50 protein-coding genes and 8 pseudogenes (2 of these 58 cut by a window edge) are annotated in these 57,130 nt (G+C 67.8%); 25 read left to right on the forward strand and 33 right to left on the reverse strand.

Annotated elements, in window-relative coordinates:
• Window positions 1–322, reverse strand: the 5' portion of a protein-coding gene (locus OG386_RS45465; RefSeq protein WP_314245768.1) for an ATP-binding protein. The gene continues 206 nt to the left of window position 1, outside the view; 322 of the gene's 528 nt are visible here — the first part of the coding sequence; it begins with the start codon at window positions 320–322; the stop codon falls past the left edge of the window.
• A gap of 207 nt (window positions 323–529) precedes the next feature.
• On the opposite strand from OG386_RS45465, the gene OG386_RS45470 reads away from it, so the two are divergent.
• Window positions 530–1,930 (forward strand): Tat pathway signal protein, encoded by a 1,401-nt coding sequence (locus OG386_RS45470; protein WP_314245770.1) that lies wholly within the window; start codon window positions 530–532, stop codon window positions 1,928–1,930.
• A gap of 71 nt (window positions 1,931–2,001) precedes the next feature.
• Window positions 2,002–2,487 carry a TrmO family methyltransferase domain-containing protein gene (locus OG386_RS45475; protein ID WP_314245772.1) on the forward strand — a complete coding sequence of 162 codons (486 nt, stop codon included), beginning with the start codon at window positions 2,002–2,004 and terminating at the stop codon, window positions 2,485–2,487.
• 62 nt (window positions 2,488–2,549) lie between these two features.
• On the opposite strand, the gene OG386_RS45480 is transcribed toward OG386_RS45475, so the two are convergent.
• Window positions 2,550–3,050 carry a GNAT family N-acetyltransferase gene (locus OG386_RS45480; protein ID WP_314245774.1) on the reverse strand — a complete coding sequence of 167 codons (501 nt, stop codon included), beginning with the start codon at window positions 3,048–3,050 and terminating at the stop codon, window positions 2,550–2,552.
• A 984-nt stretch (window positions 3,051–4,034) separates the two neighbouring features.
• On the opposite strand from OG386_RS45480, the gene OG386_RS45485 reads away from it, so the two are divergent.
• From OG386_RS45485 to OG386_RS45500, 4 genes are all read left to right on the forward strand, one after another.
• A complete protein-coding gene (locus OG386_RS45485; RefSeq protein WP_314245775.1) occupies window positions 4,035–4,193 on the forward strand; it encodes a helix-turn-helix domain-containing protein in 159 nt (52 codons plus the stop codon).
• A gap of 48 nt (window positions 4,194–4,241) precedes the next feature.
• Complete coding sequence (locus OG386_RS45490; protein WP_314246237.1) at window positions 4,242–5,516, forward strand: tyrosine-type recombinase/integrase; 1,275 nt, start codon at window positions 4,242–4,244, stop codon at window positions 5,514–5,516.
• Between the two features lie 408 nt (window positions 5,517–5,924).
• The gene (locus tag OG386_RS45495) at window positions 5,925–7,313 is read left to right on the forward strand and encodes an MFS transporter (RefSeq protein ID WP_328793075.1); all 1,389 of its coding nucleotides are present in this window, start codon (window positions 5,925–5,927) and stop codon (window positions 7,311–7,313) included.
• Between the two features lie 139 nt (window positions 7,314–7,452).
• Entirely contained in the window at window positions 7,453–9,363 is a 1,911-nt protein-coding gene (locus tag OG386_RS45500) for a helix-turn-helix domain-containing protein (protein WP_328793076.1), read from the forward strand.
• A 411-nt stretch (window positions 9,364–9,774) separates the two neighbouring features.
• Here the strand turns inward: OG386_RS45500 and OG386_RS45505 are convergent, their stop codons facing one another.
• The 6 genes and pseudogenes from OG386_RS45505 to OG386_RS45530 form a co-directional block, all read right to left on the reverse strand.
• Window positions 9,775–12,135 carry an arylsulfatase gene (locus tag OG386_RS45505; protein ID WP_328793077.1) on the reverse strand — a complete coding sequence of 787 codons (2,361 nt, stop codon included), beginning with the start codon at window positions 12,133–12,135 and terminating at the stop codon, window positions 9,775–9,777.
• A 432-nt stretch (window positions 12,136–12,567) separates the two neighbouring features.
• Window positions 12,568–12,855 (reverse strand): annotated as a pseudogene (locus OG386_RS45510) (GmrSD restriction endonuclease domain-containing protein); the annotation flags it as partial.
• 329 nt (window positions 12,856–13,184) lie between these two features.
• Window positions 13,185–14,126 carry an ornithine cyclodeaminase family protein gene (locus OG386_RS45515; RefSeq protein WP_328793078.1) on the reverse strand — a complete coding sequence of 314 codons (942 nt, stop codon included), beginning with the start codon at window positions 14,124–14,126 and terminating at the stop codon, window positions 13,185–13,187.
• Window positions 14,123–15,256, reverse strand: a complete 1,134-nt coding sequence (locus OG386_RS45520) for a pyridoxal phosphate-dependent aminotransferase (protein WP_328793079.1) — start codon at window positions 15,254–15,256, stop codon at window positions 14,123–14,125. Before OG386_RS45520 ends, OG386_RS45515 begins: the two co-directional genes overlap by 4 nt.
• 6 nt (window positions 15,257–15,262) lie before the next feature.
• Window positions 15,263–15,907, reverse strand: a complete 645-nt coding sequence (locus tag OG386_RS45525) for a helix-turn-helix transcriptional regulator (protein WP_328793080.1) — start codon at window positions 15,905–15,907, stop codon at window positions 15,263–15,265.
• A 592-nt stretch (window positions 15,908–16,499) separates the two neighbouring features.
• Window positions 16,500–17,129, reverse strand: coding sequence for an excalibur calcium-binding domain-containing protein (locus tag OG386_RS45530; RefSeq protein WP_328793081.1), 630 nt, complete (start codon window positions 17,127–17,129; stop codon window positions 16,500–16,502).
• Between the two features lie 370 nt (window positions 17,130–17,499).
• On the opposite strand from OG386_RS45530, the pseudogene OG386_RS45535 reads away from it, so the two are divergent.
• Window positions 17,500–17,622 (forward strand): annotated as a pseudogene (locus OG386_RS45535) (HNH endonuclease); the annotation flags it as partial.
• 173 nt (window positions 17,623–17,795) lie between these two features.
• Here OG386_RS45535 and OG386_RS45540 read toward each other — a convergent pair.
• Window positions 17,796–19,994, reverse strand: coding sequence for an ATP-binding protein (locus OG386_RS45540; RefSeq protein ID WP_328793082.1), 2,199 nt, complete (start codon window positions 19,992–19,994; stop codon window positions 17,796–17,798).
• Window positions 19,995–21,006: 1,012 nt separating this feature from the next.
• Here OG386_RS45540 and OG386_RS45545 point away from each other — a divergent pair.
• Entirely contained in the window at window positions 21,007–22,338 is a 1,332-nt protein-coding gene (locus OG386_RS45545; RefSeq protein WP_328793083.1) for an RICIN domain-containing protein, read from the forward strand.
• Window positions 22,339–22,344: 6 nt separating this feature from the next.
• Here the strand turns inward: OG386_RS45545 and OG386_RS45550 are convergent, their stop codons facing one another.
• The 3 genes from OG386_RS45550 to OG386_RS47155 form a co-directional block, all read right to left on the reverse strand.
• The gene (locus OG386_RS45550) at window positions 22,345–23,094 is read right to left on the reverse strand and encodes a transposase family protein (RefSeq protein ID WP_328793084.1); all 750 of its coding nucleotides are present in this window, start codon (window positions 23,092–23,094) and stop codon (window positions 22,345–22,347) included.
• Window positions 23,095–23,197: 103 nt separating this feature from the next.
• A complete protein-coding gene (locus OG386_RS45555) occupies window positions 23,198–23,527 on the reverse strand; it encodes a hypothetical protein (protein ID WP_328793085.1) in 330 nt (109 codons plus the stop codon).
• 770 nt (window positions 23,528–24,297) lie between these two features.
• Window positions 24,298–24,486 (reverse strand): BlaI/MecI/CopY family transcriptional regulator, encoded by a 189-nt coding sequence (locus OG386_RS47155; RefSeq protein ID WP_405785757.1) that lies wholly within the window; start codon window positions 24,484–24,486, stop codon window positions 24,298–24,300.
• 1,015 nt (window positions 24,487–25,501) lie between these two features.
• Here OG386_RS47155 and OG386_RS45565 point away from each other — a divergent pair.
• Entirely contained in the window at window positions 25,502–26,965 is a 1,464-nt protein-coding gene (locus tag OG386_RS45565) for an APC family permease (RefSeq protein WP_328793086.1), read from the forward strand.
• A 12-nt stretch (window positions 26,966–26,977) separates the two neighbouring features.
• Window positions 26,978–27,931 (forward strand): hypothetical protein, encoded by a 954-nt coding sequence (locus OG386_RS45570; RefSeq protein WP_328793087.1) that lies wholly within the window; start codon window positions 26,978–26,980, stop codon window positions 27,929–27,931.
• A gap of 6 nt (window positions 27,932–27,937) precedes the next feature.
• Here the strand turns inward: OG386_RS45570 and OG386_RS45575 are convergent.
• The 5 genes and pseudogenes from OG386_RS45575 to OG386_RS45595 form a co-directional block, all read right to left on the reverse strand.
• A pseudogene (locus tag OG386_RS45575) lies at window positions 27,938–28,754 on the reverse strand (IS5 family transposase).
• A 142-nt stretch (window positions 28,755–28,896) separates the two neighbouring features.
• A complete protein-coding gene (locus OG386_RS45580) occupies window positions 28,897–29,466 on the reverse strand; it encodes a JmjC domain-containing protein (RefSeq protein ID WP_328793088.1) in 570 nt (189 codons plus the stop codon).
• A 510-nt stretch (window positions 29,467–29,976) separates the two neighbouring features.
• Window positions 29,977–30,420, reverse strand: coding sequence for a VOC family protein (locus tag OG386_RS45585; RefSeq protein WP_328793089.1), 444 nt, complete (start codon window positions 30,418–30,420; stop codon window positions 29,977–29,979).
• Window positions 30,421–30,489: 69 nt separating this feature from the next.
• Window positions 30,490–30,867, reverse strand: coding sequence for a hypothetical protein (locus OG386_RS45590; protein ID WP_328793090.1), 378 nt, complete (start codon window positions 30,865–30,867; stop codon window positions 30,490–30,492).
• Window positions 30,868–31,103: 236 nt separating this feature from the next.
• Entirely contained in the window at window positions 31,104–31,301 is a 198-nt protein-coding gene (locus OG386_RS45595; RefSeq protein WP_189747530.1) for a CsbD family protein, read from the reverse strand.
• Between the two features lie 377 nt (window positions 31,302–31,678).
• Between OG386_RS45595 and OG386_RS45605 the strand changes: the two genes are divergently transcribed.
• Window positions 31,679–31,954: an isoamylase early set domain-containing protein gene (locus OG386_RS45605; protein WP_328793091.1), complete on the forward strand. Its 276-nt coding sequence runs from the start codon at window positions 31,679–31,681 to the stop codon at window positions 31,952–31,954.
• Between the two features lie 176 nt (window positions 31,955–32,130).
• Here OG386_RS45605 and OG386_RS45610 read toward each other — a convergent pair whose 3' ends face one another.
• The 4 genes from OG386_RS45610 to OG386_RS45625 form a co-directional block, all read right to left on the reverse strand.
• Window positions 32,131–33,753 carry an IclR family transcriptional regulator domain-containing protein gene (locus OG386_RS45610; protein WP_328793092.1) on the reverse strand — a complete coding sequence of 541 codons (1,623 nt, stop codon included), beginning with the start codon at window positions 33,751–33,753 and terminating at the stop codon, window positions 32,131–32,133.
• Entirely contained in the window at window positions 33,746–34,267 is a 522-nt protein-coding gene (locus OG386_RS45615) for a hypothetical protein (RefSeq protein ID WP_328793093.1), read from the reverse strand. Before OG386_RS45615 ends, OG386_RS45610 begins: the two co-directional genes overlap by 8 nt.
• Window positions 34,268–35,294: 1,027 nt before the next feature.
• Window positions 35,295–35,840: a ferredoxin gene (locus OG386_RS45620; protein ID WP_328793094.1), complete on the reverse strand. Its 546-nt coding sequence runs from the start codon at window positions 35,838–35,840 to the stop codon at window positions 35,295–35,297.
• Window positions 35,841–35,984: 144 nt separating this feature from the next.
• Window positions 35,985–36,359, reverse strand: a complete 375-nt coding sequence (locus OG386_RS45625; RefSeq protein ID WP_405785755.1) for a transposase — start codon at window positions 36,357–36,359, stop codon at window positions 35,985–35,987.
• 163 nt (window positions 36,360–36,522) lie between these two features.
• On the opposite strand from OG386_RS45625, the pseudogene OG386_RS47160 reads away from it, so the two are divergent.
• From OG386_RS47160 to OG386_RS45640, 3 genes and pseudogenes are all read left to right on the forward strand, one after another.
• Window positions 36,523–36,625 (forward strand): annotated as a pseudogene (locus tag OG386_RS47160) (transposase); the annotation flags it as partial.
• A gap of 470 nt (window positions 36,626–37,095) precedes the next feature.
• Window positions 37,096–37,428, forward strand: a pseudogene (locus OG386_RS45635) (MerR family transcriptional regulator); the annotation flags it as partial.
• Between the two features lie 118 nt (window positions 37,429–37,546).
• Complete coding sequence (locus tag OG386_RS45640) at window positions 37,547–38,065, forward strand: pyridoxamine 5'-phosphate oxidase family protein (protein ID WP_384347312.1); 519 nt, start codon at window positions 37,547–37,549, stop codon at window positions 38,063–38,065.
• Between the two features lie 30 nt (window positions 38,066–38,095).
• On the opposite strand, the pseudogene OG386_RS45645 reads toward OG386_RS45640, so the two are convergent.
• Window positions 38,096–38,374: pseudogene (locus OG386_RS45645) on the reverse strand (ATP-binding protein); the annotation flags it as partial.
• Window positions 38,375–38,454: 80 nt separating this feature from the next.
• Between OG386_RS45645 and OG386_RS45650 the strand changes: the two are divergent.
• Complete coding sequence (locus OG386_RS45650; protein WP_328793097.1) at window positions 38,455–39,576, forward strand: IS630 family transposase; 1,122 nt, start codon at window positions 38,455–38,457, stop codon at window positions 39,574–39,576.
• A 67-nt stretch (window positions 39,577–39,643) separates the two neighbouring features.
• Here the strand turns inward: OG386_RS45650 and OG386_RS45655 are convergent, their stop codons facing one another.
• Entirely contained in the window at window positions 39,644–40,174 is a 531-nt protein-coding gene (locus OG386_RS45655) for a hypothetical protein (RefSeq protein WP_328793098.1), read from the reverse strand.
• A 180-nt stretch (window positions 40,175–40,354) separates the two neighbouring features.
• On the opposite strand from OG386_RS45655, the gene OG386_RS45660 reads away from it, so the two are divergent.
• From OG386_RS45660 to istB, 3 genes are all read left to right on the forward strand, one after another.
• Window positions 40,355–40,957, forward strand: a complete 603-nt coding sequence (locus tag OG386_RS45660) for a helix-turn-helix domain-containing protein (protein WP_328793099.1) — start codon at window positions 40,355–40,357, stop codon at window positions 40,955–40,957.
• 69 nt (window positions 40,958–41,026) lie between these two features.
• A complete protein-coding gene (istA, locus tag OG386_RS45665; protein WP_443053291.1) occupies window positions 41,027–42,439 on the forward strand; it encodes an IS21 family transposase in 1,413 nt (470 codons plus the stop codon).
• Complete coding sequence (istB, locus tag OG386_RS45670; protein ID WP_328793101.1) at window positions 42,436–43,209, forward strand: IS21-like element helper ATPase IstB; 774 nt, start codon at window positions 42,436–42,438, stop codon at window positions 43,207–43,209. Before istA ends, istB begins: the two co-directional genes overlap by 4 nt.
• 32 nt (window positions 43,210–43,241) lie before the next feature.
• Here istB and OG386_RS45675 read toward each other — a convergent pair whose 3' ends face one another.
• Window positions 43,242–43,925 carry a hypothetical protein gene (locus OG386_RS45675; RefSeq protein ID WP_328793102.1) on the reverse strand — a complete coding sequence of 228 codons (684 nt, stop codon included), beginning with the start codon at window positions 43,923–43,925 and terminating at the stop codon, window positions 43,242–43,244.
• Between the two features lie 217 nt (window positions 43,926–44,142).
• Window positions 44,143–44,951, reverse strand: a protein-coding gene (locus OG386_RS45680; RefSeq protein ID WP_328793103.1) for an IS5 family transposase whose coding sequence is annotated in 2 segments (ribosomal slippage) — window positions 44,143–44,631 and window positions 44,634–44,951 — 807 coding nt in all. Because the reading frame shifts where the segments join, the coding sequence is not laid out codon by codon here.
• Between the two features lie 106 nt (window positions 44,952–45,057).
• On the opposite strand from OG386_RS45680, the gene OG386_RS45685 reads away from it, so the two are divergent.
• Complete coding sequence (locus OG386_RS45685; RefSeq protein WP_328786299.1) at window positions 45,058–45,645, forward strand: SMI1/KNR4 family protein; 588 nt, start codon at window positions 45,058–45,060, stop codon at window positions 45,643–45,645.
• Between the two features lie 62 nt (window positions 45,646–45,707).
• Here the strand turns inward: OG386_RS45685 and OG386_RS45690 are convergent, their stop codons facing one another.
• Window positions 45,708–47,576: an ISL3 family transposase gene (locus OG386_RS45690; RefSeq protein ID WP_328793104.1), complete on the reverse strand. Its 1,869-nt coding sequence runs from the start codon at window positions 47,574–47,576 to the stop codon at window positions 45,708–45,710.
• On the opposite strand from OG386_RS45690, the gene OG386_RS45695 reads away from it, so the two are divergent.
• A complete protein-coding gene (locus OG386_RS45695; protein WP_328786297.1) occupies window positions 47,527–47,922 on the forward strand; it encodes a hypothetical protein in 396 nt (131 codons plus the stop codon). The genes OG386_RS45690 and OG386_RS45695 overlap by 50 nt on opposite strands.
• Before the next feature lie 220 nt (window positions 47,923–48,142).
• Here OG386_RS45695 and OG386_RS45700 read toward each other — a convergent pair whose 3' ends face one another.
• The 4 genes and pseudogenes from OG386_RS45700 to OG386_RS45715 all read right to left on the reverse strand — a co-directional run.
• Entirely contained in the window at window positions 48,143–48,505 is a 363-nt protein-coding gene (locus tag OG386_RS45700) for a hypothetical protein (protein WP_328793105.1), read from the reverse strand.
• 70 nt (window positions 48,506–48,575) lie between these two features.
• The gene (locus OG386_RS45705) at window positions 48,576–50,168 is read right to left on the reverse strand and encodes an ISL3 family transposase (RefSeq protein WP_328793106.1); all 1,593 of its coding nucleotides are present in this window, start codon (window positions 50,166–50,168) and stop codon (window positions 48,576–48,578) included.
• 62 nt (window positions 50,169–50,230) lie between these two features.
• Complete coding sequence (locus OG386_RS45710) at window positions 50,231–50,644, reverse strand: hypothetical protein (protein WP_328793107.1); 414 nt, start codon at window positions 50,642–50,644, stop codon at window positions 50,231–50,233.
• A gap of 232 nt (window positions 50,645–50,876) precedes the next feature.
• A pseudogene (locus OG386_RS45715) lies at window positions 50,877–51,557 on the reverse strand (transposase); the annotation flags it as partial.
• A 469-nt stretch (window positions 51,558–52,026) separates the two neighbouring features.
• Here OG386_RS45715 and OG386_RS45720 point away from each other — a divergent pair.
• The 4 genes and pseudogenes from OG386_RS45720 to OG386_RS45735 all read left to right on the forward strand — a co-directional run bounded on the left by OG386_RS45720 (window position 52,027) and on the right by OG386_RS45735 (window position 54,860).
• Window positions 52,027–52,770, forward strand: a complete 744-nt coding sequence (locus tag OG386_RS45720) for a 2OG-Fe(II) oxygenase (RefSeq protein ID WP_328786295.1) — start codon at window positions 52,027–52,029, stop codon at window positions 52,768–52,770.
• Between the two features lie 148 nt (window positions 52,771–52,918).
• Window positions 52,919–53,803 (forward strand): hypothetical protein, encoded by an 885-nt coding sequence (locus tag OG386_RS45725; RefSeq protein ID WP_328786294.1) that lies wholly within the window; start codon window positions 52,919–52,921, stop codon window positions 53,801–53,803.
• Window positions 53,804–53,929: 126 nt separating this feature from the next.
• Window positions 53,930–54,108 (forward strand): annotated as a pseudogene (locus OG386_RS45730) (transposase); the annotation flags it as partial.
• A 311-nt stretch (window positions 54,109–54,419) separates the two neighbouring features.
• On the forward strand, window positions 54,420–54,860 hold the full coding sequence (locus tag OG386_RS45735; RefSeq protein WP_328786293.1) for a helix-turn-helix domain-containing protein: 441 nt from the start codon (window positions 54,420–54,422) through the stop codon (window positions 54,858–54,860).
• An 85-nt stretch (window positions 54,861–54,945) separates the two neighbouring features.
• Here OG386_RS45735 and OG386_RS45740 read toward each other — a convergent pair whose 3' ends face one another.
• Window positions 54,946–55,548 (reverse strand): ClpP family protease, encoded by a 603-nt coding sequence (locus tag OG386_RS45740; RefSeq protein WP_189748386.1) that lies wholly within the window; start codon window positions 55,546–55,548, stop codon window positions 54,946–54,948.
• Between the two features lies 1 nt (window position 55,549).
• Window positions 55,550–56,188 (reverse strand): ATP-dependent Clp protease proteolytic subunit, encoded by a 639-nt coding sequence (locus tag OG386_RS45745; protein ID WP_229876972.1) that lies wholly within the window; start codon window positions 56,186–56,188, stop codon window positions 55,550–55,552.
• Between the two features lie 209 nt (window positions 56,189–56,397).
• On the opposite strand from OG386_RS45745, the gene OG386_RS45750 reads away from it, so the two are divergent.
• Window positions 56,398–56,646: an STAS domain-containing protein gene (locus OG386_RS45750; RefSeq protein ID WP_328786292.1), complete on the forward strand. Its 249-nt coding sequence runs from the start codon at window positions 56,398–56,400 to the stop codon at window positions 56,644–56,646.
• A 5-nt stretch (window positions 56,647–56,651) separates the two neighbouring features.
• Here the strand turns inward: OG386_RS45750 and OG386_RS45755 are convergent.
• The gene (locus tag OG386_RS45755; protein WP_328786291.1) for an IS5 family transposase occupies window positions 56,652–57,130 on the reverse strand (it continues 330 nt past the right edge of the window). Within the gene, window positions 56,652–57,130 belong to an annotated coding region that runs on past the window's edge; the region does not span the whole gene.

Raw genomic sequence — 57,130 nt, forward strand, 5'->3', positions numbered from 1 at the left:
TTGGAATCGGGGGCGCGGGATGGGGGTCCGCTACCTGGGTGATCAGAGCTTCTCCGGGGACCAGGGTGAGCGCGACCATGCATTCGCTCGTTGAAGGGTCCGGATTGGCGTGCGTGACGGCATTGGTGACCAGCTCACTGCAGACCAGCGTGGCAGCGTATTCCAAGTCCGGATGGCCCCACCAGGCCAACTGGTCCACGACGAAGTCCCGTGCGGTTTTTACGGATTCAGGGCGGCTGGGCAGATTCATACAGGCCGAGACGGCGGTGGGTGAGGCCAGTGCCTTGAGCATGTTGTCGCGCGTGATCTGGTGGGAGTTCATCGCTTCACCTCGTTCCTCTTCGCGGTCGTGGACGGTCTTGCAGAGCGCTCGGGTGGCCGCCGGGGATGGCCGAACTGCAGCCAACGAAGTGGCTCTTGCGGCTACCGTTACGCTCAGCGAACCGTGATTCACTCGGCGTGGGTATCCCGTGGAGGGTGCGGTACTGCGTAAGGCGCGTAAAGATCGTTTCGTGGACGGGAGCTTCCGGTGCCGCGTGAGCGCAACATCTTGCTGGAGGGCGTGCTGCGGCAGCTTGGCTGGTCGCAGGCCACGACCGCCCGGCATCTGCAGCGTGTGGCGGCCGAGGTCGGTGCCGACGACTTGAAAGCGGTGTCGGCTTCGCATGTCAACCAGTGGGTTCGCGGATCGCACCCTGAGCCGTCGGCGACCCGTATCTTGTGTGAAGCGTTGTCGCGAGGGCTGAGCAGCCGAGGGACCCATCGGGTCGTCACGGCAGCCGACATCGGGCTTAAAGACCCTGATGAGAAGGCAGGTTCCGCAACCCGGGACAGCGACTCGATCGCACAGCTCGTCGATCTCGGGGGGACCGACTTGGACCTGGAGCGCCGCCGCACCCTGAAGGGTGCAGCCTTCTCTCTCGCGGGGATGTTCCTGCCGTCCGACCGATGGTGGCAGGACACCGTCACTACAGCTCAGTCGCGGAAGCCGTCGGACGCATGGCACGTCGGCCCGGACGACGTAGCCGCCGTACGGGAAATGACGCAGCTGCTTTCCCAGCGTGAACAGCGCCGCGGCGGCCAGGACGGCCGTTCCGCCCTTGTGGCCTATCTCCGGACCGACGTCGCCGGATATCTCGGCGGCCGATTCCCGGATCACCACACGCGGCAGGAGATGTTCACTGCTGCCGGCGAACTGGCGTACCTGGCAGGCTGGACCGCTTTCGACTCCTCCGAGCACGCCCTCGCCCAGAAGTGGCTCGGTGTTGGCCTGCGGCTGTCTGCCGAAGCCGACGATGCTCCTCTGGCCGGACATATCCTCCGGGCCCAGGCGCACCAGACCCTAGACCTCGGTCATCCCACCCAAGCCCTCCGACTGGCCGAGGCCTCCGTCGCCCACCGCCGCTACACGGATGCGAGCCCGCGCGAACGCTCCCTCCTTGGGGTCGTTCATGCACGCAGCCTGGCGGTAGCCGGCCACAAGCAGCAGGCCATTGCCGCTCTGCTGCGTGCCGAAGACGACCTGCGCCACGCTGAAAGCGGAGACGGCGAGCCTGCCCGAGTCTTCTTCTTCTCCGAGGCAAGCCTCGCGCACGAAACGGCCCGCACCCTGCAGGGCCTCGGAGATCTCCGCGGTGCTGAACGTGAGTTCCAGCGCAGCGTCCGCACCCGCCGCGCCCAGCCTTTCGCCCGCACCCACGCGGTCACCCTCGGCCTCCTGGGCGCGGTGCAGATACAGCGCGGAGCTGTCGATGCGGCCTGCGCCACCTGGTCCCAGGCCCTGGACACCATGCAGGGAGTCCAGTCCGGTCGGGCTTTGGACACCGTGGTCCAGATGCGCCGCTCCCTGTCTCCTTACCGAGGCCGCGGAGGAACGGCGCTGGCCCAACTGGACGACCGCGCCCGTACGGTGATCGGCCGGGTACGCTGACCGCGCCATCACAGCACTGGCGCGGACCGGGGAACCCCCAGGCCTTGCTGGTAGTCGTAGGGGAGGATTTCGTGGACGACCCGATCACGTTGGAGGCCGTTGCCCATGTCGTCGGCGGCCACGAGAAGCCGGCCGATGACTACCAGGGCGGAGTCGAATCGATCATCCGCCTTCGCCCCGACCTCCCGCTGGATACCTTGCAAGGCCTTGAGGAGTTCTCCCACCTGATCGTCACCTGGCGCTTCCACCTGGGATCCGATGCCGACCTCCACCTCGGAGCCCGCAGCCCCCGGAACAACCCGGAGTGGCAGCCCACCGGCACCTTCGTGCACCGAAACCACCGGCGCCCCAACCGAATGGCTACCAGCTTTCCCCGGCTGCTCAAAGTCGAAGGACGGGATCTGCACGTCACCGACCTTGACGCCGTCAACGGCACCCCCATCTACGATCTCGCCCCCTACTTCGAGCAGATGGGACCCCGCGGCCCCATCACCGCCCCGGCCTGGCCGGCAGTGATGCTGGAGCACTACTGGGACCCCGCTGCCGAGCGACCCTGACCCTGGGAAGGAGCAGAGGACGGTGCCTGCTTGCGTCTCCATGCCCCTGGCGTAGCGGGGGCTCAGCGTCGTGGCCGCCAGCGAGTGAACACGCACTGGTCGGGGCCGGCGTTGACTCCGAAGGGCAGACCGATTCGGTCGAGGAGGAATCCCTGGCCGGCGGCGTGCACACCGTACCCGCAGCCGGTGTAGAGGCTGCCCAGGGCCCGTTCGGTCTCGAAAGACCCGTACAGCAGGAAGTAGTCGAGCTGTTCGTAGACCTGCCAGGCCCGTTTCATCAAAGTGCTGGCAATGCCCTGGCCACGGGCTTCATCGGCCACTGCCAACCCATGCACCTTGCCGATGGCCACGCTCAGCGTCAACGCCTCCACATCGCTGTACCCGTGGTCCAAGGCTCGTTCGATGACGGTTCCGGGAGCAGTGACCGCCAGGACGCCGACCGTTCGGTCCTGTTGGTCTGCGGCCACCAGGGTGAGGCTGACGCTGGCCATCGAATCGGCCATAGCGTGCCCAGCGGTACGACGTGCGAAGTCCTCGAGGAACGTTTTGGTGGTGCCGTCCAAGCCGTTGAGGAGAGCCGCCCCGCCGTGCCTTCCTCGATGGACTACCGAAGGGCCGGCATGAGCCGGACCCCGGCCGTTTCCAGCAGCGCGTCCACAGCGTCCGTGTCCGCCGCCGTTGCCAGTCGTACGCGGGTGCTCCTGGGGGCAGGCCAGCCATCCCGTAGCCGACCAGCAGTGAGTCGTACGGGCCTGCTGCTGCCCTTCTTCGCCACGCGCTTGGCCACCGACAACCCCCTGGAAGCAACGAACGGGAACGGCGCTGAGCGCCACGAGGATGTTGTCCATCGCCAAGGGCGTTCAAGGAGCGTTTACCGGCCGAATGTGTACGACGTGTCGGCCAGGTAGTTCGGCACGACCGTGTCGCACAAGCGAGATCCCGGCGCGCTCGGACCTGGTAGGCGCTGACACCGTCACATCCTGACCTGAGCACGCCCACCACGCCGCCCTGCTCGTCGGCGCCTTGGCTACCAGCCGCAGGAGGTCGCAGCACCTGGTCGCCTGGTTCGGATTTCGCCGAAGAACGAGTGCAGCGGCAGTGGGCGACGTCACCAACGCTCTCCTGTTCCTATAGCGCCCCCTATTCCGCCCATTCGTCGACGGCAGACATGAATGACTGGATTTTCTTCCGGAGGACATGTCAACGTACGAGTGTCCGCAATTCCAATGGCCCAGGGGAGGAATCAGTGCAAGCTTACGAACTTCATCCTCGCGCACCCGAAGAGTATCGGTCCTGGAATCCGGAGCCCCGGATCTGGAGAGGTGTGTGATTGTCCTGACCGTCGACCAGTCGCCTTCGTGGGTGGTGGGGAGACCCCGATCGTTCGGACGGCTGGGCGCAATATAGTCCAGGATCGCCGGTTAGCGAAACCGGGGATTCTTCGCATCATGGCCTCGTACGTGTCCGTAGTTGCTCGCTCCGTTCTGCGGGGCAGGGCGAGCCAGAAGACCGGAGGTTCTTGATTGGCTCAGGGTGGGAGCTATCGGTTGCTCACGCCGGCCGAAGTAGCCGAATGGCTGAAGGTCAGCGAGGTCACTGTGAAGAACAAGTACCGATCTTGGGGGCTTCGCCCCCAGAAAGTAGGCCGGCTCCTCCGATTCCGTGAGCGAGATGTCGTTTCCTACCTCGACAGCAGGTACGGATAGGGGAGCCTCCTGTGAGGCTCAGTAGGGAGAATCTGAAGCTTGGCCCGCGTGTTGCAGAAGTGCAAAGATGACCCGAGGAACGTTCACTACCCGTGTGGGCAGACCCGCTGCGGTCATCCGTGGACCGTCCGGTACCGCGAACCAGGCGGCAGGGCGGGAGGTCAGCGAGAGAAGTCCTTCGAGAAGAAGGGACAGGCTGATGTCTTTGCCATCAAGGTAGAGCGGGACAAGGATCTTGGTACGTACATCGCGCCGACGGGTCTTTTGCATCCTCTGGTCGCTGTGTACCGCGAGTTCATCAGGGCGGGGGATCGCGCGAACGGCACCCGTTACCAGTACGAGACGAGCCTGCGTCTCCACGTGGAGCCGTACTTTGGTGGCACCGCCATCGGCGCTGTCAGACCGAAGGATCTTCAGGCGTGGCTGAAGTGGATGGTCGAGGAGCGTGGCTACAGGGAGTCGACGGCGATCAACCGCTACGAGACTCTCGCCGGAGTCTTCAGCTTCGCCGTCGCCAATGAGTACATCACCAAGAATCCGTGCCAGCACGTCCGCACCAGCCGACGGCGTGTGAAACGCAAGGCGAAGAAGACCATTCGTCTGCCCACGCTGGAGGAGATCGAAGCCATAGAGAGACACCTCCCGGGCCCGTACAAGCTCCTGGTGTGGTTGATGGCCGGCTGTGGGTTGCGCATAGGCGAAGCGTGCGCTGTGACGCTCCAGCAGTTTGACTTCGAGGCGGGGCTGATCTACGTGGACCGTCAGGTCACCCAGGACGGTGAGAACGAGGAGCCAAGAACCGCTGTTCAGAAGGCGATTACGAAGGGCCGGGGGCGGGCCCACTGCGTAAGGCATCTCAAGTGGCGTGACTTGGACGAGGGTCGAGCGGTCCCGCTGCCGCCGAGTATCGCTGCCAGGGTGCAGGAGCACGTCCAGCGTTATGGAACGTTGCGCGTCAGGGATGCGGTGAATCGAATTCCGGGCGACTACCTCTTCTCGAACGTCGGGCGCACCAACATCCTCATGTACTCGCTTGTCGACCGTCTGTGGCGGAAGGCCAAGCAGAGCGCGGGCATCACAAGGAAGATCACCCCGCATTGGCTGCGCCACTTCTTCGCCTCGGCGGGACTATCCAAGGGCGTACCGGTAACGGATATGGCCGAGTGGCTCGGGCACCGGGATTCACGCATCACCCACGAGACGTACGCGCACGTGATGCCGGACGCCCCGGGACGGCTGAGGGCCCTGATGGATTCGGTCTTCACGCGCGAGACCGAGCTGAGCCTGCCGCTCGAGTTCGAGGCCGTGGTCCAAGCGGCCTGACGTCCGGTGGCGCGATCGCGGTGCGGACCGGTCTCGCCCGGCCGGCCGCATCGCCGGACGGGCAGTGCAAAGGGTCCGGTCCGCCCGTGAATGACCGAGTTCAACGCTGCGTAGTCAGCACCGAACCAGCACGGGACGGGTCGCCAGAGGTGCTGACAAGGGCTTTCGGGTCAGCACCGAACCAGCACGGGAGTCAGCACGAGGGGCGCAAAACAGGCTGATCCACGCGTTTGTGGCAGGTGTCGGCGGGGCGTTCCGGAAGCCTTCAAGGTGTGCAGGGTGGCGGTGTGGTGGTTGGGTACACAAGGTGGCGCCTGAATGTGATGTCCCGCCACATACGCTGCCGACCTGCGGGCTTCTACGGTGTGGCCACACCAAACGTCGCCGCAGACCCCGGAAGTGGTGCACATGACCTCCCCCGCAACAGCCGCACCATCAGCAACCGGAATCCGCAGGATCGTCGCCGCCAGCCTCATCGGGACCACCATCGAGTGGTACGACTTCTTCCTCTACGGATCCGCCGCGGCCCTCGTCTTCAACCAGCTCTTCTTCCCCACCACCGACCCCATGGTGGGCACCCTTCTCGCGTTCCTCACCTACGCGATCGGCTTCGGCGCGCGTCCCCTGGGCGGAGTCGTCTTCGGACACTACGGCGACAAGATCGGCCGTAAGAAACTGCTGGTCCTCAGCCTGCTGTTGATGGGCGGCGCCACCTTCGCGATGGGCCTGCTGCCCACCCACGCCTCCATCGGCGTCGGCGCTCCGATCCTCCTCACCCTCCTCCGCCTGATCCAGGGCTTCGCGCTCGGCGGAGAATGGGGCGGCGCGGTCCTGATCGTCTCCGAGCACGGCAACGACAAGAACCGCGGCTTCTGGGCCTCCTGGCCGCAGGCCGGCGCACCTAGCGGCAACCTGCTTGCCACCGGAGTCCTCGCCCTGTTGGCCGCCTTCCAGTCGGACGAGGCATTCCTCGCCTGGGGCTGGCGCATACCCTTCCTGCTCTCCGGGCTGCTCGTCGTCATCGGCCTGTGGATCCGTGTGTCGGTCTCCGAATCCCCGGTCTTCCTCGAAGCCCAGGCCAAGGCCGAAGCCCAGGCCGCCGTGGGCGTCAAGGAGAAGGCGCCGGTCGCCGAGGTCTTCCGCACGAACTGGCGCGGCGTGCTCACCGCCATCGGCACCCGGCTCGGTGAGAACGTCTCCTACTACATTCTCACCGCCTTCCTCCTGGTGTACGTCACCACTCACCTCGGACTCTCCAAGAGCATCGCCCTGAACGCCGTGCTGATCGGCTCCGCGATCCACTTCGTCACCATCCCGGCCTGGGGGGCCCTCTCCGACCGGATCGGCCGCCGGTCGGTCACCCTGATCGGAGCGCTGGGCATGGCCGGTTGGGCATTCGCCTTCTTCGCCCTGCTGGACACCAAGTCCGCCGGCGTGATCACTCTCGCGGTCACCATCGGTCTGCTCCTGCACGGCGCGATGTACGGGCCGCAGGCCGCCTTCATCTCCGAGATGTTCGACACCAAGGTCCGTTACTCCGGCGCCTCCATGGGCTCCCAGCTCGCCTCGATCATCGGAGGCGCCCTCGCCCCGATCATCGCGGTGGCGCTGCTCCACGGCCACGGCTCCTCAATGCCGGTGTCGCTCTACCTGGGTGCCACGGTCCTGATCACCGCGGTCACCGTGGTGATCGCCAAGGAGACGAGCGGCCGTAGCCTGGCCCAGGAGGACAACCCGGCCGGTACGCTCCCCGCTCAGGGGCGCGGCAGCGAGGACCCGATCCAGACCGTCGGCTGACACCTCACAACTTCCCACCCACTGCCCGCCCTACCGCCGTCCTGCCGATGGCGCGGTACGGCGGGCAGCCCCACCCGGGCACGCGGTCACGGCCCGCCCGCCGCATCACCCCATTCAGCACCACGGAGACAATCGCCCGATGCCTCATTCCACCGAACCGCAGCGAACCGGGCCCGCCTGGATCTCCTTGCGGAGCCTCCTCGACCTCCTCGACCGCGGTGCTCCGGCCGAGGACATCCGCGCACTGGCCGCCGGCGCCCGCGCCGCGAACCTGCCGGCCGGGGAGCACGCCGCAATCGAGGACGCCGTGAACGTGGCCCTCCGTGTCCGCCGGACCCTCGGTCAACACCGGCGGCGGGAGGCCGAACTGGCCGCCCTGTTCGACACCGCCGGCGACCTGGCCGCGCTGCGCGACCTCGACGCAGTCCTGCGCGCCATCGTGCACCGCGCCAAACTCCTGCTCGGCACCGACGTCACCTACCTCTCGCTCAACGACGAGCAGGCCGGCGACACCTACATGCGGGTCACCGACGGCTCGGTCTCGGCCGCCTTCCAGCGAGTCCGCCTGGGCCTGGGCGAGGGCCTGGGCGGGCTGGTCGCCGAATGCGCCCGCCCCTACACCACCAACGACTACCAGGACGACCAGCAGTTCGTGCACACGACCGCCATCGACAGCGCCGTGCTCGACGAGGGGCTGCGGGCCATCCTCGGCGTACCGCTGCGCCTGGGCACGGAAGTCATCGGCGTGCTGTACGCCGCGGACCGCACGCCACGCGCCTTCACCCCCGACGAAGTGGCGCTGCTCTCCTCGCTGGCCGACCACGCGGCCATCGCGATCGACAGCGCTCGCATGCTGGAGGAGACCCGCAACGCGCTCGACGAACTCAACACGGCATCCCGGACCATCGAGGCTCACCACCAGGCGATGCGCCGGGCCGAGGAGGCCCACGACCGGCTCACCGACCTGGTGCTGCGCGGCGGGGACCTGGCCGAGGTGGCCGCCGCGATCGGGACGGTGCTTCGCGGCGGAACGGTCATCCACGACGCCGAGGGCTCCGAACTCGCCCGCGCCGGAGCCGACCCCCGCCGCACCGACACGGACGCGGTCGCCGCGTCCAGGGCGGACGGCCGGGCAGTCCGGCACGACGGCGTATGGGTGTGCGCGGTCCTGGCGGGCCCTGAACTTCTCGGCAGCATCTCCCTCACCGGCCGTGCCGATCTGGAGGAGGCCGACCGCAGACTCTTCGAACGCGCGGCCGTGGTCACCGCGCTCCTGCTGATGCTGCGCCGCTCGGTGGCGGAGACCGAGGACCGGGTACGGGGCGAACTCCTGGGCGACCTCCTCACTCCGGGCGTCAGCGGCTCGACCTTGACGGCCAGGGCCCGCCGGCTCGGCGTCGACCTCGGCCGCCCCCACACCGTGCTCGTCCTCCAGGGGGACCCGGCGTCCCGGCAGCAACTGCTCGCGGCGACGGCCCGGACCGCGGCCGCGCACAGCGGACTGGCCGGACTCCACCAGGATCACGTGGTCCTCATGTGTCCCGGTGACGGGCCAGGCGCGTTCGCCAAGGCACTTGCCCAGCAGCTCAGCCAGTCCCTGGCCACCCCGATCACCGTCGGAGCTGCAGGCCCGGCCGCCGGGCCGCAGGCGCTCTCCGCCGCCCACGACGAGGCCGCGCGGTGCCTCGCCGCGCTGCGCGCGCTGGGCCACCAGGGGCAAGGCGCAGCCCTGACGGACCTCGGCTTCGTCGGGGTCCTGCTCGGCGACCGGACCGACCTGACCGGATACGTGGACCACATCCTCGGCCCGGTCCTGGCCTACGACGCCCGCCGCGGCACCGAACTGCTGCACACCCTGCGCGTCTACTTTGCCGCGGGCACGAGCCAGGCGAGAGCCTCCGAAGCACTCCACCTCCACGTCAACACAGTGGTCCAGCGCCTCGACCGGATCGGCCGGCTGCTCGGCCGTGACTGGCAGGACCCAGCTCGCGCCCTGGAGATCCAGCTCGCCCTGCGCGTCCACGAGGTGTCCCCCACCGGCGAGGGCTGATCGGCACCGGCCGGCAGCCGACGCCAGGTCGCTAACACCCACGAGAACGAAATGGATCGTGGAGGTCTGCCCCATCCGTGTCCGGCACCGCCGCCCACTACGGTCACGGCAATCCCCATGCGCGATCCCTCGCACAGCACAGGAGGCTCTCCACGTGCCCCGAACCCTGCGCGGTACGCGGCTGACGTGGGCGCGCCGCTGACGTCGGAGCCGAGGTCGTTGGCGTAGCGGCGGCGGCGGCGTTCGGTGGTTCAGCCGTAGCCGCCAGCTGGCGGGGAGCGTCATTCGAACCGTGCGGTATTCCCTGTGGGCCGGTAGTGGAGTGCCTACGTTGGGCCTGCTGTGCCCGGTGAATCGCCTCTTCTCGCGCATCCGCGGGGTTGGTCCGCGACTCTGTAGGCCACCCGTGGGTCACTGGCGGGCCATGTGCATGCGCATCTCGCTCTCCGCGTCGACGATGAGGTCGCCGGACAGGTCGACGGTGACGCTGCGGAGGGTGCCGGTGAAGCGGAACGGTGCCTGGTAGTGGGGGGTGACGGCAGATCCGGGGTTGGCGCCGCAGGCCATGCCGCCCGGATTGAACGTGATCGGGGTGGTGACCGGCATATCGGTCTCACCGACGAGGCGACCGTCGATGTAGAGCTGGGCTCGGCCGGGTGCGCCCATGCCGTGGGCGATGTCGGGGGCGCCGGTGGGCTCGAACTCGAAGCGCAGCGCGTGCCGCCCCTCGGGCACGGTTTCGGCGGAGACGACGTGGTGCAGGGCCCGTTGGACGTAGTTGTGGGCGTAGTGGAGGTGGCCGTCCTTGATGTAGAGGGACCAGCCGCCGGCGTTGGTGCCTTGGCAGAGCAGGACGCCTTGCGCGCCGCCGGGCGGGATCTCGACGTCGGCGGTGACGCTGTGGGGGCGGTTGAGGACCCGGGGGGCGACTGCGGCGGGCACGGCCTGGGTGCCGGAGCGGAAGGTGTAGCTGGTGCGGTTCTCGGTGATCTGCGGGCGCTCGGTCATGATGCGCTGCAGGACGCTTCCGTCGATCGGCATCACGTTGTACTTGCCCGCCTCCACGTACCACAGCGTGATCATCTCGATGAGTTTGCTGCGGTGCCCCTGGGCGAGGTTCTCGGTCTCGGCAATGTCCTCGTCGACGTGGTAGAGCTCCCAGTGGTGGGCGTCGAGGTCGTCGAGGTCCGCCATCGTGATCGGAGTGCCGAACGGCCGCTCGGCCTCGGCGAAGGAGGGGCCGGGCCAGGGGCAGACCGCCCGCCATCCGTCGTGGTCGATCGCCCGGTGCCCGAGCATCTCGTAGTACTGGGTGCGGTGGCGGCTCGCCGCACCGGCGTCGTCGAAGGTGTGCGCGAAGCTGACCCCGTGCAGGGGCGCCTGGGTGACACCCCGAATCGTGGCGGGCGCCTCGATGCCGAGCACCTCCAGGACGGTCGGCACCATATCGACGATGTGCGCGAACTGGTCGCGGATCTCACCGCGGGCCCGGATGCCGTCCGGCCAGTGGACGAGGAACGGGTCGCTGGTGCCGCCGCGGTAGGTCTCCCGCTTCCACCGGCGGAACGGCGTGTTGCCGGCCCAGGTCCATCCCCACGGGTAGTGGTTGAACGTGGTGGGGCCGCCGAGCTCGTCGATCTGCGTGAGGCTCTCCTCCAGCGTCTCGGGCGCGTTGTTGAAGAACTGCACTTCGTTGGTGGTTCCGGTCACCCCGCCCTCGGCGCTCGCGCCGTTGTCGGAGACCACCATGATCAGCGTGTTGTCGAACTCGCCGGTCTCCTTCAGGAAGTCCACCAGCCGCCCGAGGTGGTGGTCGGTATGGGAGAGGAACCCGGCGTAGACCTCCATCATCCGCGCGGCAAGTCGCCTTGCCTCCGGTGACAGTGACTCCCACGTGGGCACGTCCGGATCGCGCGGGGACAGGCGGGCGTCGGCGGGCACCACGCCGAGCTGCTTCTGCCGGGCGAAGGTCTGCTCGCGGTAAGTGTCCCAGCCGTCGTCGAACCGTCCCCGGTAGCGGTCGGCCCACTCCTTGGGCACATGGTGCGGGGCGTGCGTCGCACCGGGGCACAGGTTCAGGAAGAACGGCTTGTCCGGGGCGACCTGCTTGGCGTCGGCGATGAACGACATCGCCCGCTCGACCAGGTCCTCCGTCAGGTGGTAGCCCTCCTGCGGCGTGGCCGGCGGCTCGACCTGGTGGTTGTCGTAGACCAGGTCCGGATACCACTGGCTCGTGTCCCCGCCGAGGAACCCGTAGAACCGTTCGAAGCCCCGCCCCAGGGGCCACCGGTCGTACGGGCCCGCTGCCGACTCCTGCTCCGAGGGCATCAGGTGCCACTTGCCGACCATGTACGTGTTGTAGCCGTGCTGCAGCAGCATCTCCGACAGGAACCCGTTCTCGAACGGGATCTGCCCGTTGTAGCCCGGGTAGCCGGTGGCCAGCTCCGTGATCGCGGCCATGCCGTTGGCGTGATGGTTGCGGCCTGTGATGATGCAGGAGCGCGACGGCGAGCACAGTGCGGTGGTGTGCATGTTGCTGTACAGCAGCCCGCCCGCGGCCAGCGCGTCCAGATGCGGCGTCTCGATCGGACTGCCATAACAGCCGAACTGCCCGAACCCCGTGTCGTCGAACACGATGAACAGCACATTCGGCGCACCCGCCACCGCCCGCACCGGCTGCGGCCATGCAGGACTCGACTCATCGGTCGTCCGCCCGATCACCTCCGGGAATCGCTGCCCCGGCCTGTACTCACTCCACGACGACTGCGCCATCTGTCTCCGTCCCACCAGCGGCGCGAGCACCGGTGATGTGTGTGCTGCTGTGCGGCCTGCTGCGACCACAGAGCCCTGCCGCGACGCGGGATCCGTACCGGACGGCCGGGCAGGAGGCCCCGGCCGGGGCCACGGTCCCGGGCTGCTCCACGCTACGACGGCGCCACCACCACGGCGAGCGGGCTGCGCCGTCTGGCCCTCCATGCGAGAGAGCACTACGGGTCGGGGGCGTAGGCGACGGTGTCCCCGCCGCAGCCGGCAGCGATGTCGAACAGCCGGTCCTGCTCGTCATGGTCGACGGTGAGAGCCGGCAGGCGCAAGCGAGGAACGCGAAGCCCCGGACCGGAGGGTGCGGGGCTTCGACGCATTCACCGGCACGGACTGCGGCGCGTCAGGCTCTTCCTTCTGTGCTCCGTTGGTCCGTGTGGTGGGTCAGGACGCGCTCTCGTAGACGACGGTGGTGTTCGGGCAGTCCTCCGCGACGCCGAGAAGGGCCTGGCGTTCGGCGTCGTCGGCGGCGAGGTTCCAGCGCAGCTTGGTCGCGGTCCACTGGGCGGCGTACTCGCAGTGGTAGCCGCTGGCCGGGGGCAGCCACTGGGCGGGGTCCTTGTCGGCCTTGGACCGGTTCGACTTCGCGGTAACCGCGATCAGCGTCAGCGGGGATGCCTGGTCGTTGGCGTATGCCTCACGCCGGGCCGCGTCCCAGGCGTAGCCGCCAGCTGGCGGGGAGCGTCATTCCAACCTTGCGATATTCCCTCTATGTGCCAGTATGCCCGGAGCCAGTCCGCTACTTCAAGATCCAGGAACGTGCGCCTGGGATATCAGTCGCCATCAATGACGCGCTCATGGCAAGCAGGCCCTGCGTGGATCGCATCAAACGCTCTTTCCCGTCATTGCGCGGCTACTCGATTGATCGCGCACCGTCCGCCGGTGCTCGCTGTGCGGGGAGTCCGTCCACTCACGGTGTGGGGGCTGGCGTCCATGGCAGGGTCCTGCCGGTCGGGTGTGTGAGAGGTGTGGGCGAAGTCGTGCTTGTGCGGCTTCGGTGGTTACCGCATGAGCTGGTTGAGGACGGTTGAGGCGAGCGCGGCGTCGAGTGCGCCCACGCCGGTGAAGTCGGCGACTGTGATGGCTGTTTCGGGGCGGTCGAGAGGTGTTTTGAGGAGTTCGCCCGCCGGGATGTCGCTGTCCTGAGTGGTGGCTCCGGCGCGGACGGCGTGGCCGAAGTCTCCGTGGTCGATGCACTGGGCGTGGTCGTCCGTGGCGATGACCTGTGCGCGGTGGAAGAGCGCGGGCGGGAGCTCGTTCTTGTGGGGCATGTCTGTTCCGATGCCCGTCACGTGGGTGCCTTCGCGCACGTGGGTGGCGTTCAGGACGGGGGTTGTGGCCGCGGTGGCGGTGATGATCATGTCGGCGGCGGCGGCTTCCTGGGCCGCTGCGGGCCGGGCGTTGAGTCCGTGTTGGTGGAGTTGTTCGCACAGGGCCTTGGTTCTGTGGAGGGTGCGGCCGTGGACGAGCACGGTGCTGACGGTGCGGAGTTCGGCGAGCCAGGTGGCCTGGAGGCGGGCTTGTTCGCCGGTGCCGAAGACGGCCAGGGTGGTGGCGTCGGGCCGGGCCATGGCGTGGGTGATCAGGGCGCCCGCGGCGGCGGTGCGCCAGGCTGTCAGCAGGCCGCGGTCGTCGAGGAGTGCGCGTATCTGTCCGGTGCGGGTGCTGATGACACAGACCAGGCCGTGGTTGGAGGGGATGCCGAGGGCGGAGTTGTTGTAGAAGCCTGTGGCGATCTTGACGGTGAAGTGGGCGGCGCCGGTGATCCAGCCGGCTTTCACGTGGCAGTCGCCGTCGGCTTCGGGGAAGGCCAGGTGGAGCGGGGGCGGCACGCTGGTACGGCCTTCGGCGTGGGCGATCAGCCCGTCCTGGACGGTGTCCAGGACCTGCCGCGAGGTGACCGTCCGCTCGATGTCGGTCAGGCCGAAAACCGGGAGAGTCATCGTCGGGCCCGCATCCACTGCGCGAAGGCTGCCAGGCCTTCCTCGGGGCGGTGCCGGCCGATGCCGATGCGGAACCGGTCGGTGGGGGTGGCGGTGAGTTCGGAGTGGTAGATGCTGGCGGGCAGCAGCAGGACGCCGGCTTCCTCCACCAGGCGGGTGCAGAACTCCTCCACCCCCTCGGCGCCAAGGTAGCGGGGATAGGCGACGCATCCGCCGTCGGGGGCCCGCCACTCGAAGTCGTCCGCGAACTCGGCGAAGAACGACTCGAACATCGGCAGGTTCGCCGCGATCCGGGCCCGGTTGCGGTCCAGGAGCGTGGCGCGGGCCTTGAGCGCGATGCGGGCCAGGACCTCGCTGGGGGCGGAGTTGCAGATGGTGGTGTAGTGCTTGGCGCGCTCCAGACGCGAGCGCAGGTCGCGGTCGCGACAGGTGATCCAGCCGATGCGCAGCCCCGGCAGTCCCAGGGACTTGGAGGTCACGTTCAGGGACAGTGCGCGCTCGGAGAGGTCGGCAGCCTGCGGCAGGATGCGGGCGGCGTCGTGTTCCAGGCCGCGGTAGACCTCGTCGCTGAAGAGGTGGATGCCACGCTCGTCGCACAGGCGGGCGAGCGCGGTGAAGTCGGCCGCGTCGATGACCTTTCCGGTGGGGTTGTTGGGGAAGTTCACCGACACGACGCGGGTGTTCGGCCGGAGCGCCGCCGCCACTTCGTCGAGGTCCAGGGCCCAGTTGCGGTCCGGGTCGAGGGCCACGCCGGTGACCTCGCACAGCGCCATCGGCACGGTCTCGGCGGCCTGGTAGTTCGGGGTCACCACCACGGCGTGGTCCCCGGCGTCGAGCAGGACGTTCATCGCCAGGTAGAGGGCTTCCTCGGCTCCCGCGAAGCAGATCACGTCGCCCGCGCCGGCGTTCTCGTACGTCTGGGCGATCACCTCGCGCAGGGCCGGGTCGCCGAAGGTTTCGGTGTATCCCAAGGGCAGGTTCTCGAAGGCCTCACGGTCCTTGTCGTCGGCCAGCGAGAGGAGCTCGCCCAGCGTCATGGTCTGGACGTCGGAGGCGGTCAGGTGGTGGCGGGCGGTGAACTCCCAGCGGGAGAAGTACGTCTCCAGGCGGAAATCGGGCAGCCGGGTCATGGTGCATCAGTCCTTTGTGCTGGGTGCTCTGAGCTCGGCCAGCAGGCCGTAAACGGTGGACCGGGACACCCGCAGCGCCCCGGCGACGACCGGGGTGGCGCGGCGCACCGCGAACACCCGGGCCTCGTCGAGGCGGCTGAGGACGGCCAGGCGGTCCTGGCGGGTCATGCGTTCGACGGGGCGCCCCGTCTCGCGGACGTAGCCGCCGATCACATGCTGGATGCGCTCGGACCAGTCCTCCTCGAACAGTGGCTCCGGGCGCTGCACGACCGGCGCACCGAAGGCGGACAGGACCGCCGCGGCCTGTTCCAGCGGAGTGCGGTCGAGATTGATGCACAGCACCGCCGACGGCCGGTCCTGCGCATCCCGCAGGACCGCGCTGACCGAAGACAGGCGACGGCCGTCCACCAGCATTTTCGGGTACGGCCCGTACACGTCCTGAGCCGACGGGGCGAGCGCGTCCAGCTCGCCGAGCAGTGAAGGATCTCCCGCGCGGCGGGTGGTCATCGGGTTCCAGATCTGAAGCACCCGGTCGGTTTCCGGATCGTGCAGGACTACCTCGGCATACGGGCCGAGCAGCAGTGCGACGGCCTGGCACACCGGTCCCCACATCCGAAGACGAGGGTCGTGGCCCGCTTCTGTTCCACTCATTTCTGCACTGTACGTCCAGTCTGGACATAGTGTCCAGATCTGGCTGGGATCGTTTCGGGGGCCGAAAGTGGGGGCCGGTCGAAGCGGACCGCGTTGGCACGGCGGGTGCACGGCCCGTCCCTGAAGATGCACAGAGTTCCGGGGCGGGTTCCCCGTGGTCCTGACACCTGACGGCCTGCACCGGCCTGGCCTCGGTAGGCGTGCTTGACACCGCGCCGCGGTGCTGGTGTCAGGGCTGTCCTTGGCGTCCGATGTCCTGCGTGCCCGGGCCGGAGCGACATCGCACCGAGGACTCGGGTGCTCTTACCTGCCGGTACGATCCGGCCGCCCCGAGCAACTGCCTTGTGGTTCCGCACCAGCCGTCGGAACCGTGGTGGACGCAGCGCCCGGTCGCCCGATCCGGACAGCGGCCGACTCTCACGTCCGGGAAGCGTCTCCTTCACGCGGGTGGCCGCACGCCTTCACCCGCCGAGACGATCACCCAGAACGGAACCGGGCTGCCAAGCCCAGGCCGGGCGGGCGTACGCCACCAGCGCCACAGCTGTCGGCCCGCCGGGCGGCCGGGCGGCTGACCGGCTGCCTGGCGCCGGGATCACTCGCAGGCGACACCGTCACCATCACGGTCGAGATGCGTCCCGAAGCCAGGATCGCCACGCCGGATCGGAGCCGCTCCCGCCTGCCTGACCGCGGTGCAGTTCCGGTACGACACCGAACTCCCACCCCCAGAGCCCGAGCTCCTGCTTCCGCCGGTACTGGTGCGGGATGAGGATCCGGCGACGGCAGGAGCGCTGCCGGAGGTCCTGACCTTGCCGTCATCGGCCACCGCCTGGCGCCCCGGCTCCGCCACGCCCTCACCCTGAGGCCGCCGGGCAGCACCGGCTGTCCCGTGAGGCGCAGCAGGAGCCGGCGGCGCCAGCGCCTCCGCCGCCGGCGGCGACACCGGGGGTGACCCCGGGGGAGGCGTCGTCGGAGCAGCCGACGCGGAGACCGGTGCGGAAGCCGCCGGGGCCGGGGCGGTAACCGTGACCACGACCACCGGCTGCGCCTGAGGTTGCGGCTTGGTGTTAACGCCGGCGGGTTTCGGATTGGCACCGGCCACCAGCAGCACTCCGAACCAGACCGACGCCAACACGACCGTCACCGCCTTGCCGGCCTTGTCCCAACGCGCCATGAACGCCAGCGCGGCGCCGAGCGGGGGAATGAACAGCGTCGCGACGGCCACGGCAGGAACCGCCAACGCGGGATGCCAGCGGCGGCCCGGAGCGGGCGAAGACAGGCCGGTGTCAGAGGGAGGGTACACACGTCTCCAGACTGAAAGCACGAAGGAAGGGCGAGTCACGGGAAGGTGAGCGACCACCGGCCACCGGGCAGGGGCACGATCAGCCCGCCCACAGGCCGGCACACCCCCACGCGGCGCAGCATCGGCACGCAGGGACGCACCAGGTCAACGTCTCTACCGCCTACTGGTCACCGGACACCACCCAGCAATTCCTGAGGAACACCGCACTCGCCGGCCGGCCCGCCGACCTGTGTCGGAGCGCTCGGCCTGCAGTGAGTACCGCGCCATTCGAATGACGCTCCCCGCCAGCCGGGGCGGCGGGGCCTGGACGGCGGCGCGTCGGGAGGCGTACGCGAAGGACCAGGGCCAGCCGGCGTCCCTGGTGGCGGTGACGGCTCGGTCGAGCCGGCCGAAGGCTGATCAGGAACCTGCGGAGTCCCGGGTACATGGGTATGCCGACTCTGGCACCCGTCAGGGGCCCGCGTACCGATCAGGGTGTATGTGCGGGCGGTCTCGTTGCCGCCCTGTCTCCGCCTCGTGCGGTGACAGTCTGGCTGGCCTCCCTTGTTGAGACGGTGAGAGGATCCCCGCCTGTTCGACGCCGTGGGGTCAGGAGTGTGGCGTCTGCTCCTGGACCCAGACGGCAATCTGGGTGCGGGAGGTGAACCCGAGCTTGGCCAGGGCCCGCTGGACATGCCCCTGTGCCGTGCGAGGGGAGATGACCAGCTGAGCGGCTATCTGCTTGTCCGCCAGCCCTTGCCCGACTAGCTGGGCAACGGCCGTTTCCCGCGGAGTGAGGGTCGAGGCCGACGCTTGGGCAGTACCGGGTTCGGGTACTGGCCGGCCAAGGGCACGGGCGACGGCCTGTTCGGTGGTGAAGGCGGCTCCTGCCCGAACCCGGGCGGTGAAGCGGGCATGGCCCAGTGCTTGCAGGAGCAGGTCTTCGCATTCGGTGCGGTGACGCAATAGCCGCCCGACTCCGGGCAGGGTGGCGCCTACCTGATGCCAGACGCTCTGAGCCGCGCCCAGAAGTTCGGCGCCTTCCTCACGGTGCCCGCCACCTGCCCGGGCCCACGCCAGTACCTCCAGGCACTGAGCCAAGGCCAGACGGTTGTCTGTAGTACGGGCGACGCCCAGACCCTCCCGGAGAGCACTGACAGCCTGCTCGACGTCGCCCGTCAGCCAGAGACGGAGCCCTGAGATCCACAGTGAGAAGGCGCGGGACCACTGGGCATCGTGCGTCTCGCACAGAGCCAGGCCCTCTTCGCAGAGGGTGACAGTACGCGGGTCTGCGGACAGGCAGCAGGACAGGCCGAGGAGGAACAGCGTCGACCAGGTGTTGCCCGGGTCGCCGTGAGCCCGATACTGCTGAAGAGCCGATTCGAGAAGGGGCACTGCACGCGCGAAATCGTCCTGGAACAGGGCGATCAGGCCTTCGAACTGCTCGGCGTGCGCCTTCGCCAGCGCGTCGCCGAGCGATTCGGCCAGGGTGTGGCACTCCGCCAGCCGGGCGTGCGCCGATGCGGTGTCTCCGCGCAGCAGAGCCAGCCATCCGTCGGCCCACAAGGCTTTCACCCTTGCCGGGCTCGGCGTGCTGTCCGATGCCAGGTTCCGGGCCAGCCAGTGACGTTCCTCCTCCAGACTCCCCGAACCAAGTCGGTGGCTCCACAGGGCCCCGGCCATCTCCAGTCCTGCACGGGCCTCACCGGAATGAGACAGGCAGAAGTCGAGGGCGGAGCGCAGGTTCGCCCGTTCTTCGTGCAGGCGGGCAAACCACTTGGTCTGCCTCCCGGTGAACCACTCAGCTTCGGCGAGTAGGACCTGGCTCCGGTAATGGTCGCGATGGCGGCGACGTACCGCCTCTACCTCGCCCCGCTCGCCAAGCCTTTCGCGACCGTACTGACGCAGTGTCTCCAGCATCCGGTAGCGCGCGTACAGGTGATCGCCCTCCCGGTTCAGGACCGACTTGTCCACCAAGCCCGTCACGGCATCCAACGCCTCTTCCGCGGCAAGACCCTCGGCCGTACACACCCTCTCCACCGCCTCAAGATCGAAACTGCTGGGGAAGACGGACAAACGGGCCCACAGCAGCTGCTCCCGCGGCCCACACAGGTCATAGCTCCAATCAACCGCTGCGCGCATAGTCTGCTGACGAGGCAGTGCGGCTCTGCTTCCACCCGTCAGCAACGCGAACCGGTCATCCAGCCGGTCCAGGATCTGCTCGCAGGTCAGCACCCGCATACGGGCGGCGGCCAGCTCGACAGCCAAGGGAATCCCGTCAAGACGATGACAGATCAGAGCAGCCGCCCTACCCAACTCAGACAGCGTATGCTCGCCCAGACTGGCAGCTGCCCGATCCGCGAACAGCTGCAGCGCCTCACTCTGGCCAGCCGTTGCGACCTCCCCGGGATCGTCCGGATTCGGAGCAGACAGAGGGGATACCGTCAGCAGGTGCTCTCCGGCCACGCCCAGGGCTTGCCGACTGGTGGTGAGCACGTGCAGGCCCGGGGCTGATGCCAGCAATGCGTGGACCAGCAGCGCACAGCCGTGCAACAGGTGCTCACAGTTGTCGAGCACCAGCAGGAGCCGCTTGCCCTGCAGGAAATCGGTGAGGGCGGCCAGCGGATGCCGCCCCATGTCGTGGCCCGGTTCGAGCGCAGCGAGCACAGTGTGTTCGAGCAGTTCCTCCTTCTCCACTGCTGCCAGGTCCGCCAGCCATGCCCCGTCAGGGAAGGAACGACGCACTTGCGCCGCGACTCGCAGGGCAAGCCGGCTCTTTCCCATGCCGCCAGGTCCGGTCAGGGTCAACAGCCTTGTCCGGCCCAGCAGCTGCCGAGACCGTGCCACTTCGTGCTTTCGCCCGACGAAACTTGTCGTATCTGCCGGGAGATTCCCGGACTCCTTGGGTATGCGAGCCACCCGACGCCCTATCCATTCTGATTACATGCGCCGACCCGATGGGTATCCAGGCCAGGCCGATGGGCTGCGTACCAGCCTGCAATTCGCGGAGTATGGGGTCTGTCGGCCGTGGCCCCGTTATGGCGCAGCCAGCTCCGGTGGGTGCACAGCTATCGCCGACAGCACGGCCCCCGACGTGCGACCCAGCGGGTGTCGGACGATGCCTCCATAACCGCGTCAGGTCGGCCCGTGCCCAGCCGGCCCTGCAGGGAGCGCCCCAATGACAGGTCGTGTCATTGGGTGTCCGAGTGGCAACCTGGCGGCCATCAACTTCCGTAGTGTGTACGTCCGTTGTGGGAAGGGACAGTACGTCCAGGGGCGGGTGGTGCACAAATCCCCGGCCGGCATGCCATGGCGCCCATCACCCGAACGCCTCCCGGAGGACCGCCCCGTGGCTCCGGCTGCGCGGACACGTTGATCGACACACCCGGCGGTCTGCCGCCGCCAGGAGGGCCCCGGCTCGGGCCGGGGCCCTCCCTCGCGCCGCTGGGAAGGCCGCTCCTGCCAGCTGACGGGCCACCTGGTCGGCGCTTCTCTACTGGGACCAGCCGCTGGTCACCCGGTTCACCGTGGGAGAGTCGGGATGCTCTCGGCGGGCTGGTGGGCAGGCCGCACCCGTGCCCCTTTGCGCGTTGGCGAAAGCTCTCCACGCGACGGCTCCGAAGCATGATCAACCAGAAGGTCATCCCACACTGCCCAGCCAATGTGGCAATTGCCCTCGGCGGCCGAGCACAGGTACCGGTGTAGGTAATCCTACGCTGGCCCACTTGTCCGGCACGGTGTGAAGTTCTCTCCCAGGCAGAAACATCAACACCTCTGCCACCAAGCCACGTTTCACGGTACCGAAGGAGATTGCCGCACCATGACTGCATCAACCCCACACGGTCGGGGGGCACGGCGGATGACAGCCTGCCTCCTCGTCGGCCTCAGCCTGCTCGCCGTCGCAGGTTCACCGCTCACCGCCGGAACGGCCTTCGCTGACGACTCGACGTGCGAGCAGACATCCGTCCTCGCATGCCTGGACCTGTCACCGGTGCTGTTGAACGCCGGCGCGCACTTGGGGCTGGAGGACGAAGGATCGTCGGCCGACGGCAACGGGCTCTTCATCAGGGAAGGCAGCCCCACACCAGGCAAGTGGAGCTTCAAGCCCAACGACGACGGTAGCTTCCAAATCGTCAACAACAGAACCGGAAAATGTGTCGAGTCCAGACAACCTCACCCGGCAACTGCCCTCTTCATTCCTGAGCTGTGGACCTGCTCCGGCGATGCCACGCAGAAGTTCTATGTGCATAAGGATGAAAGTCGCGGGAACTTCCGGATCCGCAATGTCAGCAATGACAAATGCCTGGATGCCCAGCGGCTGACCAACGAAAGAAATTCCGAAGGCCCTATGGAGCTCTACGGATGCCATACTGGTGGCACCGGCCAGACATGGCTCCCCTCGGGAAACCGAGCCGGCAGCAGCCCGGCACAGAGCGCCGAGGCGCTGGCTGGCAACACCGCGCTCGGCCTGGCCGGCGTCGTTGCGGGCATCGTCGCTGATGCAGCCAGGCCGCCGGACCCTGCGGCACCCGTCCTCGATGCTCTGGCCACCCAATATGCCTTGAAGCAGTTCGACTCACACTCCAGCGTCATCAAGAGAGCCACCTACGCCATCACCGACTACAAGCAGAAAGCCGCGCGCGGTCCCTACAAGATTGTTTCCGTGGCCAACGATCAGACCGGCAACAGTCCGTTCTGCACGAACGCCAGTGGCCCTTCAGGCGGAAACATGAGTTGCGGTATGAGCTGGTCGCAGTCCGAAGCGAACACGATCAGCTACTCGCACACCGTCGGAGTCAGCGCAAAGGTCGGAGCGGGGAAGGAGAGCCCCGTTCAGGCCGAGGTGGCCTTCTCATACCAGCACACCTGGGGTAAGAGCACTACCACCACGCAAACATCCGGCAGAGACGTCAGGATTGATGTGCCCCCCGGCCAGACGGCATGGCTTGCGCGGGCCCTGGCATACAAGACGGTGACCGGCACCTGGACGATCACCAACGATCTGGGGCGCACATGGACCGCCACGGGGACCGCCACCATGCCTGTGGAGGGCGTCGACGGCCAGTACAGCAACCTCATCAAATGCACTACAGACTCGCTGGATCCTGGTTGCATGGCCACCCTCGACGGTCATGATCCTTCCGGGCAATGATCCTCGTCAGCGTTGACGTTCCAGGGTGAGGACGGCTGCGGCGATGACGGTCATCCGGTTGGGGCTGCAGCGGGCCCGGCGGAGGATCTGCCAGGACTTGAGTCGCGCGATGCTTCGTTCGACCGGTGCTCGCGCCGCTGCCAAGGCCCGGTTGATCGTCTGCTGGGTTGTGGTGAGGTCCCGGCCGGGAAGCCGTCTGATAGGTGTGGTCACCCAGGGGCCGGCCCCGATGTAGGCGCGGTCGGCGAGGACGGGGACGCCCTGGCGTTCGCAGATCCGGATGATGCGGTGGGTGCGGGCCGCGGTCAGGTCGTGGGTGCGGCCGGGCAGCGCGGGTGAGATCCACAGCAGGTTGCCCGCGGGGTCGGCGACGACCTGCACGATCACGCCGTGACGGCGGTGCTTCTGGGAGAAGTCGGTCCGGCTGTCGCCGACCCGGTCGCACTCGGCGAGTGTCCCGTCGAGCAGGACGTAATCCGGGTCGGTCTCGCGCAGGACCCGCAGGAGGCCCGGCGCCAGGCCGGACAGGTGCTGGACGACGGCCTTGACGTAAGTGTGGGCGGTGCCGACGGATATGCCGAAGCCGGCGGCGATCTGTGCGAGCGTGTCGTGCCGGCGAAGATAGACCAGGCCGACGAGGGCACGCTGGTGGGGCGGGAGCTTGCAGCGCCGCTCACCCTCACGGGTGACGATGAGCATGGATACCCACTCGACCAGAGCATGAGGCAGGTCGAGTGCGGCAGGATGGGGAACCAACAGGGGTCCTGTGCCCTTGGGTTGAGACTTCGAATACCTCCCGCAACAGCGCAGGAGCCTTGTGTGTTGCGGTCCTCATCCTGACTCGGCCTGGGTCACCCGATCAGTGGCCACTCTGAAAGAGCTCAGTGCCTGGCGACATGAGGTGTGTCAGTAGCGGCGGCCGTAGCGGTTCCGTCGTGCGCACCTGGGTGCGATAGAGGGTGCGGCCGCCGAGGCCCAGGTGCTTGGCGATGGCGATGGCGGTGACGGGCCCGTGGTCGTCGCGGTGGCGGACGGCGACGGCGAGCATGTCGCCGTCGACGGTGGGAGGGCGGCCGCCGTGCTTGCCGTTGGCCGCAGCAGTGTCGCGAGGCCGGCCAGGGGCCGCTCCTGGGGGCGCACCGAGCGGCGCGAGGTCACCACGGTCTACTTGCGGCAGGGGGCTTGGCATCCTGCCAGGCCAACGAATGCTTCGTGGATCAGACAGGACGTTGGGCCCTGAGGGCCCTATCCGCGATTTGAGTCTGTCGCTGAGGGAGGGGGTGGTTGGGGTATCTGTGGCCCGGTGAGCTGGGGTGTTGCAGGTCTGTGTGAGAACGGTTTTGCGGTGCCAGTGGCCGCTTGGCCTGGGGTTGTTGCGGGTTGGTTGGGGTGCGGGTTTTGAGCTGGTGAGTGGTTTCGGAGTGGTGGTCGAGGTGGATCCCGTCCAGGGTGGTTTTGGTGATCCGTTCGGTGCCGTCGTGGATGGCGGTGATGGCGGCTTGTCGGATGAGCTGCACGGCCAGCGCCGCTCCAGCGGCGGCGACCGGCACCGTCGCGGGCCGCGCGGGGGAGCGGGACCTGTTCGAGGGCGGCGAGGAACGGAACGGGGTGATTAGCGCCGCCAGGGTGCCGCCCGCCAGCAGCACAGCGGCCCCGTTCAGGGCCGCGCAGGCAGCCCGCAGCGGCAGGAGCGAGGCCCGCCGCCGCGCAGCGACCGCCGCACCCCTGGCAGTGCGAGCGCCAGCGCCACCAGGGCCAGCACCAGGGTCATGCGCCGCCCTCAAACTTTAGGAGCAGACGCCGCAGTGCCTCCTCATCGTCCCCGGACAGTGAGGACACGAACCGCTTCAGCGCCAGGTCGCGCTGCGGCTCCCGCTCCAGCTCACGCCGTATGCGACCGGCCGCCAGCCCGGCGGCGTCATCCACCGCTGCGTAGGCGAAGCCCCGCCCCGCGCGGGGTCACACCAGGATTCCCTTCTCGTGCAGGCGGGACAGGATCGTCGTCACCGTCGTCCTGGCCAGGTCTCGCCCGAGCGCGGTGTTGATCTGCTGCAGCGTCAACGGCTCGGTGGCCTCCCACAAGATCGCCAGCACGTCCGCGACGAGCTCACCATGCGGGCGCCGCGCTTCCCGACCGTCCTCCACCATTCCGTTACGCCCCGCTCGTGTCCCCGACACCACGCCCGGTCGTGGGCCGGGTCCGGCTCGGTCCCTCCGGACGTGCGGAGGGAGCTCGGGGTCTGCGCCGGCTCAGGCGCGGAAGACGGCCTGAGTTGGCCATCGTCGATCCCTTGACTGTCGCGATGGGCGACCTACCCAGGCGGGAGAGGGCTGGCTATCGGAGCAGATCCGAGGCCGCGTTTCGCCAGAGCTCTCTTCCCTCCAGCACACCCGTCTGACCAGGCAGGTTAGGCCCGTGGTCATGGAGTAGCGGGCCGGGCGCAGTAGGGGCTTCAGCATTCAGCAAGAGGGTGTGTGCTGGCTACGCCCAGCATGATAGAACGGCTCGTCCCGGATTGTTCGATGTGTCGAACACGTGCGGGAAATTGTCACCTTCCGATAAATCTCGTGGAGTTGCCGTGTGCCTACACGATGCTGCTGCTCCCGCCTCATCTAGCCGCTGCGATGCAGCCGACAACGGGCGGGATGTTCCCGCAGAGATGTGAGGTGGGTGACAAGGCTCGAATACCGCCGGTCAGCGAGACAGCGAGTGAGATGCCCTGTCGTCGACGATGTGTGGTGTTGCAGCAGGAGGCGGGCGGCGTACCACCTATCCGGTGGCCGTCGACCTGGACGCGCCACGGGCGTCCTGGGGGCTGGATGCGCGATGTGCGCCTGCTCAAGCTGCCTTCCCCAGCGCTACAAACGGAAGTCGTGATCACATCGGTCACGTGAAGATCGTCCCAGGATGGTCGAGGTGTCTTCGTCGAGTCGCCTCGGTGGTCAGTCGGCTGTTGATCAAATTCACCCCGTCGACTGAACTTCACACTGCCGCGACGCGGGCATTTTCTTCTCGTACGCCGTCCATAACTCTGCTGCTGCGCGAGATTTCTGGCCGGGCGCGACCGCACCAGCCACCTTGCTGTCCGTCCTAGTGGCTGTGCGCTCCCTTGCCGGGACGTCATCCAACAGCAGCTGTATCCGAAAGGCGCCACGGCAACTCATGAGCACACCCAAAGGGCTTCAGGCGAATGTCCTGGGCACTTTCGACAGCATCGTCATGGCGGTAGCCGGCAGTGCCCCCGCCTACTCCCTGGCGGCGACCACTGCCGTGCTCGTCGGCACGGTCGGTTTCGCCGCCCCTGCCGCGCTGCTCTACTGTGCGATACCCATGTTCGGCATCGCGTGGGCTTTCAACTACCTGGGCAGGCTCGACATTAACGCCGGCGCCAGTTACTCCTGGGTGGCCCGTGCCCTCCATCCCTCTCTCGGCTTCCTCAGCGGTTGGGCGCTGGTGGTCTCGGCCACGATCTTCATGGTCGCGGGCTCGCTGCCGGCCGGCAGCATGACGCTGTCCCTGTTCGCCCCGGACCTGGCGGAGAACACCGCGCTGGCGACCGTGGTCGGCGCGGCCTGGTTCTTGGTGATGCTCGTCGTCGTGCTCAAGGGAGCGCGACTGACGGTCCACGCCCAGCTGATCATGTCCGGGATCGAGCTGCTCATTCTGCTGGCCTTCGCCGTAGCGGCCCTGTTCCATGACAACGCGGTTCAGCACTTCTCCTGGTCCTGGCTGGGCTTCAGCCACTTCGATGGAGTGCAGGGCTTCGCAGCCGGAGCGTTGATCGCGGCGTTCTACTTCTGGGGCTGGGACGTCACCAGCAACCTCAGCGAGGAAACCCGCAACAGCCGCAAGACGTCGGGACTGGCCGGCTTGGTTGGCCTCGCCGTCGTCTTCGTCCTGTTCGAGGTGTTCACAATCTCCGTGAACCTGCTGCTCACTGCCGAGGAAATCGAGATCAACAGCGCCAACGTCTTGGCCCTGATTGGCGAGCGCGTCTGGCCCGGTTGGGGCGGCAAACTGCTGATCGTCGCCGTCATGCTGTCCACCATCGCCACGCTGGAGACCACCCTCATCCAGGTGACCCGCACCCTATTCGCGATGGGCCGCGACCGCACCATGCCGGCCGCCCTCGGCGCCTCCCACCGCCGCTACCAGACGCCCTGGGTCGCGCTGTTGGTTGTCGGTGCGGTCGCCCTCGGCCTGTTCGTGGCGTCGAATGCACTTGGCTCGGTCGGCGACATCATGGAGAGCGCCGTGGCCGCCATCGGACTCCAGATCGCCGTCTACTACGGGTTGGCCGGAGTCGCAGTCGTCGTCGCCTACCGAAAGGTGCTGATGAGGACGCCGGCGAACTTCATCTTCGGCGGGCTGTGGCCGCTGACCGGGGCGCTGTTCCTGTTCTGGGTGTTCGTCGAGTCGCTGGGCGCACTCGACTCCACCGCCATCGGGATCGGCATCGGCGGTCTCGCCGTGGGCCTGGTCCCGATGTTCGTCTACCGGCAGAGCATCTACTACCGTCCAGACCGGCTCGACGCCGCAAAGACAGAACAGGTCAAACGAGAGTACGAAGGCATGGAGCCTGTGTCTGCCGCGTCCGCCGACGACACCATAGCCACGGACTTCTGAGGACCGACAGCCATGACGCCGGGAAGCAAGTCCTTCACTCCCGAATTCGATGCGACGCTCAGGGACCGGGACCTCGCGAAGGCGCGCGAAGACATCGCCATTGGCCGGTGGCAAGGCCTTCCCGAGCTGCTCCACTCCACCGGGCGCGACTGGGACCGCCGTACCCACCGGATGCGCCTGCTCGCCCAGTCCGCGGCCGGTACGACCATCGCCGAGGAGTGGTACACCGCCCGGCCCGGTGATCCGGACGCGCTGGTGCTGCGCGCGGATACAGAAGTGCTGCGCTGCTTCAACCTCGCTGTGGCTGCGGGGGACGCCGGCGCCGTCGGCCAGGACCGGCTGGACATGGCCCTACGGACCTGCCTCCGCGCGGCCGACGCACATCCTTACGACCCTGTGCCCTGGGTATCACTCCTCACCATCGCCCGGCTCTACCCAGGCGGGCACCCCCAATTCAACCGCTGGTGGAAGGAACTGCAACTCCGGGACCGGGAGAACAGGGAAGCGCACAACCAGGCGCTGCGCCACATGTCCGCTCGCTGGCACGGCTCACACGGAACCATGTACGACTTCGCCCGGGACACGGTGGACAGCGCTCCGCCAGGCTCGCCACTCGCCGTACTCCTTCAGATTGCGCGGCTGGAGGAGTACCGCTACCGCCTTGAACGTGAGGGCGACATGGCACTCTTCCTACGTCGGCATTGGAGTGCCGACGTGGCACTCGCCGATACCCGCCGCACCTGGGATACGTGGCTCGTCAACTGGGACGGCATCTACCGGGCGCAGGACGTCGCCGACTTCAACTACCTGCTGCACGCGACATGCGCCGGCGGACTGAACAGCGAAGCGGCGTACCTCTTCAAGCTGCTCGCCGGGCAGGCAACCGTGGTTCCCTGGTCCTATTTCGGCGACCCCGCGACCGTCATCACGAAGTGGCACCGCGCCGTCATGCGCTCAACCCGATAAGAGGTCCTAACAAAGGCGTTGGACGTGGCGGTGGGTGATGAGGCAGGTGGCGAGGCCGAGGAAGGCCTCGTGGATGTCGTCGCGTCGTTCCCATCGGATCCGTAGCCGGCGGAAGCCGTGAAGCCAGGCGATGGTCCGTTCCACGACCACCGGTAGACGCCGAGGCCGGAGCCGTGTGGGACTCCGCGGCGGGCGATCACGGGTTTGACGCCGAGCGCCCAGACCAGGCGGCGGTACTTGTCGTGGTCGTAGCCGCGGTCGGCCAGAACACTGTCCGGGCGTCTGTGAGGCCGGCCGACGAGGCCGGCGACCGACGGGATCTTGTTCAGCAGCGGCATCAGCTGAGTGACGTCGTTGCGGTTCCCGCCCGTCAGCGAGACAGCCAGCGGGACGCCCTGCCCGTCAACGATCAGGTGGTGCTTGCTACCCGGCCGAGCGCGGTCGACCGGGCTGGGACCGCTTTTGGGTCCCGCCGAGCGGCCCTGACATGGGAGGAGTCGATCACCGCCCGCGACCAGTCCAGCTTCCTTGCGACCCGCAGCTTCTTCAACAGCACCAGGTGCAGTTGGTCCCACACACCTGCCTCGTTCCACGCGGCCAGACGCCGCCAGCAGGTCATCCCGGAACCGAACCCTAGCTCCTGCGGCAGGTACTCCCACTGGATCCCGGTATGCAGCACGAACAGGATCCCGCAGAGTACCTGCCGGTCCGGCACCCGCGGACGGCCCTCCACCCGCTTCGGCGCCGGATCCGGAAGCAACGGCTCGACGAGCGACCACAATTCATCCGACACGATCCACGGCCGTGACTGGCGTTTCCCCACGACCAGACCAACGACCACCCGAACCGAAAGTCACATGATCAACAACTTCTGTTAGGGCCTCTTACTCCGCGCCTCGGATGGATCGAGGCACGGTTCGCATTGTTCCCTGAGCTTCGAACCCCGGGATTACTCCCAGCGCACGTCAGGGCGGGGACGGGCATCGAGTACTAGGCCGTCCGCCGGAGACCAGGGCCTCGAGCGCGGGGCGGACGGATGGGTGGAGCTCCCATTCGTGTCCGACGGCGCGCAGCACGACGGCCTCGTCGGTTCCCTCCAGCGCGGCCCGGGCGGTGGTGAGGGCCAGGGCCAGGCCGGGGTCGGCGGGGACGTCGCCGATGTGCGGGAGGGAGGGGGCCGGGCGGCCGGGGTCGCGGGCATCGAGGGAGGCGGCGAACTCCGAGACGACGTGGGGGTGGAGGGCCTCGGACACCTCCTTGCGCAGCTGCTCGGCGTAGGCGGTGTGCTCGGCGGGGCCGGCCACCGTGGGGACGTTCGCGCGCAGGGTGGGGGAGTGGAGGAGCTGTCCGGCCAGCCACACCAGGAGGTGGTGGCCGGTCGCCGGGGTCAGGCCGCACGTGAGGTGCAGGGAGCGGCCCTGGGTGGCGGCCACGGCGTGCCACCAGCCCCGCGGCACGTACAGCATGTCCCCGGCCTGCAGGACCACCTCGGCGAGCGGCGGCCCCTCGGGCTTCTCGGGCGCTTCGACGTCCAAGCGGAACTGGTTCTACTTCGAGGACCGGTTGATCGCCCACGCCTCGCCGGGCACCGCCAGCGGCACAGTGCCGGGCAGGGGCAGCCGGTTCACCGATGCTCCCCGCCGCCAGCGCGTCGGCGTCCTCGTCGGTGGACCAGCCTGGACAGCCAGTCTTTCCCCTCCACGTCGTTCGGTAAGGATCAGCACGGGGTCGTCGAGACCGATCGTGCGCGCCCGGCTGCGAGAGCCGACCACGGCCAGCGTGGCTGCGGAATGGGTGTCGGGGACACCGATCGTGGGCGAGAGACCTTCGATTCATCGCCCGCCGGTCGAACTGCAGATGCGCGCCGCGCGCCGGGACTGCTCGGGGGAATCCGGCTGCCGGGTCCTGGGCGCCACGCGCGTATTGAAGCCCACGTGGTCCACTCCGTCGGCTCGCGTCTTGATCCGGCCGACGAATCAGGCGCGCGTCGGCCAGCTCGGTCCCTCGATCGGCGCCAGTCGCACCGATCAGGCGCCCACTTCCGGTCATCGGCGTCGAAGCCCGAAGCCATGAGCGGCGTGTGCGGTGAGGTCTTCGTCGACGACGGCCAGGGTGAACGCGTGGCCGGCCGGGTCGGCGAAGCGCCGCAGGGTGGTCCGGCTGCCCGGCAGGCTGCCGTCGTCCTCCGCGGCCACCGGGCGCGCCCCCAGGGCCACGGCCTCGCGCTCGGCCTCGTCGAGGCTCCGCTGCTCCACGAGGATGCGCACGTGGGCCTGTTGGGAACCCTCCGGGAGCGGCCAGCTCGGCGGTATGTGGTCGGGGTCCCGGCGGACTCCGAGGACTACTCCGGTGTCGCCGGTGATGAGGAGGAGCTCCCCGTCGCCCGGTGCGGGTCCTGCCGAGGCGCCGAGCAGTTCGGCGTAGAACTGCGCCAGCAGCTCGGGCTCGGCGCTGTCGAGGACGAGAACGGCTGTCTTGGGTACGGTCATGCACCCCGTGTGCCCGGTGTCGGTGCCCGTACACGGGGCGTGCGTGGCCGGACGGCCGCGCTCGATTCCTCAGGAGCGGATGCGGAGTGCGACCTCTCGCTCCTGGTCGCCCGATACGGCTCCCATGTCCTCGACCGTGAAGTTGCCGACGAGCGCGGCCTGTACCCGCTGCACCGCACGGGGGCCTCCCTGGAGGGTGACGTTGACCGCGTCCTTCACCCGTACGGGTGCCGCCTGGCGCTCGGCCGGTTCGGCCGGCTTCGCCGCGTCGAGGATCGCGCTCCACACGGTCGCGGCCCGGCCGCCTTGCGCCGCTCCGCCCGTCCCCGGCTCCGCGAAGAAGGAACGTTCGAGCAGGTCGAGGACGGCGCGCGCGTCCTCCTCGGAGCAATCGCCGACCGCCACGACCACTTCGGCCACCGGGATGTCCTTGTCGTGTCCGTCCATCAGGGGGACCTCTCTCGTGCGTGCGGCATCGGTGCGGAGAACGTGAAAGGGGAATCCGGAACCTCCCCGCTCCGAACGTGCCACAGGGGGTGGGGGCCCGCATCATTTGCCTCGGCCTATGGGAGGGGGCGATGGCGTGGGGCCGCACCGGGAACACGACGCGGCCCCACGACGCCGGAGCGCCGGGGGGCCGCATCGTGGTCACCCGCGAGCCGCGAGGGACTCGGCGGGCGGCTTCAGGTCCTGTCGCGCTTGTCGCGCAGGGAGTCCTGGATGCCGCGGGCGCGCTCCTCGGTCTCGCTCAGGGCTTCCTTCGCCTTGCCCTTGGCCTGGTCCGTCTTGCCCTCAGCCTTCAGCCGGTCGCTGCCGGTGATCTTGCCTGCGGCTTCCTTGGCCTTGCCCTTCGCCTGGTCCATCTTTCCCTTGTCAGCCATGTGAACTCCTTGGTGGGATGCCTCAACTCGGCCCAAATTAGACGAAACCTGACTATTGCGCGCGGCGGCGTCGCTGGTTGCCGCGACGTCGATGACGGCGGCTACCAGCGTCCGCCGCCGCGCGCCGGGCGGGCCACGAAGCCGATGAGCCACAGCACCAGGACGGCGATCGCCACCCACCACAGACGGCACGGGCGGGGCGACCTGCAGGGGTACCTGCCGGCACGGGCAGCGTCAGTGCGTGCATGCCCTGGGACGCGCTCGACTGCTTCCGATCGGGTGACGCGCATATGGCACGCCGCCCGGCAGGCCCGCCGCCGCCGCGCGGGCGGGAGCGAGGATGCACGGCCCCGACCTTCTACGGATGGAGATCACCTGTGCTGGAACGCAAGCGGCTCAAGGGCAAGACCCAGGTCACCTTCGTACTGCCCGAGAACAGCCCCGAGGGGCCCGTCAGTGTGGTCGGGGACTTCAACCACTGGAACCCCGCCGCCCACCCCCTCGAACCCCGAGGCGACGGCACCCGCGCCGCGAACGTGGCCCTGCCCGCACACAACAGCCACTCGTTCCGCTACCTCGCCGCCGGTGACTACTGGTTCGACGACGAGACCGCCGACCACCACGACGGCACCAACAGCCGCATCCACACCTGAACCAGAAGCGCCCCTTCCGGGCGATCGGGTGAGGGCCATGCCGTGGCGCGGCCCCCACCAGCTGTGTCAGCGGTGACTAGCGGCGACCTCCCTGAGCGAGAGGTCGAGGTTGGTGGAGCACAGCACGTCCGGGGGCTCGACCGGTGGAGGTTCCACGGTTCGTGAGGGGAAGGGGATCACCTGCGCTTCGTGTTCTTCCTCGACGTCGTCCGCCTCTTCTCCTGCGGTGTGGTTCGGGACCGGCGCCTGCGTAGCCCGCTGGTGCCCTGCGGAGATCCCTCCTGGCTGTCCGCTCGCGGGCGCGTCCTGCCCTGCCTGCCGGTCTCCAGGTCAGGTGGGCTGGCAGCAAGCAGGAGAGACAGGAGAAGCCCGGCGGAACGGCTGGAGAGGACCTTCGCTGCCTGAATGAGCCGGTGGCGTTGCGCGACGGGTAGAGACAGGGCCACGCAGCCGATCTCGCCGTCGATGACGAGTGGGACCGCTACGCACACTTCGCCGTCGGAGTACTCCAGGAGGTCGAACTGGGCGGCGAGCGGGCCATGGTGGTCCAGGTTCTGGAAGAGCACGGTGCCATCGGTGATGGTGCGCCGGGTGAGGGCGATGGGCCGGTGCCGTGAGAGGTGGTCCATCCGCTGGACGAAGTCGAGCTGGGAGAGCAGGCTCTTGCCGACCGCAGTGGCGTGAGCTGCCTCGGTGAAGGCGACCCTCTGTTTGACGCCTGGGGTGCTCGGCCCGTCCGACCACCGGACGATGGACACCTCCCCGTGGCTGTAGGTGCTGATGTACACGGCCGCGCCGACGGCGTCCCGCAGGCCGGCGAGGACCTGGTCGATGACCTTCCCGGGCCGGCCGGGCTCGGACACCGCGATCAGCCGCAGCGCGGGCCCTGGTACGTATCCGCCGTCGGGGGTGCGCAGGGTCAGATGCTGCTGGCTCAGCCACACCAGCAGGCGTTGCATCACCGGGTGGGGAAGGCTGGTGGCCCAGGCGAGGTGCCTCTCGCCAACCGCCCGACCCGCACCGGCGATGATCTGCAGTACCTCAAGAACCCGCTGCGCGGACTGCCAGCGCCGCAGTGGCCGAGTGGCTGGTGGGACCTGCTGCGCCAGATGCGTCAGCGACGCGTGCCGCAGCGGAGCCGGGGACCAAGCTGAGCCGGGCTCCGGCTTCCGGTCTCGGGGCGCTCGCCTGGACGGGATGATGGTGGGGGCCGTTTCTACGGGCCGGGCATCCGGGGCGGCTCCCGTACGCCTGGGCTTGGGAATCCGGGCGGTGAACGTGCCGCGCTTGCGGACGGTCGCCAGGAGGGTCCGCACATCGGCGATGAACTCACCGTCCTGGTCGGGGACGGTGTCCTCGCGGTTGGCGAGGCCGATGTCGGCGAGGTCCCACCCGGCTTGCCGCAGAAGTGTCCGGGCGTCCTGGTGTCCCCACCGCGCGGCGCTCACGACGGTGGTGACGGCCTGAGGGGCGGCGTCCGGGCCCGACTGCCGCCACAAGGTCACGGCCAGGCGGAACGCGGCACCGGGGTGGCTGTCCTCATAGGCCCGCTTCAGCCAGTTCCTGGCCCGGTCCAGCTCACCGATCCGCAGTGCTTTCGAGCCGAGCCGGTAGCACGAGTTCGCGTGCAGGCGTCGTTCCAGTTCCTGCCCCCTCCACGTCTGCGGTGGTTCCCAGTCGCCTCCGGGCCGGTCCCAGAAGTCGGCTCCCTTCAGTCCGGACAGCAGAGCGGCAAACGCGGAAGGCTCCGCCGCGCCGGTGTCGCCCCGTTCGCTGTCGTTGCCGCTCACATCACTCACCTGTGTCCTCTTCCCGGCGCCGGGTCTTCCTGTGCCGATCGCGGATGTGGAGCTGGATCTGCTCGTCTTCCCTCAGCTCGGCTGCTGCCTTCGTCATCAGGGTCTGGATGCGGGCCGGCTCCCGCTTCATGCGTTCCGCGATGGCCTGGTCCTCCATGCCCTGGCTCCGCATCTCCGCGACGTCCCTGCGTTGTGTCCTCTTCATCCGCCTGATGGCGGGTATGACGAGCTCCTCGAGGGGGTCCAGGGGGGTGTGCGGCACGAGGCCCGCGTAGTCGCCGTGGAGGTCCGAGGCCCGGCTGGGGCGCGCGACGAATACGCGCTCGCACTCCTGGAGACCTGCCTCGTCGGCGGGCTCGGCCAGCTTGTCGTAGGCGTCGTTCGCCAGGTTGTTCGCGGTCTCCCGCGCATACGGCAGGGGGTTGCGGTCCCGCTTCTCGGGATCCCGCAGCCACACGACATAGGTCCGCACGAGGGCCTCGTGCGCCATGTCCTGCACTTGGGAGCGCAGCATCGATGCCGCTTCCACAGCCCCACCGCGATGAGGCGGGTCCACTCCCCACGCGCTTTTCGAAGAGCGTGCGCGCGGCCTCCTGCCAGGGCAGCTCCTCCTCATCCGGGCCGTCTACCACGGTCCACGCTCCGGCTCACGGGGATCGGAGGCAGGGCTGGCCACCAGGGCGGTCCAGACCGTCACCCGGCCGCCGCCCGACGACTCGTGCCGCACGATGACGGACCAACCGCAGCCGCACGCCGTACCGGGACTGCGCCCGGCCGGGGCAAGAGCCCCCTCGCGTCCCACTCGCCCGCGAGAAGCCCTTCCCCAGGCCCGGTACACGGCGAACACCACAGGGGTCACGCCGGCCACGGCCGAGATGAACCCGACCACGTCCAGGGCTGTCAATTCACGCTCCACATGTTCGTTCGGAGAGCAACGCATCCGCGTCACGTCTCTCTTACGGTGTGGAGGGCCTGAACTTTCCTGCCGCACGAAAGCGATCGGAACCGACGGATCCTGATCGACTCCTGCCTGATCCCGCCCGGTACCGGATGCGCGCGTGGCCTCCACTCGCGAACCCGCCGTCGGTCATGTCCGGGACAGGCCTTCACCAGGTCGTCGCGGGTCATATGCGAGCGCCCGGGCAGGTGGGCGGCGGCCGCCCTCTTGCAGAGGCCGGCCTTCGACAGGCTGCTCAGGTCTTCCCTCGGCGCGAAGCGGATCCGCTTCTTCGCAGCGCCGGTCTTGCCGGAGGAGGACCCGCCCGTACCGCTTTCGGTGAATCCCGGTACGTGGACGGCCCGGCCCGGGCAGCCTGGACGTCGGGCGGCCTGGCTTTATCGGCGAGAGTCGGGTTCTGGCACAGATCTTGGGGAGCCGTCGCGGAGCGTGATGTTTGCGTTCGATTGGGAGGATGACCATGGTTCTGCCTCACCTCTCGTTGCCTGGGTCTCGGGTCCCGTCGTCCGACCTGTGGTGGCTACAGAGTCATGTAAGGCTGCCGTGCTGCTGTCCTGTCTCAGGTAAGTCGGCGTATATCGGTCTAGAGCTCGGGCAGTCGGTCGGCTGGGGTGGGAGAGCGGTGTTCCTGTAGCCAGTAGAGGTAGATCTGTAGGTCCGTCTCCAGGCTTCCGAAGTCGGTGCCGCCAGCGATGTAGGCCGCGAAGTCCAGGGCACCCTCCACTGCTCGTTGGTTCGGGATCCACCGGTCGTACCGCTCCCACTCGTGCACCTGGTTTCTCAGGTACTCCAGGATCCGCTCCCGGTCCCGCCACCACTCCCGGACCAACTCCGGTGTCCACCGCTGGTCTCCGTCCCAGGCATAGCCGTCCATGGGGTCCGCCTCGATGGCACTGAGGACGTCCCTCACCTCGTCCGGTGTGCGCGGCTGGCGGTATACGTACTCAGTGAAGTACTGACCGCCGTAGTGGATGTGACGCGGTGCTTCGAGTCGACCTGTCGCGCAGTTATCGGTCTCGGCGCCGTACACCGGCCCGGGGACGTTGAGCCACAGGCGGTCCTCCCAGCGGCCGTTACAGCTCGGGTACACCTGGAACAGCACCGCCGCCGCGTCGAAGTAGAGCGTCATGAGGACAGCGTACTTTTACCCGGAGAGCTGAGAGTCGCAGCCTGAGCTGTGGCTGGCACCGAGTGAGCACCCTGTCGGGTCTGGGCGACCGAGCTCTGACCTCGAAGGTGCTGCCCAGCAGTAGAGCCACATTGGCGCGAAGGATTAGTGGAGCAAGATCATTTTGCAGAGTAGTTCGAATCCGGCTCGGCCGTAGAGCTGCCTCTTGATCTTTTTGATGCGGTTAACGGCGCCCTCGATGCTGCCGGAGCTCCAGTCGAGGGTGAGGCCGGCTGTTATGGCGTCAAGGTCCCGGAGCATGTGAAGTGCGAAGCCAGTGAGGCCGGGTAGCTGGCTGGCGTCGACTGCGTCGATCCAGGTGGGGAGTGTGGAGCCGAGGCGGTCGGTGAGTATCTCCCCGAAGTCCCGGACATGTCCGGCGGCCGTGTCCAGCTCGGGGCAGCGGGCCAGGACCTCCTTCAGGCTGGTGCGGTCGTCCTCGCTCAGCGCGGTGGGGTGCCGGGTGAGCCAGCCGGTCACTTGCAGCACAGTCGGCGGCCGGGGCGGCGGCCGGAGCCGTGCGCAGGGTGGCGATGTGGGCGCGAACCATCTGGTAGGTGACGGGCGCGTGGTCGGCGCGGAGTTCACCGTGGAGGCTGGTGACGCTGGTGCATCTCTCGGTGAAGCGCCGTTGATCCGCCACCCCGGCGTGGAGATCATCTGCCGGGACCGAGCAGGCGCCTACGCCGAGGGCGCCCGCCGCGGTGCCCCCAATGCCCTGCAGGTCGCTGACCGGTTCCATCTATGGCAGGGCTTCGGACGGGCCGTGGAGACCTGCGTCGCCGCCCATCGCGACTGCCTGCGATCGCCCGACGTGAGTGACCTTGGGCGAGCATCTCGTGGACCAGGGCGTGTGCGGCCTTCTTCCGCTCGGCTCGCTGGCCGACCGGCTCCGCGCCGTTCTGCGGCGGATCGGAAGCCGGTGGGGTGTCCTGCGACAGCGTGCCGCTGGGCATCGGGTTGCGCACGGCCAGACCTACTCCACCGTCTTGACTAGATGATTGAGTCCAAGGGCTCGTAGCCGTAGGCCGCCAGCGAGTGGTATCGCATGTCGCTGCCATCGCTCGCCCCGCGCTTGCAAGGCGTGTCTGTTCATCCTGGCGGTCAGCGGAGATCATGCGACTCATGCTTCAGTAACTCGGAGGACGTCTCGGTCGGGGCCCCGCTGAGGAATGGCCTTGAGTCTCCAGTGACTGGAGACAGCAGAGTGGGGGACATGGACGTTACGACCCTCTACTCAATCGGGGAGCTCTCCCGGCGGACCGGCTTGTCTGTGAGGACCATCCGGTTCTACTCCGATTCGGGGGTGGTAGCGCCGACCACCCGTAGTCCCGCCGGCTATCGGCTCTACGACCTCGACGCACTGCTTCGTCTGGAACTCCTCCGCACGCTGCGCGAGCTGGGCATGGACCTGCCCACGATTCAACGGGTACTGGACCGCGAGCTCTCGATGGCGGAAGTCGCCGCGGCGCACGCCGACGCCATGGACGTCCCGATCCGAATGCTGCAACTGCGTCGGAGCGTTCTGCGCGTCGTGGCCAGCCGCGGGTGTCGGCAGTTGGTGATCAACGGCTGCGGAGATGTTGACGAGTTTTGGACGGCGCTGCTGACGGCTGAGCCTGTTGCCAGACCCCGGAGAGTGAGGGGGAGGCATGAGATACTTGATCATGCCTGTGACTAACCCGTGGCTGGCCGGCCCGTCACCGAAGAAGCGCCTCGATCGAGATCGTTTGGAAGAGCGGATACTCAATCTGCTGTCGTCGCAGAACATGTGCGTGCTCGCGACGGCAGGGCCGGAAGGGCCGCTGGCGACGCCGGTGCGGTACTTCCACCTCGACTTCGCGGTGATGTTCTCCACGGCTCCCGGTTCGCCGAAGATGAGGAACCTCGCCGCTGACCCAAGGGTGTCGGTGGGGATTTTTGCGCCGCTGGTCGGACAGGCCAGCAGCCGAGGTGCTCAGCTCTTCGGGCGGGCTCGCGTGCTGTCCGAGGACAACCCCGATTTCGAGCACTACTGGCCGGCGTTCCGCTGGCAGTCCGATCATGTCGAACGGTCGCGTTCTCTCGATGAACCAGCATCGGGACCTCTCGTGGTAATCGAGGCCGAGCGGATCGTCTATACCGAGCACTGGCTGCGGCGCGAGGGTTTCGCGCCGCGTCAGTTCTGGACCAAGCCGGGCCGGTAGTCCGGCATCCCTGGTCGGCTGTCTGGGCGTTCAGCCCGCCTTGGCCGATTCTTCGGCGCGGGCTCGGGTGCTGGCGAGGCGGTAGGAGTCAGTGCCGGTCTCGATGATGGTGCCGTTGAAGGTGAGGCGGTCGACGATGGCCGCGCAGAGGCGGGGGTCGGTGAACGTCTTGGTCCAGCCGCCGAAGGACTCGTTGGAGGCGATGGCGACGCTGTTCTTCTCCTCGCGTTCGGTCAGGACCTGGAAGAGGAGTTCGGCGCCTCGGCGGTCGAGCTCCATGTAGCCGAGTTCGTCGATGCAGAGCAAGTCGTGCTGTGACCGGGAAGGTTCGCCGGGTTGTTCCTGGTGCTGGTTGGAAATGAGTTCTCCAAGCAGCGTGGGGAGGCGGGATGGCGAAACCGGTCCGGGTTCGCGGGCTGACGGAGCAGGAGGGCCAGAAACTCCAGCACATCGTCCGGCGGGGCAGCACGAGTTCGGTGCGGTTCCGGCGGGCGATGATGCTCCTGGCTTCGGCCTGCGGCAGCACGGTCCCGGTCATAGCTCGCCTGGTCCAGGCGGACGAGGACACCGTCCGCGATGTGATCCACACGTTCAACGAGATCGGGCTCGCATGCCTGAACCCTCGGTGGGCGGGAGGCCGTCCCCGCCTTCTCGACCGTGACGACGAGGACTTCGTCGTCCAGACGGCCACTACTCGTCCAACCGTGCTGGGCAAGCCCTTCACCCGCTGGTCGATCCGAAAGCTCGCCGCTCACCTGCGCAGGAACACTGCCCGGCCCGTCCGGATCGGCCGGGAGGCACTGCGGTGCTTACTGGCCCGCCGCGGGATCTCCTTCCAGCGCACGAAGACCTGGAAGGAGTCCCCGGATGCGGCCTTCGACGCGAAGCTCGCCCGGATCGAGTACGCGATCAACGAGCGGCCGGACCGCACGTTCGCGTTCGACGAGTTCGGGCCTTTGGGAATCCGCCCCACCGCCGGCTCCTGCTGGGCCGAGCAGACCCGGCCCGACCGCCTGCCGGCCACCTACCGGCGCACCCACGGAATCACCTACTTCCACGGCTGCTACTCGGTCGGCGACGACCAGATGTGGGGGATCAACCGGCGCCGCAAGGGCATCGACCACACCTGGACCGCGTTGAGAACGATCCGGGCCGCCCGCCCGGACGGCGCCCCGATCTACGTGATCCTCGACAACCTCTCCGCCCACCTCAACTGGAAAATCCGCAGGTGGGCGGCCCGGAACAAGGTCGAGTTGTGCTTCACCCCGACCTACGCCTCCTGGGCCAACCCGATCGAAGCCCACTTCGGACCCCTACGGCAGTTCACCCTGGCCAACTCGAACCACCCCAACCACACCGTCCAGACCCGGGCCCTGCACGCCTACCTGCGCTGGCGCAACCAGAACGCCCGCCACCCCGACGTCCTCGCAGCCCAACGACGCGAACGCGCCCGCATCCGCAGCGAAAGAGGCATCCGCTGGGGCGGCAGACCCCTACCCTCCACGGCCTGACCGCTCAACCCGGCGAACCTTCCCGGTCAGCACTAGATCGAGACCCAGTATCGCTGGCCTCGGTCAACTAGAGCTGGTCCCCTACCGACGCCTTCGGAGGGTGCACCCCGCCACCGTCTTTCGCGTCTTGCGCACACGAACGCCCGTCTTCGGACTGATTGTTGGGGATCAGAAGCACTCCGCCAACCCGCTCAGGGTGCTCGACGGTAAGCCAGTCGTCACCCGTGCGGGTTCCGTCTGGCTTGGACCACGCAGTGGACGAATAGATCGTCTTGCACATCAACGCCACACGCTTTTCGTCGACCGCGCAGGCCTGCACCGCAGGCCCGATCGCCCCCTCGGCAACGCCGTCAAAACGGTAGTGGAAGTGCGCCAGATTCCCCTCGTAGGGCGTCTGCGGATGGGGCTCGAGTCGCCACTCAACGACCTTGGCCGTAACCCCGATAGGACGCTCGGACGTGTCCACGACCTGAACCGAGGCCCCAGCTTCAGCGCGCTCCGCCATCCGGTCGGTACAGCCCCAGACGGCCGAACAACCGGTGAGGGCGAAACCAACCAAAGCCAACGGAACAACGACAAGAACCCGTACGGAAAGCACTCGGACGACCTCCAGCCAGATGGAGCCGAGCAGTCTATAGCGCTTTCGGAAGAGCGGGTCGGGAGCTCCCGGCGGCCAAGCCGCACCGGTAGCGACACCTCCCGCCAAGCACGACCAAACCCTTCCCCTACCTAGTGTTCTGCGCCAGAAATCTCAGGGTTAAGTCTGTAGCCTGTTGTCATGTCGCCAGGTCCTCGTGCCGTCGAAGTCCGCCTGTCGGATGAGGAACGCGCCGAGTTGTCCCGCTGGGTGAGTGGGGCGGTGGCGCCGCGGTTCGCAGAGCGGGCGCGCATCGTGCTGGCGTGTGCAGGCGGGGCGCCGAACGCGCAGGTGGCGGTCGAGGTCGGCGTGACCGTAGCGACGGTGAGGAAGTGGCGCGGGAAGTTCGCCGCCGATGGGTTGGCCGGACTCGAGGATGCCGCCCGAATCGGTCGGCCGAAGGCCGATCTGGTTCTGAGTGCGGACGAACGGGGCCAGTTGGTCCGATGGGCCCGGCGCGCGAAGACCGCCCAGTTTCTGGCACTGCGGGCGAGGATCGTGCTGCGTTGCGCGGAGGGCGGGACGAACAGGCAGGCCGCGGTCGAGCTCGGTGTGGATGCCTCGACCGTCGACCGCTGGCGCAGTCGTTTCATCGCCCATCGCCTTGAAGGCCTGGTCGATGAGCCCCGTCCGGGCCGGCCGCCCTCGATTCTCCTTGACCAGGTCGAAGACGTGATCGTGGCGACTGTCGGCGTACAAGTGAACGTGCACCACCTCGTACGAATGAGAGTGCACCGTTTTTGATGCGTTGAAAGGCCGGGACCGGGAGCCTGCTGTCGTCGGTTGAGGATCGGCGGAGGGCGGCTGACAGTGGTGTTGGACCCGCATCGGTGGCTGGAGCTGAGGCGGTTTCGCGGGCTGTACGAGTCCGGTGCGATGAGCCTGCGGGAGATCGCGAGGGAGACCGGGCTGAACCGTCGCACGGTCGCCAAGTATCTGTCGGGTGAAGTTCCGGTTGCGCCGCCGAAGAGGGCTGCGAACGGTCAGCCGCGTCAGCGGGTGGTGGACGAGGTCGCGCCGCTGATCGATGCGATGCTACGGGCCGAGATCCTGCTCAAGGGGGCGGTGATCCACGAGCGTCTGGTGGCGGAGTACGGATTCACTGGCAACTACCAGCGCGTGAAGATGTACTTGCAGGAGGCCAGGCCGCGGATCGCGGAGGAGCTGGGCATCAGCCCGGGTGAGCTGGCCGGCCTGCACCGCCGGTTCGAGGTGGTGCCCGGAGCTCAGGCCCAGGTGGACTGGGGGGATGAGGGCAAGATCCTCGCCCATGTCGGGATCCCGAAGGTCTACTCGTTCCACATGACGCTGTCGTACTCGCGGGATCCGTTCTGCTGCTTCACCACCAGCCAGGACCTGGCCACCTTCTTCGACTGCCACCGTCAGGCGTTTGCCCATTTCGGCGGTGTCCCCATGTCGATCGTCTACGACCGGACCAAGACCGTGGTCCGCCGGCATGTCGCCCCTGGTGAGGCCGTTCCTCTGCATCCGGAAGCAGTTGCGTTCGCTGGGCACTACGACTTCGACCCCGACGTCTTGGCGGCTTACCGGCCCACTGGAAAGGGCCGGGTCGAGCGCCAGGTCCTGATCGTCCGTGACCACGTCCTGGCCGGACGCGCCTTCTCCTCGACCGAGGAGATGAACGCCGCTTTCACCGCCTGGGTTCCGCTGCGGCGGGCCAAGGTTCACGGCACCCATGGCGAGGTCATCGGACTGCGGGCGGTCCGCGATCACATGGCCCTCCGCCCACTGCCGGCCACTCCATACGTGGTCGCCCAGCGGCACCTCCGCTACATCGGCAAGGACTGCCTCGTCGCCTTCGAAGCGAACCTCTACTCGGTGCCGGCTCTACGGATCTGCCCGCGGCAGCTGGTCGAGATCAGGGCCACGAAGTCCCAGGTCACCCTGCATGCCACCACACCCGACCGCCGGGGAGAGACCCTGCTGGCCAGCCACCCGAGGGCAGTTGGCCGCGGGGCCCTGGTCGTGGACGAGCGGCACTGGGATGGTCTGTCCACCGGAGCCGGCCGCCGCGTCACGGCGGGCGGAGACCTGCCCGCACCCCGCCGGCCGGACAGCGGGTCGGAGACGGGATCGCTGTTGGCCTTGCTGAACCGGGCCGCGGCCACCGAGGTCGAGGTCGGCCGACGGCCGTTGTCGGTCTATGACGAGCTGACCGGCACCCGCCCCTTCACCACCCACCCGAGCACGAAGGAATCGTCTTGAGCGAGCTGGTCTCCACCCGCATCCGCAGCACGGCCGGCAAGCTGGGCCTGACCCACCTGGCCGAGGCCCTGACCCAGTACGCTCAACGGGCCGACGAGGCCAAGATGGGCTACCTCGACTTCATCGACCTGGTCCTCTCCGAAGAACTCGCCGTCCGTGACGACCGCCGATTCCGCCAGAGCCTGCGATTGTCGAAGCTGCCGCACCACAAAACGCTCGATGACTACGATTTCTCGTTCCAGCCCGAGCTCGACCCCCGCAAGGTCAAAGACCTCGCCACCCTCTCGTTCGTCGAGGCCAAGGCCAACGCGGCCCTGCTCGGGCCGCCGGGGGTGGGCAAGACACACATCGCCGTCGCTCTCGCGGTTGCGGCCTGCCGGGCTGGCTACTCGATCTACTTCACCAGCCTCGACGACATGGTCCGCAACCTCACCGCCGCCGAGTCCGCAGGACGCCTGACCAGCAAACTCGGCAGCTACCTGCGGCCGGCCGTCCTCGTTCTGGACGAGGTTGGATACCAGCCCCTCGCGCGAGCCGAGGCGAACCTGGTCTTCCAGGTCATCTCAAAGCGATACGAAAAGGGCTCGATCATCCTGACCTCGAACAAGACCTTCAGCGAATGGGGGCAGGTGTTCGGCGACGAGGTCCTGGCCACCGCCATCCTCGACCGCCTCCTCCACCACTGCGGAGTCATCTCCATCAACGGCCCAAGCTACCGCCTCAAGAACCGGCTCGCCGCAATCGAAGACGAACGAGACGACGCAGCCTGACCAAGTACCCGGGCAGCCCCGTTCCACCTGAGCTACTGACCTTGCGGACGCGATGTCGTCAGGTTGGCGGTTGCGTATGCGTCAGCCACAGTGAAAACACGGGTACAGCGTGGGCACTCCGCTTGGCCGAAGAGGTAGGTGATCCCGTCAGCCAGATCATCCTGTCCGTCTCGGATCGCCTTCTCGTATATCCACCGCCCTGTGTCACTGAGGTCCGTAGCGAGAGCGGGCCGCAGAGGACGTCGATCCACGTCACCCAGGTCCCAATCTCGGACCGCCGAGTAACGTCCGTACTCGCCCACGGCGACGGTGACTGCGATGGTGCAGTTCGGGCAGGGCAGGTGATAGAAGTCGTCGGTGAAGTCCCCCAGGGCAGCACTCCAGAGCCCCTGGCCCTCGGCGGCGAGGAGATCGCGGAAGATGCGGAGGTAATCGGCCGGCTGCGACTGCAGGTTCCGGTCCAGTAGCGTCCGCAGTTCCGCGACTGTGTCGGCGCAGTCCGCGAGCCGCGCGTCACCATCGTGCTCCTGCCTGGTGCCACGCACGATTGCTCCGGCCAGGTCCAGAGCCTGGGGGCTCTTGCGGGCGAGCTTCACCAGGCGCGGCAGGGCCGCGAGGCTCGCGGGAAACACGGTCTCGCCGTGGAGGCACAACCGGTCCCAGAGTTCGTCCCATGCCTCCGAGCCTTCTTCGCCCTCCACCTGGTCGATGAGCATGGACACCCTCTCGGCGGGCCCGTGAGAGTCATGCACCTGCGTCCAGTTCACCATCCGCGCATTCAAGCGTGTGGAGTCAGGGCGTGACCAGTTCCCAGCATCTGCGGTCCCCGGGCTCTTCCCTCGTCGGACAGGCTCCCATCGCGCCGACCCCACTCGCTGACACTGGTGCAGATATCTCCGTACTCATTGGCGCACCTACGAGCTCGTAACACGATCATGAGTCGGGCTTGTTGAGGCGTCGCCAGCAGATGAGGCTGCAGGCAAGGGAGACGAAGGTGTCGTGGAGTTCAGTGCGGCGTTCCCATCGGACGGCGAGTCGTTTGAACTGGTGGAGTAGAGCGAAGGTCTGCTCGACGACGTAGCGGAGCTTGCCCATGCCCTTGATGTTCGGGGCTCCTTTGCGGGAGATGACGGGCAGGATCCGGCGTTTGCGCAGCTCTTTCCGGTTGGGGTTGGAGTCGTAGCCCTTGTCGCCAAGCAGGGCGTCCGGGCGCCTGCGGGGCCGGCCGGGGCGGCCCGCCACTGGCGGGATGCCGTCGACCAGGGCGAGGGTCTGGGTGACGTCGTTGACGTTCGCCGCGGTTGTGATGACTTTGAGCGGGGTGCCACGGCCGTCGCAGATCAAGTGGTGTTTGCTGCCTGTTTTCCGCCGGTCGACCGGCGACGGACCGGTGTCGGCTCCCCCTTTTTCGCCCGGATGTGAGAGCCGTCCACGCACGCCCTCGACCAGTCGAGCCGGCCGGACGCGTTCAGCTCGGCGAGCAGGATCCGGTGCAGCTGGTCGAAGGCTCCGGCCTGCTGCCACCGCTCCAGGCGCCGCCAGCAGGTCTGGCCCGAGCCGAACCACAGCTCAGGCGGCAGGAGTTGCCAGGCGATGTCATTGCAGAGGACGTACAGGATGCCCTGCAGACACAATCGGTCGGCTACCGGCCGCGGCCCTGGCGACCTCGTCGGCCAAGGCGGCAGCAGCGGCTCGATCAGTGCCCACAAGTCGTCGTCCACGATCCACGGCCGAGTACTCACACCACCACGAACGGCCGAATCGTCACACCGGTCACGGCTGACCAGAACATCTCATCAAGATCGTGTTACGAGCTCATAGGGTGACGGGGACGAGAGAAGATGCACCATGGATCCCCGCATATCCCGCCTGCGTCGCAAGCTGGCCGCGATCCCGTTCCAACCGTTGCGCAGCCATTCCTTCGGGGAAGAGCAACACGAGTTTCGCCTCGGTCCGAAGCTGGCGGAAGCACGCGTCGCTGGGTTTGAGGCCGAGCACAACATCGTCCTACCCGACACCTATCGGCAGTTCCTCATGCACCTCGGAGGCTCAGGCGCGGCGCCGTTCTACGGCCTCATGCCGCTGGAGCGGTGTTCCCTGCTGGTCATGAATCCGCGCGGAGAACCAGGGGCACCACGCGGCTTCAGCGGCACAGGATCTGAGACCCACGGGCGCGATTTCTTCCTCCACATCATCGAAATGGGCTGCACCGACGTATGCGTCATCGCGGTGACCGGTCCCCTCACCGGCCGCGTCCTCATCGGCAACGGCGACGGGTATTGGGGTCCCAACGTCTCCTCCGCCACAGACTTCCTCGACTGGTACGAACGTTGGCTCAACCACATGAGTGCCGGACGCGACAACCGGGCCCTGGAACTCACCTCACCCCGGCTCCGCGCCCACCCCAACCGCCATCGCATGGCCCCGAAGATCTGACTGTCCGTAACAACTCCACGGAATGTGGCTCTGTCGCTAATTTGGGGGTAACGGCCTCTTGATCATGGTGAGAGCAGGATGCGGCGTCGTAGGAGATCGAAGTTGGCGCGGCCGTACATCTGTCTCTTCAGGAGCTTGACCCGCGTGACGTTGCCCTCGACCGCTCCGGAAGTGTAGGTCGTGGTGAGGGCGGCCTGGATGGCCGCGCGGTCGCGTCGCATGCCATTGGCCAGGGTGCGGAGTTCGCGTTGTCCATCGAGGCGGACGTCGGCCATCCAGACGTCGAGAGCGAGGTGTTCACTGCGGCGGTCGCGGACCATGAGTGCCAGGCGGCGTGCGTAAGCGACGGTCGTCGCCAGCGCTGGGTTCCGCTCGCACAGCTCGTCGAGACCCTTTCGCTCAACATCGTTGAGGCGCTCGGGTCGGCGCATGATCCAGTCGGTGACCCTGCGGACGGTCAGGTGTGGCAAGGGGGCGGTGAGTGGGATCGCGCCGTGGCGGTAGGGCTTCAGGTGCCGGCGGACGGTGTTGACGTTGCCGCGGTAGCCCAGCCGCTGGATTTCCCGGGTGAGCGCGGAGGCGTTGGTGCAGCCTTCCATCCAGCGATGGTGCAGGTAGAGGCGGTAATCATCGATCAGCGCGGGTCGATGAATGGCCGCGAGGAGAAGCTCATCGACTTCTGCGGCGTGCGCGAAGCGGTTGACTGTGCCGCGGCTGAGCCGCAGGTCGCGTGCGATGGCGCGAAGGCTGTCGCCACGTTGGATGCGTTCGTGGATCTGTTGGTGGCGTTCGCGGGTGCGGGCGACCAGAGGTCGTGGCCGCCCGTTGAGGTCCAGCTCTTCGCGGTCGCGGCCCTCGGAGGCCGGGCCGTCGTCGGTCCGGTCATCGTGTGAGGTGAGAGGCTGTCGCAGGTCAGCGCGATGCCGTCCGATGACCCGTTCGACTGCTTGCGCCAGGTTGTTCAGGAGGTGCCAGGCATCGGCTACCTGCATGGCCTGCGGGGCACCGACCTGGGCCCCGTCTCGGTAGGAGCCTGCACGGTCACGGCAGACGATCCGGACCTCAGGATGGTTTTGCAGCCAGGACGCGAAAGTCGCTGCGGCCCGGTCGGCCAGGACGTCGATCGGGCGGTGGGTTGCCATGTCGATGAGGATCGTCGCGTAGGTCCGTCCCCTGCGAACGGCGAAGTCGTCGACGCCGAGATGCGGCACCGATCCCGACGAGGGGAGCGGCAGCTTACGGATCAGCCGGAGCAGAGTGTCCTTGCAGGTGTCGATGGTCATGCGCTGGAACAGGCGAGCGCCTGGCCGGCCGCCCAGGAACAGGGCCACGTCGGTGAGCTGGGCGGTGAGTGCGTCGGTGCGGCGTGCATGGCGATGCGTCAGGCCCGGTATCTGTTCGGCGAACGTCCGGCGGTCACACTGCTCGTTCCCGCAGACGAGTCGACGCGCCCGTAGCTCGATCCGCACACGCCGGCCGGCGACCGGACGATCCGCCAGAGTCCGCTGGTAGTAGCAGTGCACTCTCGAAGATCTCCGCCCGCATCCGGGACAGGCCGCCGACACGGCCCTTGATCGCACGGCGACCCGGACCTCCACATCCGTCAGAACCAGCTGGTCGATCTCCACTGCGACACCCGGCAGAAGAAGATCCCCGACCTGAACCCCACCCATCACACCGGATAGTTGCCCAACTACCCCCAAATTAGCGACAGAGCCCGGAATGTGAGCCAGAACCCGACTTCGGAAGGCACTGTGGTCCGGCCCTGTTCGATCGCGGCAGCAGTGCTCGCGCCTCAACCTCCGCAGGCGTCGCGCCGGCCGATGCCGCCCCTCCACACCATCGAACACGGTTGCGGCGGCTGGATGCGATCCTGGACCCATGAACCATCTCGGCGAGGCGCACCTGCGCACCTGGACGCTGTACTTCATGGCTCTCCTGGCAGCCGAGGCCCAAGATCAGCTTGCCTGGCTGGGTGAGCGTGAACTGGAGACGAAGGACGTCGTCGAAGAGGTGGAGTTGCTCTGCCGTGTCTCCGAAGAACTCACGGGGCGCGGAGCCTTCGAGCCCGAGGATCTGCGTAATTTTCGGGCCATCGAACGTCGCCTCGGCAAGATCGATGCCACCTGCCGCGTCGGCCTCTGGGACAACGCTCTGACCACGGATCCAGCGTGGGACGACATACGATCTCTCGCCCGCCAGGTCCTCCTGACAAGGCTGGGCGACTGGCGTCAGCCACTGCCACGTGCCGTGCCCCCACACGCAAGCGATCACTGAGCGCGTCCAGGCGGCCTCTCGGGTCGCAACTCAGACAGCGTTCGAATTCCGAGTAGGCTCTGGTGCCTTCCGAAGTCGTGAACATCTGCTGTCCGTTCTCGGTTCTGGCACAGATCTTGGGGAGCGGTCGCGGAGAGCGACGGTGCCGTTCGATTACAGGGGGAGGGGCGCGAGCCCAGGGCCCCCTGTTTCAGTGCCCCTTTGGTCGCTCATCCGGCACTCATCGGTCGCATGGGCACAGGATCCGGTGTGCGTCGATCAGTGTGAAGGTGTCTTCGCTCCAAGAGCAGACCTCAAGCCACGCCAGATACCCGTCCTCGGCGAACACCAGAACCTCGCCGGCGGTCTCTCCGTCCGCGCCGAACAGTTCCATGTCGACCACCACCTGCGTGCCCGTAAGCGCGGGTGCAGGTGAAACACCGTCCGCATCGAGACTGAAGTACGTCGAACCGCAGCCGCACGCACAGCACTTCTCCAGTCGGAGATGCCGCATCTGCCGATGCAGCGCGAGACCTGGGTCCACCACCATGCTCAAAGCGGTGTCCAGTACGTGAGCAACGTCGGTAGGCAACGCTCTGGTCATGTCTGCAAGGTATCCGACCTGCGCAGTACTTCTCGGTTCTCGCGCAGCTCTTGGGGAGCGTCTCGTCGTGCTACTGGAGCAGGATCATCTTTCGGAGAAGTTCGAATCCGGCGCGGCCATAGAGCTGCCGCTTGATCTTCTTGATGCGGTTGACGGCTCCCTCGATACTGCCGGAGCTCCAGTTGAGAGTGAGACCGGCTGTCACTGCGTCGAGGTCTCGGAGCAGATGGAGTGCGAAGCCGGTGAGGCCGGGTAGCTGGCTGGCGTCGACGGCATCGATCCAGGTGGGGAGTGTGGCGCCGAGGCGTCCGGTGAGGATCTCGCCGAACTCGCGGACATGCCTGGAGGCCGTGTCAAGTTCAGGGCAGCGGGCAAGGATGCCCTTCAGTCCGGCGCGGTCATCTTCGGTCAGGGCGGTGGGGTGGCGAGTGAGCCAGCCGGTCACCTGCCGCACCGACGGCGGCCGCGGTGCCGCGTCGGCCGGAGTCCTGCGGAGGGTCGCGATGTGGGCGCGGACCATCTGGTAGGTGACGGGCGCGTTGGCGGCAATGAGTTCGCCGTGCAGTCCGGTGACGCTGGTGCATCCCTCGGCGAATCGCCGCTCCAGGTAGGGCTTGTAGGGGTCCAGCCTGCTGGACCGGGGCCGGCTCTCGCGAAAGGTGTCCTGCCAGCGTGCGGCGTTCGCGTACCGGAGCACGGTGTTGAGACCCCAGCCCAGGTGCCGAGCAATCGCCCGGCGTGAGTGGCCTTGAGCGAGGAGCTCGTGGACCAGGGCGTGTGCTGCCTTCTTCCGTTCGGCCCGCCGGCCGACAGGTGCCGAGTCGTCCTGCGGCCGAGCGGGGTCGGGACGGGTCGCGCCTGGCAGTGTGCCGGTGGGCGACGGGCTGCGCAGGCAGTCGCGGTGGGCGGCGACGCAGGTCTCAACGGCTCGGCCGAGGCCCTGCCACAGATGGAACCGGTCGGCGACCTGCAGAGCGTCGGGGGCGCCGCGGCGGGCGCCCTCGGCGTATGCGCCAGCTCGGTCCCGGCAGATGATCTCCACGCCTGGGTGCTGGATCAGCCAGGCGGCCAGTGGCCCGGCTTCGCGGGTCGGGAGCACATCGACCACGCGATGGTCTTCGACGCTGGTCAAGACGGTGGAGTAGGTCTGGCCGCGACGGATCGCGAAGTCGTCCACGCCCAGCACACGCGGCGTGCTGAACTGTGGATCGGGCAATGCCATGACCCTGCGTAACAAGGTCATCCGTCCCGCGCCGAAGCCCAACTGGGCGGCCAGCCGGGCCCCGGCCCGCCCGGCCAGCGCGAGCCCCACCCGCTCCAGGGCGCGGTTGAGCCGCGTTGTGAACCGTGCGTGAGGGACGGCCAGCCGTGAGAACGGCTCGGCGAACGTCCGGCGCGGGCAGTCCGCCGCTCCGCAGATGAAGCGCCGGACCGTCAGCAGGATCACGAAGCCCTGTTCAGCGAGCGGAAGGTCTTTCAGCCTGCGTTGGTACCGGTCGTGGACTCGGTCCGAGAAGCGACCACAGTCCGGACATGCCGCCCCGGCCGCGCGGCCTCTCGCCATCACCTCGACTGTGCCGAACGCGGCCGTCACCGCCTCGACGTCCACATCGCCGATCCCGTCGAACACCAGCGAGTCCCACAACGGTGCATCGGTCTGCATGACCAGCACCATCACCGCCCACAACCGAGCGCAGCAGCGGCAGGCAAGCACCTGAGGGAGCGTCAATTCCGATCGACGGATGCCAAGGCGTACGCGGTCTCACGCGAAGCGTCTCCTCGCAATCGAACAGCGGGGTAACGCTCCGCGACGACTCCCCAAGATCTGTGCCAGAACCCCGTTCTCATGAACAAAGCCAGGTAATAGGCGATCATGGCCATGAGGTCGATGAACCGCTGGTCGCGGACGTGAGCCGTCAAGACGAACTCAAGCCCGTGACCGTCCTTCTCCATGGCGGCCCAGCATCCGGCGGTCACATAGGCCCAACTGTCGCTACGCGGACCAGGGCCCACAACGAGAACCCGCAGGTCGGACACGATCTCGCGCCGGTCCGACCCAAGGTCGCGGACAACGACCTCTACAGAATGCCCCTCGAAGAACGCCCGGACATGTGCCTCAACGGCCTCTGCGGCCACCACCCTCGCATCATCACCGCGCGATCATGCCAGACCTCAATCAACCGGCCCGACTGCTCACCCAGCGTCATGAGCCGTGGGCATCTACCCCGAATACGCGACACCGGAACATGCGGGCCTACCAGTCCCGAGGGCCTGTGAGCAACCAAGCCGACCAGCATCGCGGCACGGCCATCTGGGGCCTCGTCGGCCGCGGTGGACGGTCAGAAAGTCAGGTTCCAGAGCGAATCAGGCGGACCTTCCAGTTCTTCATCCGTGAGAAGACGTGCTCGACCCGGGCCCGAGCCCTGCGGTGGACGGCGTTGTCGGCTTCCTGCTCGGGCGTGAGGTGGTCCTGCCCGCGACGGCGCCGGTGCGGAATCAGGGCGCCGGTTCCCTGGTAGCCGCCGTCCGCTAGGACCGGCGCGTCCCGGCAGGCCCGGTCGACGCCCGACTCGGTGAAGGCCCGGCAGTCGTTGCGGTTGCCAGGCAGGGGCAGGCCGACAGCGACCGCCAACCGGCTGTTGGCGTCGATCACCACCTGCTGGTTGGTCGAATACCGGTAGTTCTTGCTGGAAGCAGCGATCGTCCTGTCCCGGGTGGGCACCAGGGTGCCATCCACGATCAGCACGGTGTCCTGCCGCGGCCGACGCGCAGGCGAGATCGCCAGCAGCGGTGCAAGGTGGTCCAGCACCCGGTCCGCAGCCGACTTCGAGATCCCGAACAGCGGCGCGACCTGCCGCAACGTCAGGTTGGTTCGCCAGTACGTGGCCACCAGCAGCACCCGATCCTCCAAGCAGAGCCGCCACGGCCGGCCACGCTGGACGTCACCGCCACGACGGCGGACCAGCGCGACCAGCTTGCGGAACTGCGCCTCACTCAACCCCGAGAACGGCTCGATCCACATCGGATCGCTCGCCGAGATCACCCCACCCATGCCGTGACCAACGCGGAAGCGAGGGGGCGGTTACGGGACAACCTTTAGCGCGCGAAGGGCGCCCGCTGAGGGAACTCGTACCTGGTCGGTGCCCGGCAAGGTCGACGCCCTCGAAGGCGTCAGCCGCTCCGGTACGGAGCGGCCCAGCGCCGCGTGGGACTACCTCGCCTCGGTAGTCCCCTGAGCCGGTCCCCGCCCCGTCTCCCGGCCCTTTCCGCCGCGTTGGGTCGTCCTGCTTGCTTTGTGGGCTCACCCCGGCCTAATATCGTCATCATGACGATAATCGCCCAGTGGCCCCCTCCCTGCAGGCATTGACTCCAGGGGCTTCGAGTCCCTCCACGGACTCGAAGCGCACAAGTACGTGGCCCGCGGTCCCGCCGTCCACCTCAATGCTGCCCGCGGCCGTTCCGGGCGGTGGGGCCCACGACCACGTTGGGATCGACGGCGGCCTCAGCACGGAGAAGTGATCATGTTCGAAATGCCGGTAAATCCCTTTGAGCTCTCCGAAGAAGCGCTGAGCCGAATATCTGCCGATGACTCATGGACCCCGATCGAGTCGGAGATCCCAAAGGCCAACGCCAAGGTGATTCGCCATTTCCTCACTCCGGCCGAAGTGGAGGCATTCGCGACCGAACTGGCCGCCCAGCGCTTTGCCCCGGTCGGCCGAGACGGCATTGCCGCCAACTATGCAAAGGGAGATCCGGTCGCTCATCTCCGCGCCACGGCCGAATCCACATTCCTGGCGGCTGAATTCTACCGCAGGCTGCGGACGCTTCTATCGCTTGAAGTGGGATCGGGCGATCCGACGGATTCGGACGGAAGGCCCTGGAGGCCGACGGCCGTCAATCCGCGTATGCGCTTCATCACGTACGAACACGGCGGATTCATTGTCCCGCACTACGATTCGCCCTATTTCGCCCCCGACGGAAGGCGCACTCTCCTGACGGTCGTCATCTACCTGTCGTATGAGGCCGTGGGCGGAGAAACGCGGTTCATCGCCGATAAGCAGAACGATCTTCCCTTTGCGCAACGTGACTTCTCTGACTGGCCGCGGCTCGCGAAGCCTGAGGAAATATTGAGTGCCCACCGCCCCGAACCGGGCGATGCGCTCCTCTTCTGGCATCGGACACTTCACGACTCGGCCCCGCTTCTTGAGGGTACGAAAACAATACTCAGAACCGACGTGCTCTACGAGCCCGTAGATGTGCCTTGAGCAGCGGCAAGGCCACCGTCGCGTTGTCCCTCACCCCGGAGACCGACGTCCGGCACGCCGTGATCGCCCACCTCCGGGCCGGGCGGCATCGGGCCCTGCCCGCGGCCGGGCATCGAATCCACTCGCACCGAACGGCAGGGAGAGCAGCATGACCAACGGGAAGATCCGCACCGACTGGGTGGAGACGGTGTCTCAGGACGGCCTGCACCTGATGCAGACGCGCTTGGAGGTGAGAGTTCCTACGTCTGAGGGTCGCAAGTTCATCACCTGCGGTCTGGCCCGGAAGACGTACGTGGTGAAGGACGGTATTGCCTGTCGGGTTTCGTCCTACGCACTCGGCCGCGACCTGGGCAGCCCGGGCAACTACGACTTCGAGATCGTTTCCGCGACGGGGGGCCCTCCGATCCAGAGGTTCTTCAACTGTGACGGCGTGCCGGACGAGATACGCGAGGGCGCTCTGTTCGACGCGCATGAGGGGCTTGACGATGGCGAGTACATCGTCCGGATCGCGGCGGGAATGACGACCAGCTGGGACAGCGGGACGGGACAGAGCATCGAGCTCCCTGTCCCGCGCCACGAGCTCGCATTCGTCGTGGTGGGATCCACACCGCAGGAGGTGCGCGCGAGTACCGGCGGCCCCTGGGCGGCGCGGCCCTCCGTGGAGATCCCCGTGGTCGACTGGCGCGATCAGCCCACGGCGGAGGCGGCATGGGAGGCCTACCTGAACGGGAACAGAATCAGTCTAGATGCCTACGGGATCTTCTCCCCAAAGCATCTGATGAGGAATCAACGGGATACCGCTCTGGAGATTCTCCGGAGCGAGGGCTACTCCATACCGCGAACCCCAGAATCCGCCGAGACGCCGGGGACCTGGCTGGGCCACTGGGGTGGAGCATGGATGCCGGCCGATGTGCTCGCGGCCCTTCACACCGTGCCGGACGACACCGCGCAACGTGCGTGGTATCAGGGAGCGAAGGAATCCCTGGACATCGCATGGGATATGCACGTCCTGTGGACCACCGACGTGTTCTGACCGGGCCCGCGCTCCGTCCATGACCACCGTGGCGAGCCATCGGCAGTCACCCTGCACCTTGTGGTGCTGCCGAGTACCGGCCGCGGCCCGGTCCGCCTCCGGCCTGACTGCCGGTCGCGGCCCGGGCGAGGATGTACGGCAGCACCACAAGGTGCGCCCGCGAGGTTGCGCCAGCGCGGCATCCGCCACCGCATCGCCCGCAGGGGAATCGAGTCCTCGAAGCGGCTCGGACGCCACCGCTGGACCATAGAACGACCATGGCCTGGCTCGCCGGCTACCGCCGACTCCACCGCCGCTACGAACGCGCACGCCCCGAAACCGACTGGGCCTCGCGTGTGCCGCGCCCGAGGGCTGTGACCTCGATGCCGAGTCGGCCTCAAACCCCCGGCGCATCGTTCCACCGTTCTGGCCGCCCTGACCGTGCTGTCCGCGACAGAAGGACTGACCGGCACCATGCCCGGGAGGGAGCCGTACGCCCGGTCGGCTCTCTGGTTCCTTCCGGCGTTGCGGACACGCTCTAGCGCCGAACCCGAGTCGCCCCAGGCACTGGCGCGGCTTCACCCAGGGCAGAAGGCCACTCCCTTCCCCCCGCGCCCCGGATCCCTAGGGTGAGGGGGTGAGCACTCATGCGCCGAACGAGTCCCGCGTCATCTCCCTGCGCCCGCAGGCCCCGTCGCCCGGTTCCGGCGGGGCGGCCGGCGCCCCGCGGCGCCCCATGGGGGGTCCACAGCCACGCGCGCCGAGGGAGCCGCTGTGGCGTGACCTCGTCGGCGACGTGCTGCGGCGCGAGCGGCTCGCCCAGGAGCGCACGCTGAAGGACGTCTCGGAGGCGGCCCGGATCTCGATGCCGTACCTGTCGGAGGTGGAGCGCGGACGCAAGGAGGCATCCTCCGAGGTGCTCGCGGCCGCCGCCCAGGCCCTCGGGCTCGGCCTCGCAGACCTGCTCCTGCTCGCCGGTGACGAGCTGGCCCGGCACGCCCGGAGCCGGGTGGTCCGGGCCCGCACGTCACCCACGTCGCCCACGGCGCGGTACGACGGCTTCTGCCTCGCCGCCTGACCGGACCGGGCCGACGGCCGGTACGACGGGGCGCGCCCCCGCCGTACGGGCCGCCTCGCAGGCCCTCGGCCACGACCGCGCGGGCTCAGACGAACGCGAACCGTCGGCTCAGCACCTCGTCGGCGAGCCCGTAGGCCACGGCCTCCTCGGCGGTGAACACCTTCTCCCGGTCCATGTCCGCGCGCAGCGTCGCCACGTCGTGGTGCGTGTGCCGGGACAGAACCTCCTCCACCTGCGAGCGGATACGGACCATCTCCTTGGCCGCGAGGCTGAGGTCGGAGACCGTCCCCTGCCGGCCGCCGCTGGCCGGCTGACCGAGCAGCACCCGCGCGTGCCGGAGCACGAACCGCCGCCCGGGATCTCCGCCCGCCAGCAGCACCGCCGCCGTCGACGACGCTTGACCGACGCAGAAGGTGGAGATCGGAGCCTGCACGAACGTCATCGTGTCGTAGATCGCCATCAGCGAAGTGAACGATCCGCCGGGCGAGTTGAGATAGATCGAGATCTCCTGCTCCGGGCTCGCCGACTCCAGGTGCAGGAGCTGCGCGATGACCACGTTGGCGACCCCGTCGTCGATCTCGGTGCCGAGAAAGATGATCCGCTCGTTCAGCAGCCGGCTGAAGACGTCGTAGGACCGCTCGCCCTGCGCGGTCCGCTCGATCACGTAGGGAACCGTGTACGACCCCATGTCACAGCCCCGTCCGTCGGCGCGGCGTGGCCGGGCGGATGTCGGCGAGCGACTCCACCACCCGGTCCACCATCCCGTACTCCCTGGCCTGTTCGGCCGTGAACCAGCGGTCCCGGTCGCCGTCCCGCGCGATCGTCTCCACGCTCTGCCCGGTGTGCTGGGCGGTGATCCGCTCGATGGCCTTCTTGGTGAACTGGAGGTTCTCCGCCTGGATCTCGATGTCCGCGGCGGTACCGCCGATGCCCGCCGAGGGCTGGTGCATCATGATCCGCGCGTTCGGCAGCGCGAACCGCTTGCCGGGCGTCCCCACGGTGAGCAGGAACTGGCCCATGCTGGCGGCGAAGCCCATCGCCAGCGTCGAGACGTCGTTCGGGATGAGCCGCATCGTGTCGTAGATGGCGAGACCTGCGGTGACCGATCCGCCGGGGCTGTTGACGTACAGGCCGATGTCGGAGCGCGGGTCCTGCGCCGACAGCAGCAGTAGCTGTGCGCACACCCGGTTGGCCGACACCTCGTCGACCTGGGTGCCCAGGAGGACGATCCGCTGGTCGAGCAGCCTTGCCGCGAGGTGGTCGTCGAAGTGGCCGGGCGGTGTGTCGCCCTCCTCCGCGCGGGGCGCGAGCATGGTGAGGGGAGTCATCTCTTCTCCTTGTCGAGGCGGGATGCCGTCGACTCCACTCTTGACCTCGGGAACCCCCCGAACGCCGTTCCTCTGCCCCTGGCAGATCCGCCATGGGCGGACACGAGGTCACGGCACTGGTGGTCGAACCTGATCAGCTCCTTATCCACGCTGGAGTCGAACGGTCTGCTGCACATCAGGCGTTTCCACCGAAGAGGGAGTGATCAGCTGTGTCTGGTGAGCAGACGGTCGACTGCAGCCGCGTCTCCTTCTGCGACTCCTCCGCGCTCAACGCACTCCTCGCCGCGCGGCTCACGGCGCAGGAGGCCGGAACCGTCGTCCGCCTGGCAGCCCCCAACCACCAGCTCCAGCGCCTCCTGGAGATGACCGGCGCCCTGCCCCTCTTCCCCGTGGACCACGACCCGCCACCCGGCGACTCCTCGAAGGGATTCCCGGACGGGCTGCCTTGGAGCTCGTAACACGATCATGAGTCGGGCTTGTTGAGGCGTCGCCAGCAGATGAGGCTGCAGGCAAGGGAGACGAAGGTGTCGTGGAGTTCAGTGCGGCGTTCCCATCGGACGGCGAGTCGTTTGAACTGGTGGAGTAGAGCGAAGGTCTGCTCGACGACGTAGCGGAGCTTGCCCATGCCCTTGATGTTCGGGGCTCCTTTGCGGGAGATGACGGGCAGGATCCGGCGTTTGCGCAGCTCTTCCCGGTTGGGGTTGGAGTCGTAGCCCTTGTCGCCAAGCAGGGCGTCCGGGCGCCTGCGGGGCCGGCCGGGGCGGCCCGCCACTGGCGGGATGCCGTCGACCAGGGCGAGGGTCTGGGTGACGTCGTTGACGTTCGCCGCGGTTGTGATGACTTTGAGCGGGGTGCCACGGCCGTCGCAGATCAAGTGGTGTTTGCTGCCTGTTTTCCGCCGGTCGACCGGCGACGGACCGGTGTCGGCTCCCCCTTTTTCGC

It is taken from the genome of Streptomyces sp. NBC_00273 (assembly GCF_036178145.1).
Classification (GTDB): domain Bacteria; phylum Actinomycetota; class Actinomycetes; order Streptomycetales; family Streptomycetaceae; genus Streptomyces.

Bases quoted from the DNA above. Each gene is read 5' to 3' on its own strand.
- OG386_RS45495 (WP_328793075.1), top strand. From the start codon at position 5,925: ATGACCTCCCCCGCAACAGCCGCACCATCAGCAACCGGAATCCGCAGG.
- OG386_RS45500 (WP_328793076.1), top strand. From the start codon at position 7,453: ATGCCTCATTCCACCGAACCGCAGCGAACCGGGCCCGCCTGGATCTCC.
- OG386_RS45505 (WP_328793077.1), bottom strand. From the start codon at position 12,135: ATGGCGCAGTCGTCGTGGAGTGAGTACAGGCCGGGGCAGCGATTCCCG.
- OG386_RS45515 (WP_328793078.1), bottom strand. From the start codon at position 14,126: ATGACTCTCCCGGTTTTCGGCCTGACCGACATCGAGCGGACGGTCACC.
- OG386_RS45520 (WP_328793079.1), bottom strand. From the start codon at position 15,256: ATGACCCGGCTGCCCGATTTCCGCCTGGAGACGTACTTCTCCCGCTGG.
- OG386_RS45525 (WP_328793080.1), bottom strand. From the start codon at position 15,907: ATGAGTGGAACAGAAGCGGGCCACGACCCTCGTCTTCGGATGTGGGGA.
- OG386_RS45545 (WP_328793083.1), top strand. From the start codon at position 21,007: ATGACTGCATCAACCCCACACGGTCGGGGGGCACGGCGGATGACAGCC.
- OG386_RS45555 (WP_328793085.1), bottom strand. From the start codon at position 23,527: ATGCCAAGCCCCCTGCCGCAAGTAGACCGTGGTGACCTCGCGCCGCTC.
- OG386_RS47155 (WP_405785757.1), bottom strand. From the start codon at position 24,486: ATGGTGGAGGACGGTCGGGAAGCGCGGCGCCCGCATGGTGAGCTCGTC.
- OG386_RS45565 (WP_328793086.1), top strand. From the start codon at position 25,502: ATGAGCACACCCAAAGGGCTTCAGGCGAATGTCCTGGGCACTTTCGAC.
- OG386_RS45570 (WP_328793087.1), top strand. From the start codon at position 26,978: ATGACGCCGGGAAGCAAGTCCTTCACTCCCGAATTCGATGCGACGCTC.
- OG386_RS45585 (WP_328793089.1), bottom strand. From the start codon at position 30,420: ATGACCGTACCCAAGACAGCCGTTCTCGTCCTCGACAGCGCCGAGCCC.
- OG386_RS45590 (WP_328793090.1), bottom strand. From the start codon at position 30,867: ATGGACGGACACGACAAGGACATCCCGGTGGCCGAAGTGGTCGTGGCG.
- OG386_RS45595 (WP_189747530.1), bottom strand. From the start codon at position 31,301: ATGGCTGACAAGGGAAAGATGGACCAGGCGAAGGGCAAGGCCAAGGAA.
- OG386_RS45615 (WP_328793093.1), bottom strand. From the start codon at position 34,267: ATGCTGCGCTCCCAAGTGCAGGACATGGCGCACGAGGCCCTCGTGCGG.
- OG386_RS45620 (WP_328793094.1), bottom strand. From the start codon at position 35,840: ATGACGCTCTACTTCGACGCGGCGGCGGTGCTGTTCCAGGTGTACCCG.
- OG386_RS45640 (WP_384347312.1), top strand. From the start codon at position 37,547: ATGCCTGTGACTAACCCGTGGCTGGCCGGCCCGTCACCGAAGAAGCGC.
- OG386_RS45650 (WP_328793097.1), top strand. From the start codon at position 38,455: ATGGCGAAACCGGTCCGGGTTCGCGGGCTGACGGAGCAGGAGGGCCAG.
- OG386_RS45660 (WP_328793099.1), top strand. From the start codon at position 40,355: ATGTCGCCAGGTCCTCGTGCCGTCGAAGTCCGCCTGTCGGATGAGGAA.
- OG386_RS45675 (WP_328793102.1), bottom strand. From the start codon at position 43,925: ATGCTCATCGACCAGGTGGAGGGCGAAGAAGGCTCGGAGGCATGGGAC.
- OG386_RS45685 (WP_328786299.1), top strand. From the start codon at position 45,058: ATGGATCCCCGCATATCCCGCCTGCGTCGCAAGCTGGCCGCGATCCCG.
- OG386_RS45695 (WP_328786297.1), top strand. From the start codon at position 47,527: ATGAACCATCTCGGCGAGGCGCACCTGCGCACCTGGACGCTGTACTTC.
- OG386_RS45690 (WP_328793104.1), bottom strand. From the start codon at position 47,576: ATGAAGTACAGCGTCCAGGTGCGCAGGTGCGCCTCGCCGAGATGGTTC.
- OG386_RS45700 (WP_328793105.1), bottom strand. From the start codon at position 48,505: ATGACCAGAGCGTTGCCTACCGACGTTGCTCACGTACTGGACACCGCT.
- OG386_RS45705 (WP_328793106.1), bottom strand. From the start codon at position 50,168: ATGCAGACCGATGCACCGTTGTGGGACTCGCTGGTGTTCGACGGGATC.
- OG386_RS45720 (WP_328786295.1), top strand. From the start codon at position 52,027: ATGTTCGAAATGCCGGTAAATCCCTTTGAGCTCTCCGAAGAAGCGCTG.
- OG386_RS45725 (WP_328786294.1), top strand. From the start codon at position 52,919: ATGACCAACGGGAAGATCCGCACCGACTGGGTGGAGACGGTGTCTCAG.
- OG386_RS45740 (WP_189748386.1), bottom strand. From the start codon at position 55,548: ATGGGGTCGTACACGGTTCCCTACGTGATCGAGCGGACCGCGCAGGGC.
- OG386_RS45745 (WP_229876972.1), bottom strand. From the start codon at position 56,188: ATGACTCCCCTCACCATGCTCGCGCCCCGCGCGGAGGAGGGCGACACA.